The sequence below is a fragment of the Luteibacter anthropi genome (assembly GCF_023699965.1).
In the GTDB taxonomy this organism is placed as follows: Bacteria; Pseudomonadota; Gammaproteobacteria; order Xanthomonadales; family Rhodanobacteraceae; genus Luteibacter; species Luteibacter anthropi.
The window spans coordinates 1,787,995-1,843,424 of record NZ_CP077072.1; the positions used below are offsets into that span (position 1 = coordinate 1,787,995).

Genomic DNA, 55,430 nt, shown 5'->3' on the forward strand with positions numbered 1-55,430 from the left:
GGCTGTCGCCGTCATGCACTTCGTCGTCGTCATCGTCGTCGGCGGGATTGGACATGCCCGGGACGTTGTTGATCCGCGCGATGGGATGCATCAACCGGCCGGCGAAGTGGTACTGGCCGTTGTATTCCGTGCCGAGGTTGCCGATGGGGCGACCGGCGGCGTCCGCCTGAGCGAGGTAGGCCGAGGCGGGGGCGAGATCGTAGCGGTACCACAGGCCCATGGTGAACAGTGCGTTGAGCGCCACGGTGCCGATGAGGCCTGCGAAGGCCAGGCGGCGCATCTCGCCGCGACCGCGCAGCAGGAGCAGGGCGCCCAGCACCACGAAGATCACGGCGAAGAAGCGGGCATACGGCGCCATGCTGGTGAGCCACATGTTGTCCGCAAAGCGCGCCGGCACCACCGACGGCATCGCGAACAGGCCGATCGCCAGCAGGAAGGCGCCGAGCGACAGCGGCCAGGTGCCCAGAGCGTAGTGCGAGGCCATGCCCTTGTGGCGTTCGCGCAGGTCGGCCACGGAGGCGGCCACCAGCATCGTCACGCCGGCCAGCTCGGGCAGCAGGTAGTAAAGCTGCTTGCCGCTGATGAGCGAGAAGACGAGCAGGTCCGGGAACAGCCACGCGATGAGGAAGCGCAGGCCGGTTTCCAGCGGCTGGCGCATCAGCGCGACGAACAGCGGCACGAAGGCGAGGATGACCAGCGCCTGCTCGATGCGTGTATTGAAGTGGGCGAACGCTGCGGAGATCAGCAGCAACACCAGCGAGGCCACCGTGATCCACACGGCGATGCCGGTGCCCGGTCGCCAGGGCTTGCGCAGCAGTGCCGTGGGCAGCGCCACGATGCCGCGCAGCCATCCGCTGAGCGGGAACGCGATCACCGGCAGGAACATCAGGTAATACCAGGCCGGGCGGGCGTGGTTCTGCAGGCCGTGGGTGTGTTTGTCGACGACACGGCCGGCGGTCTGGGTGAAGAACAGGCGCTGGCGGTAGGCCTCGCCGCCCGCTTCTCCGGCCGGAAGCGCCCAGGCCAGCAAAATCGCGAAGCCGAGCAGCAGGCCCAGCATGCCGAAGCCATACCAGCGGGCCTTGTTCTGTCGCGCCCAGTCGTTCCACAGCGGGCCGAACAGCAATGGGAAGATCACGTGCACGATCATCACCGGGCCCTTGGTAAGCAGGCCGGCGCCGATGAGGAGGCCGAACAGCCACCAGCGCGGTTGCGCGCGCGTGGCCGTGGGCGTGAGGCAGACAAGGGCGGCCAGCACCCAGACGACGAGCAACACCTCGTACATGATCTGCAGGCCGAACAGGAACGAGTACGACAGCGCCATCAGCAGCCACGGCGTGGCCTTGGCTACCCAGGGGCGCCCCGGGAACAGCCGGCTGGCGAGCACGGAGGCCAGCACCAGCTGGGCACCGCCGAAGATGACTTCGAGCACGCGCGGCCACACGTCGCTGACGCCGAATACGGCCCAGCCGGCGTGGATCAGCCAGAACAGCAACGGCACCTTCTCGCTGTATGGCTCGCCGTTGATATGCGGCACCAGCCAGTGGCCATGCGCCCACATTTCCCAGGCCACGGCCAGAGTGCGCGTGGAGAACATCGGCATGGGGCCGTGCGCGAAGATGGCGAGCAGGGCCATGGCTGTCCACAGGGGCAGCCATGGCCATAGGGCACGAAGGTGTTCCGAGCGGGTATAGGCGCTGTAGGACAAGGGCGTCGTCACCGTTAAAAGATCATGAACAGTCTAACGTGTCATGCCCGGTTTGGCTGACTGCAGTCCTACCGCTTACCCCGTGGTGGAAGCGTGCAGAGGCATTGGTTCAGGCCGGTCCCCAATACCCGATGCGCTTGCGGATCTTCAGCTTTCGCCACAGGTTGAGCGGCTTGCGGCGCCGGTTACGCGCACCTTCGGCAATGAAGGCGTCGATGGCGTCGAGCACGCGCTCGCTGGAGCGGCCATCGCGATAGGGATGGATCGCATTGGCGTAATCATCGATGGCCTGCATCAGCTCGGGCGGACGCGACAGCGCGCGCTCGATGGCCGGCTCGAACTGCGCCGGATCGTCGATGTCGATCAGCTGTGGGCCGGGGCGACGGTTCTTGAAGGTGACCACCGGCTTGCCGGTGAGCAGGAACTCGTTCAGCGCGGAAGATGTGTCGGAGCACATCATGTCCGCCTCGCTGAACAGTTCAAGGATGTTGTCGTTGTCCGCGAAGCGCAGGTAGTCGTTTTCCAGCGCACGGAACCTGGCCGTCGTCTCCGGATTCATCTTCGGGTGGAAGGTGACGACGAAACGATAGCGGCCATCGCGCGACAGCTCGCGCACCTTGTCGTAGAGGATTTCCGCGGCACTCCACGAAGGCGAGAAGGTGGAGTGGTAGAGGATCACCGGCGGCTTGCGCACGTCGGGCACCGGGCGCCGTCCCATGTCGCCCATGTACGGGTCGAGCTTGGGCCAGCCGGTTTCCTTCACGGCGAAATGGCCAAGCTGTGCGGCGATCTCGCCGAATGACTTCGTGTCGCGCGGGCCGGTGGTGCAGTACAGGTCGAAGAAGCCGCGGATATAGATGTGGCGCGGCTTGCCGGCATCGAAACCGTGGAAGGTTTCCACCTTCACACCCGGGAAGAAATGCGGCACCGCGTTGCTGGAGGTGACCACCGCGATGGGGTTGTAGCGACGTACTTCCTCGGTGGTGCGCAGCCAGACTTCACCGTCCACCAGGTCTTCGCCACCGGGGCCGTCGAAGAACCAGGCGGCCTCGTGGCCGCGCGCGCGGATGGCGTCCTGCAGCGGGCGCAGGATGGCCAGGGCGTAGCGTTCCGATCCGTAGAGGAGGTAGTGCTTCTTCATGTCGTGGTGTCCGAGCCCCGGTCGAGTCCGTGGCGATGCAGGGCGGTGGCGGCCGAGTCGCGGGAGACCGGGTTGTGCCGCATTTCGTAATAGCGCATGCGCTTGTAGACGGCGTAGCTGGCGGCCGTCTGCGCAATGATGAAACCGCGCCAGCCGTCGAGGAAGGCGAGGCGGAAGAAGTAGTCCTTGATGAAGGCCAGCCAGAACACGAACGGGGTCTGCCACATGCGCGTGGATTTGCCCTTGTCGTACCAGTCGCGGCACTTCAGCTCGGAATAGCGCAGCACCTTCAGCTGCTTCTCGACGAGGCTGGGGTTGTTCACGTGGTCGAAGGGCGCGCGCAGGGTGCGCGAGGCGCCCTCGAAGCGCAGCGATTCATGCACGCGGGCGTCGGTCCAGCGGGCGCGGTCGCGGTGCCACAGTCGGGCCATCTTCTCGCCCATGGCCGGGCGGTACCAGCGCATGGGACGGCCCATGTAGATGGTGCGCCGGCGCAGGTACGCCGCGGCATCGCCGCTGGCCTGGATGGCCGGCAGGGCGGCTTCCAGTTCGGCGGCCAGTTCGGGCGAGAGGAATTCATCGGCATCCAGCGCCAGCAGCCATTCATGGCTGGCCTGGGTGGTGGCGAAATTGCGCTGAGGGCCGAAGCCCAGCCAGTCCTGGTGGACCACGCGGGCGCCGTGGGCCTTTGCGATGGCCACGGTATCGTCGGTGCTGCCGCTGTCCACCACCACCTTCTCGGCGGCAAAGGGCACGCTGTCCAGGCAACGGGCGATCGTATGCGCCTCGTTGTAGGTGATAACGACTAGGGTCAGGGGGAGGCTCGCCATCGGCGAAGTCTAACCGAATCGCTCCCGGGCCCGGACGGAAACGGCTATTCTTCGGCGATCATGCGCATCTCCGTTGCCATCCTCACCTATAACTGGCCCCTCGCCCTGGAGCGAGTGCTCGAAGGCCTGGCTCGTCAGACCCGCCTGCCCGACGAGGTCATCGTCTCCGACGATGGCTCGCGTGCCGAGACACGCCAGATGATCGAGCGCGTGGCGGCCAGCTTCCCGACGCGGCTGGTCCACCTGTGGCAGCCGGACGACGGCGCCCGGATGAGCCGGGCCCGTAACCGGGCCATTGCCGCGGCCACCGGTGACTACATCATCCTGCTCGATGGCGACATGGTGGCCGAACCGCACTTCGTGGCCGACCACGAGGCCTTCGCCATGAAGGGATGCTACGTGCAGGGCTCGCGCGTGCTCAGCGATGAGCCGCTCACGCAACGCATGCTGGCCGATGGCTCGGTGAGAGCCACGTTCTTCTCCCCGGGTATCGAGCGACGCCGGCATACGTTGCGGCTGCCGTGGCTGGCGCGCCTGTACGCGAAGCCGGGTCGCAAGACGCGTGGCATCAAGAGCTGCAACATGGGTTTCTGGCGCGACGATCTGCTGGCGCTGAACGGCTTCAACGAAACCATGACCGGCTGGGGTCGCGAGGACACCGAGCTGGTGCACCGGGCGTATCACATGGGGTTGCAGCGTCGCGAGATGCGTTTCAGCGGGCTGGCCACGCACCTGTACCACCGCACGCGCAAGAACATCATCGACAACCCTAACGACCGCATTCTCGACGACACCCGCCGGCGCAAGCTGGTGCGCAGCGAACTGGGCCTCGATCAGTATCTTGCCGAATTCGCCACGCCGCCGCCCGATGTGCGAGCCGGATCAGTCAAACGAGTCTAGCGCCGCACCGAGGCGTGCCGGGAAGGCAATCTGGTTGGTGAGATACCACGCCCGGGCGTTGGCGCCGAGGGTGCGTTGCTCGTCATCGCCCATGGCAAGGGCGCGCTCGATGGCCTGTTCGAGTGCGGCTTCATCCACATGCCAGGTGCGTGCGAGATGGTAGGCCTCGCCTTCGCGGGCCGTTACGGGGATGCCTCGGTTCTCGTTGATCATCTGGTTCATGGGCGCGCCATCGCAGGCGATCACCACCGCCGCGCAGCTCATCGCCTCCACCAGGTAATGTCCCCAGCCTTCGGTCTGCGACAGGCACAGGTGAAAGGTATGCTCGTTCTGCAGCCGCTGCACATCTTCATCGGACAACCGTTCGCGGACGATGCGCAGGTTGGAGGCACCGCCGTCATCCTCGGCCGAAGGGCCGGCTCGCAGCACGGTGAGCAGTGGCCATTCGGGATGGCGCTTCCACACCTCCACCAGCGTGGCGGTGCCCTTCAGGTGGCTGGAGCCTGCGGCATGCAGGAACGACCGTGGCTTGCGTGCCACGGTGGGGTCGTGACGATCACGGCTGCGGAACCCGATTTCGATGGCCCGGAGTCCGCGGGACTCGAAGATGCGCGTGGCTTCGTGTGTCTTGGTGAGCAGTGCATCGTAGCGGGGCAGGTAACGCAGGCTGCGCGAGGAAACCCACTCGGGGTTCGGCATCAGCAGGTTGAGATCGGCCAGCCCGAAGCTGGCAGGGCGTACGTGTTCGAGCGAGAGGTTCACGTCGAAGCGGGCGGGGCGTTTTCCGAAGCTGAGCCATGAGCGCAGTTGCATGCGTGCACGCATGCCGCGAAGGCGCCATGCGCCGTCGTGCCGGCGTGAGCCCAGGCGAGTGACGGTGACCTCGTGACCCAGGTCGCGCAAGGCTTTCTCGACCACTTCGATGTCGTGGGAAAGGCCGCGCTGGTTGTCCCAGGCGAGCAGGTGTACGCGAGCCATTACGCCACCGCTCCGCTCGGCAGGGCGACACGCACCGGGCGTGCCGTTGCGAGCATGAAACCGAGCGTGAGGAAGAGGTAGACCGAATGCGGCATGGCCCGGTAGAAGACGTTGTCGGTCATGGCGGAAAGGGCATAAACGATGACCAGGGCGAGGCCGCCCGTAGCCAGCGTGGCCGTCCATTCGTCCGGGCTGCCGACGCGCCTTGCGAAGTGAACGACGGGCAGGACGAACAGCAGCAGAATGATGACCAGCAGCGGAAGGCCTCCGGCTGCGGCGGCCTCCAGGTATTCGTTGTGGGGGTGGTCGTACTTGGCGATGGTTTCAGAGGCCTCGCCCCGCGCGATTCGGGCCCGCGAATAGACGCCGAACTGATCCAGGCCTACGCCGGCGATCGGATGCTCGCTGAATGCGGCCAGTGCACCCTCCCACATGGCAAGGCGTTCCCGCACCGGACCGGCCGTGTTGTCCTTGCTGAAGGTGGATATTTCGCCGCTGACTTCGCCGAAGCGGTGAATGACCTTGTGGTCGAGCACGGTCGTGGTACCGGCGACACCCACGGCGAGGATGCCGATGAAGACCAGCGCACCACGCCAGTGGCCCGTGCGTCGCACATGAATGGCGATGACGACAAGCAAGGCCGGCACGAAGGCGATCATCGGCCCACGGCTCTGCGTGAGGATGGCGCCATAGGCGCCCACACCGACGGCGACGGCATGCAGCCAGCGCTCGAGGCGCGACACCTCCGGCTGGATAAGCCGGATGACGGAAAACAGCACCATGCACAGCGTGACCATGGTGAATTCGATGGCACTCCATTCGCCACCGCTGATGCCGTAGGCACGTTCGACGCCCATGACATGGTGTTGCACGATGCACGAGCCGCCCAGCACAAGCGTCACCAGGGCGAACAGGTTCCAGATGAGGCGCCAGTCCAGGGGAACGGTGAAGACGGCGGCGATGCCCAGGAACAGCAGCGTCTGCGCCGGGAGGTCGAGCTCTCCCCAGCCGAGCTTGTGCCAGGCGATGTTCGCGATGGCGTAGACGAAGCGCAGCAGGCATACCGCGACCATGGCCCTGGCCAGCCGGTAGCGAAGACGGGTGTCCGGCCTGCGCACGAGAAACACGATACCGGTCACCAGCAGGCCCAGCAGAAGCAGCGCCTTTGGCTTGTAGGGTACGGAAACGGCCAGGGGCACGAGGGCGACGAGGGCGCTCAGCAGGACGGTACGCCAGGTGTAACCAGGTTCGGCGGCCGTGGTGGCTGCGGTCATGCGTGTTCTTTCCATCAACGCCCGTCGGGAAAACCGCGGCCACGTGAATGCAGGCAGCCGTACGGTGCCGCCGGAGCCCGGCATGCGGGTCGATGTTACATCACCGGCCTGTCGCTTCGGATGACCATGCCGCTGATCTCGTTCAGTTGGCGCTCTTTTCCAGGAGGGCGTAATACATTCCGTCGAGGTCCCCGTCGCCTGGCAACACCTGCCAGCCGATGGCGGCCGGCTGGCCGGCGGGAAGGGCGACGGCTAGCACCGCTGCATCCGTGTGGTTGCGGAGAAAGGCTTCGATCACCCCTTCGTTTTCACATCGAAGGATTGAGCAGGTGACATAAAGCAGGCGACCGCCCGGGGCGAGCGTCTTCCAGCACGCTGCGAGGATGCGGGACTGTTGCGCCACGAGGGCGGCGATGTCCGCCTCCCTGCGGTGAAGACGGACATCCGGCCGGCGCCGGATGACTCCCGTCGCCGAGCAGGGAGCGTCAATCATGATCCTGTCGAAGGGCTGGTCGTCCCACCATGCACTCGTGTCGCCTGCGTCGCCCACGACGACCTCGGCATGCAGGCCCAGCCGGTCGAGGTTCTGGCGGATGCGCGGCGCGCGACGGGCATCGGCTTCCACGGCAAGCAGATGGACATCGGCTCGCTCAAGTGCGTGACACGCCTTGCCGCCCGGGGCGGCGCAGGCATCCAGCACGCGCTGGCCGTTCGTGAGGGCAAGCAGGTCGGCAGGTACCTGTGCCGCGCCATCCTGTACGGCGAAACGACCTTCGGCAAAGCCTGGCAAGCGGGTGACGTCGGTGCTGTGCGGAAGGACGAGGCCGTCGGCAAGCCAGGGATGAAGTTCGACCTGCTGTCCCGCGGCACGCAGCTCATCGGCGACGACGGTCCGCTCGGCACGCCGGCGATTCACGCGCAGCATGAGTGGCGGCTCGCGATTGGCCGCCGTCAGCACGTCGTCGGTCTGGTCGGGCCAGTCGCGGGCGATCGCGGCAGCCAGCCAGGCGGGGTGGGCGTGCCGGGTAGCGGGTTCTGCATCCAGGGCGGTAAGCAGGGTCTGGCGCTCGCGCAGCCATCGACGCAGCACGGCATTGGTGAGGCCGGCCAGCCGCGGGCGACGCAGTTCGCGCACGGCCTCCACGGTAGCCGCAACGGCGGCGTATTCGGCCAGTTCGAGGATTTCCAGCTGGACCAGCGCCGTGACCAGCAGGGCGTGGATCACCGGTTCGTTGCGACGGATCGGCTTGTCCAGCAGGCGATCAAGCGCCGCGTCGAAGCGAGGCCACCAGCGGGCGCCTTCGTTGAGCAGTGCGGTGAGCAGGGCGCGGTCGCGTGCGTCGGGCAACCGGGGCAACGCGCGGTCGGCCACTTCGCGCAGGGAGTGCCCGGACAGCGCGATATCCGCCAGCGCCTGTGCCGCCAGCGCGCGAACGGAAGGAGCCTTGCTCACGAAGCGGCCTTCCGCAGCTCCGGGCGAGCGTTGAGGTAATCGGCCGCACCGATGCGGCGCCCGCCATCACGCTGTACGGCCAGCAGGCGCAGGGCGCCGGCGCCACAGGCGATATCGATGCCCTCGCGCGACGAGGCGATCACTTCGCCTGGCGTGGCATGGCCTTCGGCTGCGATGGCGCGGGCCGACCAGATGCGCAGGCGCTCGCCAGCCACTTCGGCTTCGGCGACCGGCCAGGGGTCGAAGGCGCGGACCTTGCGCTCCAGTTCAATGGCCGGCCGGGTGAAATCGAGCTTCGCCTCGGCCTTGTCGAGTTTGTGGGCGTATTCGACACCCTCCCCGGCCTGCGTGCGCGGCACCAGCGTCTCACCGTCCATCGTGCGACGCAGGCCCTCGGCAAGAGCTTCGGCACCCAGGGCGGACAACCGGTCGTGCAGGCTGCCGCCGGTTTCGTCGGCGGCGATCGGCGTGCGCCGTTCGACCAGTACCGGGCCGGTGTCGAGGCCGGCTTCCATCTGCATGAGATCGACGCCGCTCTCGGCATCGCCCGCCAGGATCGCGCGCTGGATCGGCGCCGCACCGCGCCAGCGGGGCAGCAGGGAGGCGTGTACGTTCCAGCAGCCCAGGCGCGGGATGGCCAGCACCTTGCGCGGCAGGATCAGCCCGTAGGCCACCACGACCATGAGGTCGGGGGTGTAGGAGGCCAGCTGGTCACGGTCGGCCTGGGCCTTGAAGGATTCCGGCTGTTCCACGGGGATGCCGGCGGCGAGCGCGGCTTCCTTTACGGGACTGGCCGCCAGCTTGCGGCCTCGCCCCGCAGGGCGGTCGGGCTGCGTGTAGACGGCCACGACCTCGGCGCCGGCGGCGCGACAGGCTTCGAGGCAGGGCACGGCAAACTCGGGCGTTCCGGCGAACACCACGCGCAAGGGACGAAGGCCCATGCTCAGGCGCTGGCCTTGCGCTGTTTTTCCATCCGCTTCAGCAGCATGCCGCGCTTGAGCGGGGAGAGGTAATCGACGAAGACCTTGCCGGCCAGGTGGTCCATCTCGTGCTGGATGCATACGGCCAGCGGACCTTCGGCCTCGACCACGATCTCGTTGCCGTCCACGTCGTTCGCCTTGACCTTCACCTTGAGGGCGCGCGTCACGTCGGCATAGATGCCGGGGAACGACAGGCAGCCCTCCTGGTAGACCTGCTGGCCGTCCTTTTCGAGGATCTCGGGATTGATGAGCGCCAGGGCTTCGCTGCGGTCGTCGCTCATGTCGGCTACCAGTACGCGCTGGTGCACGTTGACCTGGGTGGCGGCGAGACCGACGCCGTTGGCGGCATACATGGTTTCGTACATGTCGGCGACGAACTGCTTCAGCGCATCGTCGAACGTGGTGACCGGCGCGGCCTTGGTACGCAGGCGCGGATCGGGGAATTCCAGGATGGTGAGGGTGGACACGGTGTCACCTTGATCGTTGCGTGGCCCACTGCGGCGCCCTTGGCCCGCAAAATGCGGGCAAGTCGGCGAAATCCAAGCAGATGGACCTTGTAGGATGGCCGCCTATTCTACGCGTGAGCGGCAGGCCGGGCGAGCGGTCTGCGTAGTGCGCGCGTGGTCGATTCAGCTAAACTCGCCACAGCACCGGGGAGGGGGAAATCCCACCATGATCAAGAAGTTCGCCATGCTGCTGGGCGGCATGTTTTTTACCGTGGCCGTCTACGCGGCCGCATCCCAGCTGCGCCCCGGGCATCCCGATACCTACACGGTCCGCAAGGGCGACACGTTGTGGGCCATTTCGGCGAAGTTCCTGAGTAAGCCATGGCTTTGGCCTGAAATCTGGCAGGCCAATCCGCAGGTGGGCAACCCTCACCTGATCTATCCCGGCGACGTGCTGAACCTGTCCCTCGATGGCACGAATACGCCGCGCATCGGCCTGGAGCCACGTGTGCGCCCGGAGGGAGAGCCCATTTCGGCCATTCCCCTGGCGAATCTGCGTACCTTCCTCAAGGAACTGAGGGTCATGAGTGCCGACTCGGTCAAGCGCGCGCCCTACCTGGTGGGCTTCGAGGAAAACCGCCTGCGCGCCGCGCCCGGCAACAAGATGTATGCCCGCAAGCTCGACTCGGCACAGCCGGGCCAGCGCTGGGCCATCGTCCGACCCACCCAGCGTTTCCGCCAGCACGAGGGGCAGGGCCATGTGGATGAACTGACCCGGCCGGGCCAGGGTTCCTTCGTCGCCGACGAACTGGACGACGATGTCACGGCCTATCCCTCGCCCTGGATGGAAGACACCATCCACGATACCCACTGGGGCACCGGCCAGGATCGTGGCGTGGAAGTTTCGGTGATCGGCACGGCCGAAGTGATCGCGACCAAGGGTGACGTGGCCAGCCTGGTACTGGTGGATTCGACGCTGGAAGTCCGCAAGGGCGACCGCCTGATGCCGGTCGACGACAAGCCTTACGACCCGTATTTCTACCCGCATGCGCCGAAATCGATGCCGGCCGATCCGCGTGTGATCGCCTTCAGCGATGCCAAGAATGCCGTCGGCGCCATGCAGGTCGTAGCCATTTCGGCCGGTTCGGCCGACGGCGTCGACAACGGTACGACCTTCACCATCATGGCGCAGGGTGACAGCATCGCCGACGACGTGGGGGGCAACACCTACCGGCGCGACAGCTCGCCGTCGGTCCAGTTGCCCGACGAGTTTGCCGGGCACCTGATGGTCTTCCGCACCTTCGACCATGTCAGCTACGCCCTGGTGATGGACGCGCTCCGTCCGGTTCATCGTGGCGACCGCCTGTCGCTTCCTGAGTGAAGCGCTTCGCCTGCGGGCAAGGCTGACCCGTTGCGCCGGCCTTGCGCCAGTCCCGTGGCGGCTGGCGCGGGTGCCCCGGGTGGCCCCGGGCTCGCCTAGACTGGCCGGATGACCGATTCCACCGATCTCCGCGACTGGCTCGTTTTGCTGCGTACCCCGGGGCTGAGTGCCCGCCGCCTGCGTGAAGGCCTTGTCGTGCGCGGCGGGGCACGTCCGCTGCTGGCCTGGCTGCAACGGCACGAAGAAGCCCTCGACGAAGACGGGCGCCGCTGGCTCGCCCATCCCGACGAAGCGACCCTGGAAGCCGACCTGGCATGGATCGAGGGAGCCGGCCACCGCCTGCTCCGCTGCATCGACGAGGACTTCCCGCCCCAGCTGGAAGCCATGCCCGATCCCCCGGCAGCGCTGTTCGTGAAGGGCGATGCCTCGCTGCTGCTGCACCCCCAGGTGGCCATCGTAGGCGCCCGGCAGGCGCAGGCTCCCGGACTGGCCAACGCCGCCCGGTTTGCGAGCGAGCTGGCAAGCGGCGGCCTGCTGGTGACCAGTGGCCTGGCCGACGGCGTGGACGGGGCGGCGCATGCGGCGGCACTGGACGCCGGCCAGCCCACCATCGCGGTGATCGGCACCGGCCCCGACCGGGTCTACCCGCGCAAGCACCATGCCCTGGCCCGACGTATCGCGGAGCAGGGTGCCATCGTCAGCGAATATCCGCCCGGCACGCATGCCCAGGCGTTTCACTTCCCGCAGCGCAATCGCATCATCGCCGGCCTGTCGCTGGGCGTGCTGGTGATCGAGGCGGGGGTGAATTCCGGCTCCCTCATCACCGCCCGACAGGCGGGGGAGCAGGGCCGGGAGGTGTTCGCCCTGCCAGGTTCCATCCACAACCGGCTGGCCGAGGGCTGCCATGCCCTGATCGCCGACGGGGCGAGGCTGGTCCAGCGTCCCGATGAGATTCTGGCGGCACTGGCACCGGCCGCCATGGAGCTGGGCGCCGAGCTGCGCCGCCGGCTCGATCCCCCGGCCGCGGGGGCGCCAAAGGCCCGGAAAGGGCCGTTCGACTGGCGCCAGGATGAGGAATATCGCCGCCTCCTCGACGCCATGGGTTACGATCCCGCTTCTTTGGACACCCTGGTGGGCGTCACCGGTCTATCCCCCGGAGCCCTCTCCTCGATGCTGCTGATGCTGGAGCTCGAAGGCGAGATCGCTACGTTGCCCGGGAACCGCTACCAGCGCGTCGTCTGATCGCCACGGCTTGACAGCCATCCCGGCGATATGTTTCCAACTAAATATATACACACGCTAGGGTCCACTCTGGTCCCTGGCGATATTCCGGAATCGATCAGCGCATGGCAAAGAACCTCCTCATCGTCGAATCGCCCGCCAAGGCCAAGACGATCAACAAGTATCTGGGCACGGATTTCCAGGTGCTGGCGTCGTATGGTCACGTCCGTGACCTGCGGCCGAAGGAGGGCGCGGTCGATCCTGACCACGGCTTCGCGATGGCCTACGAGGTCATCGACCGCAACGAGAAGCACGTGGATGCCATCGCCAAGGCGGCCAGCAAGGCCACCAGCATCTACCTCGCGACCGACTTGGATCGCGAAGGCGAGGCCATCTCCTGGCACATCAGCGAGATCCTGAGGGAGCGCGGCCTGCTCGAGGGCAAGGATGTCCAGCGCGTGGTGTTCAGCGAGATCACGCCCAAGGCCATCAAGGAGGCCGTGGCCAACCCGCGCAAGCTGTCCCACGACCTCGTGGATGCCCAGCAGGCCCGCCGCGCCCTCGACTACCTGGTGGGCTTCAACCTGTCCCCGGTGCTCTGGCGCAAGGTGCAGCGCGGCCTGTCGGCCGGTCGCGTGCAGTCTCCGGCCCTGCGCATGATCGTCGAGCGCGAACTGGAGATCGAAGCCTTCAAGGCCCGCGAGTACTGGACGATCCAGGCCAGCCTTACCCACCAGGACGGCGCCTTCGAGGCCCGCCTGGTCAAGCTGCACGGCAAGAAGTTCGAGCAGTTCGACCTCACCAACGAAACCGACGCCCTGGCCGCCCGCTCTGCCCTGGAGAAGGCTGCCGGTGGCCGCTTCATCGTGGGCGAGGTCACCAGCCGCGAGCGCAAGCGCCGCCCTGCGCCGCCATTCACCACGTCCACGTTGCAGCAGGAGGCCGCCCGCAAGCTCGGCTTCTCCACCAGCCGCACGATGCGCGTGGCCCAGGGCCTGTACGAGGGCGTGTCCCTCGGCAGCGAGGGCAACGTGGGTCTCATCACCTACATGCGTACCGACTCGGTGGCACTGTCGGACGATGCCGTGGCCGAGCTGCGCGACCTGATCGGGCGCGAATACGGCAAGACCGCCTTGCCGGACGCCGTGCAGGTCTACAAGTCAAAGTCCAAGAACGCACAGGAAGCCCATGAGGCGGTGCGTCCGACCTCGGCCATGCGCATTCCGCGCAGCGTCGCCTCGTTCCTCAACGACGACCAGCGCAAGCTTTACGAGCTGATCTGGAAGCGCACGGTCGCCTGCCAGATGGTCCACGCCACGCTCAACACCGTGTCGGTGGAGTTCCCGGTCGACGACTCGGCCTTCCGTGCCACCGGCACCACCGTCATCGACCCGGGCTTCCTGGCCGTCTACGAAGAGGGGCGCGACCAGAAGGGCGAGGACGACGAAGAACAGCGTCGCCTGCCGCGCCTGACCCAGGGCGATGTCGTGCCGGTGTCGGCCATCGCCGCCGACCAACACTTCACCGAGCCGCCGCCGCGCTATTCCGAAGCCAGCCTCGTGAAGGCGCTCGAGGAATACGGCATCGGTCGCCCGTCCACGTATGCCAGCATCATCCAGGTGCTGCTGAGCCGCGAGTACGTGTTGCTCGACAGCCGCCGGTTCAAGCCCACCGACGTGGGTCGTGCCGTGAGCCAGTTCCTTTCGGGCCACTTCACGCAGTACGTCGACTACGACTTCACCGCCCGCCTCGAAGACGAGCTCGATGCGGTGAGCCGTGGCGAAGAGCAGTGGGTGCCGTTGTTGGAGCGCTTCTGGCAGCCGTTCAAGACACTGGTGGACGACAAGACCGAAAGCGTGGATCGCAGCGAGGCCACGGGCGCGCGTGAACTGGGCGCGGATCCCAAGTCCGGCAAGCCGGTGTCGGTGCGCCTGGGCCGCTATGGCGCCTATGCGCAGATCGGCAGCAAGGACGACGAGGACAAACCCACCTACGCCAGCCTGCGCCCCGGCCAGAGCATGCACACGATCACGCTCGACGAGGCCATGGAGCTGTTCAAGCTGCCGCGCAACCTCGGTCAGGCGGAAAACGGAGAGGACGTCACCGTCGGCATCGGCCGTTTCGGGCCTTTCGTGAAGCAGGGCAGCACCTATGCTTCGCTCAAGCCGGAAGACGATCCGTACACCATCGAACTACCGCGCGCGACGCAGCTGGTGCAGGAAAAGCTCGAGGCCATCGCCAATCGCATCATCCTGGATTTCGGCAACGACGTGCAGGTGTTGAACGGCCGCTACGGCCCGTACATCACCGACGGCGAGAAGAACGCGCGCATCCCGAAGGATCGCGATCCGAAAACGCTCACCGAAACCGAATGCCTGGAACTGCTGGCCGCCGCTCCGGTGAAGAAGCCGCGTGGCGGCAAGGCCACGAAGAAGTCGGCCAGCAAGAAGTCGGCCAGCAAGAAGGCGGCGGCGAAGAAGGCGCCGGTGGCGAAAAAAGCGGCGGTGAAGAAGACGGCGACCAAGAAGGCCGCAACCAAGAAAACGGCCGCCAAAAAGACGGCCACGAAGAAAACTGCGACCAAAAAGACGGCGGTAAAGAAGGCGGCGGCGAAGAAGGCCTCCACGAAGGCGGCCACTCCGGCGGCCGAGTGACATGCGTCGCTTTGATCGTTCCTCCGTCGGCGATGCGGCCGTCTTCCTTCGCGAAGGCGGCGTGCTGGCCTATCCCACCGAGGCCGTGTTCGGCCTCGGCTGCGATCCGCACGACGAGGCGGCACTGAATCGCCTGTTCGCGCTGAAGGAGCGCCCGCCCACCCAGGGTGTGCTACTCATTGCCGCCGACTTCGAGCAGGTGCGGCCGTACATCGACTTCGGCCGGGTATCCGATGAGGTGCTGGCGCAGGTACGGGCGTCATGGCCCGGTCCCAATACCTGGATATTCCCGCGCAGCGCCCACGTTCCTGCCTGGGTGGCTGGTGCGCACGATGGCATTGCCCTGCGGGTGACGTCCCACGAGCCCGCTGCGGCGCTTTGCCAGGCCTTTGGCGGGGCGCTGGTGTCCACCAGCGCCAATCCCCATGGACAGCCGCCCGCGCGCGATGTGGCGACGCTGGAACGGTATTTCGGCGAACGGCTGGAAGCGGCGCTCGACGCGCCGCTGGGCGGCCTGGATCGCCCCAGCACCATCCGCGACGCCCTGAGCGGGGCTATGATCCGCACCTGAGGGGGAGGGCGCCATTGTCGATCGTCTATGAATCATCCGGGCGTGCTGCCGCGCCCCGTCTGCCGTTGCTGGCCGGCCCGCCGTCGCGTGTGGTCGCGTGGAGGGATGGCCGCGCCGTGTCCGCTGGCGAATTTCTTGCTCACGCGCAGCGGGTGGCGGCGAGCCTGCCCGATGCCAGCGCTGCGGTGAATCTTTGCGAAGACCGCTACGCCTTCCTCGTAGCCTTCGTTGCGTTGATCCTACGAGGTCAGATCAATCTTCTGCCGCCCTCGCGCGCGCCCCATGCCGTGGACGAAGTGATGGCGCAGCATGCCGGTGCCTACGCCATTGGCGATCTGGCGCTTGCGCCGGCGCCCTTCGGCTATGTGCGCATGCCGACGCTGCACGAAAGCGTGCCAGCCTATGGCGAGGTGCCCGCCATTGCCGCCGATGCCATCGTCGCGATTGGCTATACCTCCGGTTCCACCGGGCGTCCCAAGCCCAACGTGAAAACCTGGGGGGCGTTCGTCGCCAGCAATGCAGGCAACGAACGGATGCTGCGCAAGGTCATCGGCGACGGCTTTCACAGCGTTGCCACCGTGCCGCCGCAGCACATGTACGGCATGGAGACCTCGGTGCTCATGCCCTTGCTGTCCGAAGTCGGCATCCATGCCGGCCGCCCGTTCTTTCCTGCGGACGTGGCCGCCGCCCTTGCGCAGCTGCCGGAGCCGCGGGTGCTGGTGACCACGCCGGTACACCTGCGCGCGCTCGTCGAGTCGGGAGTGGCGTTTCCTTCCCTGGCGGCGTTCGTATCGGCCACCGCCCCCATGCCACGGGAACTGGCGATGGCGGCCGAGGCCCGTTTCGGTGCGCCGCTGTACGAGGTGTTTGGCTCGACGGAAACCTGTGTCTTTGCCAGCCGGCGCACCTCGACGGACGACGACTGGCTGCTTTACGAGGGCGCTTCGCTGCATCCGCAGCCCGATGGCACGCAGGTCGAGGCACCGCAACTGGCGGAGCCGATCGTGCTGGCCGATATCGTCACGCTGCATGACGAGGGCAGGCGTTTCCGGTTGTGTGGCCGCAACACCGACCTGCTGGAGATCGCAGGCAAGCGGGCCTCGCTGGGTGACCTCAACCGGCGCCTGCTTGCCATCGAAGGCGTGCGCGACGGCGTGCTGTTCCAGCTCGACGAGGCCGACACCTCCGGTATCCGCCGCATCGCCGGGCTGGTGGTCGCGCCCGGTCTCGGTGAACAAGATGTGCTGAACGCCCTGCGCAGCGCGGTCGATCCCGTCTTCCTGCCGCGCCCCCTGCGCTTCGTGGCCGAATTGCCGCGTAACGAAACGGGCAAGCTGCCCAGAGGCGCCCTCCTGGCCCTCATCCACCCCACCCTGTAGGAGCGCGCCTGCGCGCGACCGGTAAAGCCGTAACGCATCCGAACGACAGACCCCGTCGTGCCCCGGTCGCGCGCAGGCGCGCTCCTACAGGTGGGCGGGTAGAATGGGCGATTACCCGGCCTGGAGTCCCCTCATGAAAGTCCTCGTCATCGGCAGCGGCGGTCGCGAACACGCGCTGGCCTGGAAGATCGCGCAGTCGTCGCGCGTGGAAGAGGTGATCGTGGCGCCGGGCAATGCGGGCACCGCCACCGAGCCGAAGCTCCGCAACGCGGCCGTGGCCGTGACGGACATCGATGGCCTCGTGGCCCTGGCGAAGGCCGAAGGCGTGAGCCTCACCGTTGTCGGTCCGGAAGTGCCGCTGGTCGCCGGTGTGGTCGACCGCTTCACGGCCGAAGGCCTGCGCTGCTTCGGTCCGCGCGCGGCCGCCGCGCAGCTCGAAGGCAGCAAGGCATTCGCCAAGGATTTCCTGGCCCGCCATCGCATTCCCACGGCGCACTATGCCGTTTTCACCGAACTGGCCCCGGCGCTGGCGCATGTGCGTGAAACGGGCGCCCCGATTGTGATCAAGGCCGATGGCCTTGCCGCCGGCAAGGGTGTCGTCGTGGCAATGACCTTGGAGGAAGCCGAAGCGGCGTTGCAGGACATGCTTGGCGACAAGGCCTTCGGCGATGCCTCGTCGCGCGTCGTCATCGAGGAATTCCTCGATGGCGAGGAAGCCAGCTACATCGTCATTGCCGACGGCAAGCGTGCGCTGCCGATGGCGACCAGCCAGGACCACAAGCGTCGCGACGATGGCGACAAGGGTCCGAACACCGGCGGCATGGGCGCGTATTCACCGGCGCCGGTAGTCACCGACGAGGTCTCCGCCCGCGTCATGCGCGAGATCATCGAGCCCACCCTCGCCGGCATGGCCGCCGATGGCGCGCCTTTCACTGGATTTCTCTACGCTGGTCTCATGATCGACAAGAGCGGCGCTGCGAAAGTCATCGAATTCAACGTGCGTTTCGGCGACCCGGAAACGCAGCCGATCATGTTGCGCCTGAAGTCTGACCTGGTCGATCTGATCGAAGCCGCGCTTGACGGTGACATCGGTCGCGTAGAGGCAGAGTGGGACGAGCGTCCGTCGCTCGGCGTGGTGCTTGCTGCGGGCGGGTACCCGGGCAAGGTACGGGCCGGTGACGTCATTACCGGTGCCGATGTAGATGTCGGTGCGGACGTGAAAGTGTTCCATGCGGGTACCGCCACCGATGGTGAGGGTCGTCCTGTGACAGCGGGTGGTCGCGTGCTGACGGTGTGCGCCCTGGGCGATGATCTCGGTGCCGCGCGTGAGAAGGCTTATGCGGCGGTGGAACGCATCCATTTTGCCGATGCGTTCCACCGTCGTGATATCGCTCATCGTGCATTGTCGCGTTGAGCGAGGGTCAGGCCATCACAGTCCGTGGTGGATCGGTAGCACCTTCCATCGCTCGTCGGTGCCCACGGCCTTGTAATTGGTGGTGCCCCATGCCCAGTGGCTTGGCAGGGGGAGCAAGGTAACCACGCCGCCCGGGTTGGGAATGATGTCGTTACTCGCCGGGGCGGCCGGATATGCGCCCCAGGGCGGTAGCAGCGGATGAAACCTGTTGGGTGGCGTGACCTCGTGCAGGTTCGCGTCGAACGATGCGTTGGGCGAACCGTCGCGCAGGTGCAGGCGCCATTCGTTGCCGCCGTTCAACTCTGAATAGAGCCGGTCGGCTGACCATTTCCATTTTTGCCCCAGCCTGCTCTGGCAGGTCTGGGCGGAGATGGCTCCGTTCTCCGGGTTGGTCGTGAGGCATTTGCCGCTGCCACGATTACGATAGGTGTGATCTTCCGCAAGAAACCATTGCTGATGGGCGCCATGGGTGCCGCTTTCGCACGATTGCATGATGACGTCCGGCCTGTCGCTGTCCGACTGAGCCAGGCACAGGCCCTTGTTTCCAGACATGGATTGCAGGCGAACGGTAGGTTGCCGTGTCAGGAAGGGCGAATCCAGATCGATGCGCAAGGTCAGGTTGATATCCGACTCGTGGTGATCGTTCTGCTCCCTGGCCGGATGGGACTGTCCCCACGGCGGACGGCCGCTGCGATCGGTGTACAGCCGGTTGCGAACGGTGCTTCGGGTCGTGATGTCGAGCACACCGTTCCAGTCACCGGGCACGATCCAGTTTGAGATGGTTTGTAGATGCGCCACTTCCATCATGGGCGTGGCCTTTTCCATGGAAAAGGTTTTCGTTCCGAACCAGTTGTCGCTCTCGTAGATGCTCCGGGCGAGATTGAAACTCCAGAAAACCTGTCGCCCCCCATCAGTGGCAAGCGGTGTCGTAGCCGCCACGCTGTAATCCTTGAGCGTCATGGTGACCGATTGCGTTCTGGTCTCAGTGTCTGCCTGGGGAAACAGGACAGGGAGCTTTGCAATGGCGCCACTTGGACCGGCCGCGAGCCCGCTGAGGAAGTCTGCGATCTGACTCGGGATGTTCGACCCTTCCGATACCGGGGTACTGATACTCCACGAATGAGCCTGAGCGGTTGGACCGGATGCCGTGGGTTCATACATGCCGAGGCCCACCTTGACCGTGTCACCGACGGGCATGACGGACGTCAGGACGTTATAGCTTGCCGGAATCCACAGGTGCGTCCCTTTACTGACGTTGCCGTCCTTGCCATCGACATAGGCTCCGCTCAGGACGGGCTTTTGTACGACGGAGGTTTTGACGGTGATGATTTTCCTGTCGCCACCTGCAACGTCGCGTGTCACGGTGATGGCGTAACCGATTTCCCTGCCGCCGGCGAAGGCCTTGCTCTGATTGATCTGAGCCGACGGTTTGTAGAGATTGCTCGTCAGGGATGAGCCGACAAGCTGGTTGGCGCCGGGATCGAACTGGCGGGAAAACGGTGATCCGGTGGTGCCGGGCCGCTGGTGGGTGATGATCCAGTTGCCCAGGAAATCCGCCGCTTCGGCCGGTTCCATGTCGTCGGTTACCGAGCCGACTTCGAGCTCGCCGTCGACGGACCGGTGGTAAATGGATCGCAGCGTATCGGACTGGAAGCCGAAGGTACGGGTATCCACGGGATGACTGGTGTCTTTGTTCGTCAGCAGGATGAAGAATCCTGCATCGAGTGCCTCGTTGACCTGTGTGCGGACGTCGGCATGCACCAGTTCACTCTCGTCGAGCCATACGAGGTTCTGTTTCAGGTTTTCCCTGATCCAGGCCTCGGCGTGTTGAGGCGTAGAGCCAGGGCTGAGTGCGGCCGAGAGGGCTGCCGGGGATGGTGCGGTTGAGATAGGGGCCGCTTCGGCTTCTGCGAGATGGGGAGTCTGCAGGAACAAGGCGGTGACGACGGCCAGGGTAAGGTATCGATGTTTCATAGCCAATCCTTTGGCGTGGGGGTGGGTAGGCTTAGATTGCCTACATCGCCCGGTCACGACTGTAGGTGAACTCCTAAAGTGAAGGAGGGCTCGGCGCCTACGCTGTAGGGTGCATGATGGCTACGATAGGGCGTGGGTTAACGCGATGGCGAACCTTCCGGATAAAAAATGAGGCGACGCCACCATTGATGAACGCCGCCTCGTGCCCGGGCATGACGGATGATGCAGGGGCTGCTCGTCAGCCGGTGAGCTTAACGACTTGAATCGACGGGAACCGGCTGCCAGCGCTCGTCATTGCCTATGGCTTTGTAGCTGAGCAGGCCTTGCGATATCGGGGGTGAGGTTCCGACAAGGGCAGGCACCACATCGCCCTGGGTAGGCGCGTGCGGATATGACGACCATGGCTTCAGCAATGCATGAAACGGATTGCTGGGGGTGTTCTGATGTCTGACAGGGTCGAAGATAGTCATGGGCTTTCCGTCACGCACATAAAGGCGCCATGCGCCGCCATCCATGAAACGGGAGTGGATTCGGTCGGCGCGCCATTCCCATTGCTTGTTGAGCATGGCGCCATCACATGCCTCGGCTACGGCACCTCCGCCGAGTACATCGGCGGCGAGGCACATGCCGCTCGCACGATTGCGATAAGTACTGTCGTTATCCAGATACCATTGCTGTTCGGGCATCACATCGCCCGAGGTGCATGATTCCAGCGTGATCGCGGGTTTGTCCGTGTGCTTCTGGGTGAGACAATCGCCATTGCCGGATAGCGACTGAAGCCTGACGACCTGCTGCCGGGCGAGTTGTGGCGTCGCCATGTCCACTTCCGTGAGATGACTGACCTCAGATGTCGGGTCGCGCTCCACGAAGTTGGCGCCGGCTTGACCGTTTCGGGTGCGCGAGTCAACGCGACTGTTTGTCCAGATGTATACCGGACCTTCATAGTTGCCTGGAATTCGCCATTCCGACACAACCTCGATGGCAGCCTGCCGCATCATGGGTGTGAACTTGGCGAGGTTGTAGAGCCAGCCTGGACCAATGCGATAGTGTGAATACGAGTACCACAGGTCGTTGGCAATATCGGGAGCAAGGCGGAACGCCCACGCTGCCACCTGCGAGTAGTCGGTTCTGGTGACGAAACTATCCGTGAAATAATCTTTCAGCGTCATGCTGACGGTACGCTCGGTCGACTTCTCAAACCCGCTCGTGAAGCTGATCGGTAGCTTGCCCAGGGAAAGGCCGCCATCCTTAGCCAGGGGGCCATTGGTTTCGACCCCGGTTCCTATACCGATACTGGTATTGAAGCTGATCTTGTCCTGTATCGTGCGGTCGGTAGCACCATCGGATCGCGGCGCCTGACGGACCAGCCTTACCTGGTCGCCAGGCAGTCCCGGCGCCACGACTTGCGTCCAGACGTGGTAAGCGTCCGCCATGCTCAGGGCTATGCCATATTCGTGCTCCGGCTCGTCAAAAGGCCAGACCAGGCCGGCGTAAGAAGGCCGCTGCTGGACGGTGGAGCGGACGAGAATGACCTTCTCATCCCTGTACCGGTTGACATCACGTACGACCACGATGTCGTGATGGATGCTCCGGTTCCCCTCGAAAGCGTCACCATCGCGTATCTCGATGTGCGGTACATAGGCGGAAGATGGAAGGCGGGCATCCTCCGCATTTGCGGCCAGACACCCTGTAGTGGCGAGTGCGGCCAGAATGGCCCTGGGGGTTTGCAAAGTGGGCATGATCGCTCCTTGATCGTTGTTTGGGGCATGCAGTCTCCGGCGCCATGGCCACGGCGTCTGTCGGTGTATGCCTTGCCGTGATGCCGGACCTCTGGGATACACTGCTTCCAAACCATCAGGCTGCGCACGGCATGTCCCAGTTTTCCCTCCTTGGCAAGCGCCGGTTCGCGCCATTCTTCTGGACCCAGGCACTAGGTGCGTTCAACGACAACGCATTCCGTAATGCGATGGTCATGCTCGTGGCCTTCCAGATGGCACTTTCGGACAAGACGGTGTCGCTTTACACCAATCTTGCGCCGGCGCTGTTCATCCTTCCGTATTTCCTGTTCTCCGCCACGGCGGGGCAACTGGCCGAGAAATTCGAGAAGGCCCGGATCATCCGTTTTGTTAAGTTGTTCGAAATCCTGGCAATGGCGATCGCCGCCGTTGGCTTTTTCACGCATCATGTTTCGCTTCTGCTGGTGGTGCTGTTCCTGATGGGCATGCATTCCACGGTGTTCGGTCCCATCAAGTATTCCATCCTGCCGCAGGCGCTTGAGCGTAGCGAACTGGTAGGGGGCAATGGCCTCGTGGAGACGGGTACGCAGCTGGCCATGCTCATCGGCATGATCGTCGGCAATTCGCTCATGCTGATTCCGAGCTACGGGACACTGGCGGCATCGGCGGCGACCATCCTCATTGCCCTGACGGGTTACCTGGTCTGTCGCGCCATTCCGGCTGCTCCGGCCACGGCACCCGATCTCAAGTTCAACTGGAATCCGGTCAGCGAAACCTCGCGTGTGCTGAAGATCACGCATGAAGACCGCGCCATCTGGAATGCGGTGCTCGGCATTTCCTGGTTCTGGTTCTTCGGCACGGTGATGGTGGCGCAGCTGCCGAACTACACGCGTCATATCCTTGGCGGCGATGGCTCGGTCAATACGCTGGCCCTGACGTTGTTCTCGCTGGGTACCGGCATCGGTTCGCTCCTGTGCGAGCGCCTGTCGGGGCGTCGCGTGGAGATCGGCCTTGTGCCGGTGGGCGCCTTCGGCCTTACCGCGTTTGCCGTGGATCTTTTCTTTGCCCATCCCACGCTTCCCGTCGGCGTGATGCTCGACTGGAAGGGTTTCCTTGCCGCGCCGGGTGCATGGCGCGTGGCATTCGATCTGACGATGATCGGTGCCTTCGCGGGTTTCTACGTCGTACCGTTGTTTGCCTTTGTGCAGAGCCGGGCACAGCGCGACAAGCTGTCGCGCATCATCGCCGGCAACAACATCGTCAATGCGTTGCTGATCTGCATTGCCTCTGGTTTCGGTATCGGCCTGACACTGCTTGGCCTGGATGTGCCGATGATCTTCCTGATTACCGGCCTCATGAATATCGCGGTGGCCGTGTACATCTTCACGCTCGTGCCTGAATTCATGATGCGGTTCATCACCTGGGTGCTGGTGAATACGCTTTATCGCGTGCGGGTGGATGGACTGAAGAACGTTCCGGATGAAGGTGCCGCGCTCGTGGTGTGCAACCACGTCAGCTTCATGGATGCATTGATCCTGATGGCATGCGTGCGCCGTCCGATGCGCTTCGTGATGTACTACAAGATATTCTCCATTCCCGTGCTCAACTTCGTGTTCCGCACGGCGAAAGCGATTCCCATCGCTGGCCGCAGCGAAAACGAAGCCTTGATGGAAGAGGCGTTCGAGAAGATCGATCAGGCGCTGGCTGCGGGAGAAGTCGTCTGCGTGTTCCCCGAAGGGGCGTTGACGAAGGATGGCTCGATCGCACCCTTCCGGCCTGGCGTCGATCGCATCCTGGCGCGTCGCCCGGTACCCGTGGTGCCGCTGGCCCTGCGGGGTATGTGGGGAAGCATCTTCAGCCGTCGCGACGATGCGCTGCATCGTGCCCGCCTGCCGCGCCGGTTCTGGTCGCGCATCGAGCTGGTGGGTGGCGCGGCGCTACCCGCGGGCAGTGCGAACGCCGTCGTGCTGGAACAGCGCGTGGTCGAACTACGAGGCGACAAGGCCTGAGGCGAAGCCTCAGGCGAACCACGCCGCCAACACGATCACCGCGACCACGGCCAGCCACACGATCAGCACGCGGCGTATGACGCGGCGTGCGTCTTCGAGTTCCGCGATGGGGTCGCTTACATCCTGCACGTAGCCGTCGCCGGCTTCCACGTCGGCATCGACACCTGCGCGGGCGACGGCGCCGAGGAAATCCGGTTCCAGGCGCGAGCGCGGGCTGCCGGAATGACGATGCCAATGGCGCCACGCGCCGACCACGGCATCGAAATCGGAAACGAGTGCCATGGCGAACACCATGAGGTGCGCGGGGATCCAGTCGAGTGCGTCGGCGAGGCGTCGCGCCGCAGAGCGTGCGTCGCCATCCAGCGGAAGCGATGCGTCGCGGCCCAGCAACTGCGCCAGCCGGTAGCCGAGGGCACCGACGGGGCCCAGGACGAAGAACCAGAACAACACGCCGAAGCGACGACGCAGGGCAGCGTAGAAGGTTGCTTCCACGAGTGCCGGTGCAAACCACGGCAGGGGCTGTTCGTCCTGGCGCAGGGCGGCCACGGCCTCTTCGCGGCGAAGCGTGTCGGGGGCATGCAGGACGGCATCGAGGTCCATCTCGATTTCGCGCGGTCCCAGCGCATAGACCAGCACGAGCACCGCGAAGACAAACCAGGCAATGTCGAACAGGGGCAGGGCGCGGAGGATGCCGCCGATGATGGCGCAACCGATGACAGGCACGAGCAGCACCACCGCCACGCGACCCGCGCCGGAGAGATCGCCCAGCCGGCTCACCCAGGCGCGGAACCAGCGATCGTCGCGCCAGCGGGCAAGCTGGGGCACGCTCCAGACGATGACCAGGGCGATGAGTACGGCGAAGAGGCGTAGGGCCATGACGATGCAGTCCGCGTGTCGATGGCCCGATTGTAGGCGAAGGGCGCCGGGCTGTGGATCAGCGGCGGGGCGTGGCTGAAACCAGTTCATCGAGGCTGACGCCTCGTTCTGCAAGCCAGTGCTCAATCAGTCGGTAGGACACCGATAGCGGTGGCGGTACGCCGAGCGTGCCGTTGGCCATGCCTTCGACGATGTCGGCCACGGTGAACCAGCGGGCGTCTTCCAGTTCGTCGTCACGCAGGCGGATGTCGCGGTTCTTCGCGGTGGCGGTGAAGCCGACCATCAGCGAGGCGGGCAGTGGCCAGGGCTGTGAGGAATGGTAGGTAGCGTGCAGTACCTCGACGCCGGATTCCTCGCGTACTTCGCGTTTCACGGCGTCTTCCAGCGACTCACCGGGCTCGATAAAGCCAGCCAGCGTCGAGTAGCGCCCCACGGGCCAGCCGCGCTGCCGGCCGAGCAGGCAGGCATCCTCGTGTTCGACGATGACGATGATCGCCGCGTCGGTACGAGGGAAGTGCAGGTGGGGCTCGTCCGGATTCGTGCACTGCACCCGGTGCCCGGAAGACACCACCATCGTCGGCGCGCCACAGAGGCTGCAAAAGCGCATCTGTCGCTGCCAGTGCGTCACGCCCTTGGCGAAGGCAAACAGACCGGCCTCGAAGGCGGGAAAGGCCAGGCCGGCCTCGCGCAAGCCGACGCGACGCGCTCCGGTGAGGGCGACGAAGATCTCCACGTGGGCCTCGTCGAGCACCAGCGCGAACCAGGCGGAATCGCGGGCAAGGCCCAGAAAGGTGGCAGGCACGTCGCCGAAGCGTTCGGCGCGCATGTTCGACGACATCCACTGCGGCAGGTCGGCACCGGTGAGGGCCATGGCGCGGCCTTCGGTATCGAGCACCAGGAAGCGGGTATCCGCTGCGCGTTCGGTTTCTTCCACCCACAGGCGGTCGTCGCGGCGTTCGGCCATGCGATCGATGTCGACGCCTGCGAAGACGTTCTCGCGGGCTTCCGCCGCCACGGCCTTGTCGCGATCCATCCGTGCGCTCACGCCCGGTGGCTCAGGCGCTGAAGGACGAGCCGCAGCCGCAGGTCGTCTTCGCATTGGGATTGCGGATGACGAACTGCGAGCCGCTGAAGGATTCCTTGTAGTCGATCTCTGCGCCCGTGAGGTACTGGAGGGAGAGCGGATCGACGAGCAGGGTGACACCGTCGCGGGAGATGGCGAGGTCGTCCTCGGCCTGGTCTTCGTCGAAGGTGAAGCCGTACTGGAAGCCCGAGCAGCCGCCGCCGTTGATGTACACGCGCAGCTTGAGCGACGGATTGCCTTCTTCTTCGATCAGCTCATGCACCTTGCGAGCAGCGGCCTCGGTGAAGATCAGGGGTGCACCGGCCGACCGGTAGTCCGGCGCGGCGGCGGTGGGAGCCATGGGGAAGGGGTTGTTCATGCGCCCATAATGGCGCCGATCCGTGACAGGTCAAGCCTTGGTCAGTGCCCGGGTGACCTCGGTGGCGCTTTCGGCGAGCTGGCGCACGGTGGGCGGCGCCCGATGGATCATCCGGCCGTTCACCTTCGCGCCTGCTGCCATTTCCAGCACCTGGTACTGCACGTCGCCCTCGATATGGGCCAGCGGCGCCAGTTCCAGGCGGTCGCGGGCTTCGACGTCGCCCGTGACGCCGCCGTTGATGACGGCGTGTGGCACGTCCACGCGCCCGACGACACGCCCGGTCTCGCTGATGGTGAGAATGCCATCACCCTCCGCCCGTACGTTGCCCTCGATGGTGCCGTCCAGGTGCAGCGCGCCACGGAAGTCGATATCACCACGCAGGACGACGCCCTGAGCGATCAGGCTGGTGGCGGCGGGGCTTACGGCGGGTGGCTGGGTCTTGCGGTTACTGCCGAACATCGTTGGCGTCCTCGTTTCGGGTGGCGTCGGTCCAGGCGATCGTGGTGTCCACGGATTCGCCGCCGGGCACGGCGGCGACCAGTCGCAGCCGTGCCGGCTGGAATCCGGCGGGCAAGGTGAAGCTGGTCTGCACCTGCTGGAAGTATTTGAAGGAGAAGGGCTGGTCCACGAGGTCGCCGGACTGACCGAGGGCCGCACCTTCGAGGGTGACGACCTTGCTCGCCTGGATGCCTTCCACGCTGAGGTGGAGGGTGCCTTTCACCAGCTCGCCGCGGCGGGCGTTCTGGGTAAGCGTCACGACCAGGTTCCAGGCCTGGGGGGAGTCTTTTACCGGCGTGCCACGGGCGCCCTGGATGCGCAGGCCCTGGCGCTGGCTGTCGCCGCCGACCAGCCGGGAGTAGAAATCCAGATCGGTGCGCAGGCCGCTGATTTCCTCGTCGCGCTCGGCGAGGTTGCGTTTCAGCTCGCGGGTGGCGACATCGCCGACCTGGGCATCCCGCTGGAGATTGGCCACCTGCTGGCGGAGGTCTTCGGTTTCCGTGGCCGTGCGCTGCGCATCGCCATGACCGGCCGTGTTGGCTGGCTTGCGGCCGCCGTACCAGGCGCCCAGCAACAGGGCCGCCACCACGCTCACGGCCCAGCCGCCTCCCAGCAGGAGGCGCCGGCGGCGTTCGCGGGCCGCGTCGTCGAGCGTACGCACGACGAACCGTGGCGGATGGCGTGGGGCCATGGACGGGTCCGTGGATGAAACGTGAAGGGCCGATGGTATAGCCCTTGTGTTTCGGAACGGTCAAGGAACCGTGCCGCAGACCCGGAAACAGCAAGGCCGCCTTGCGGCGGCCCTTCTGAGATCAATCGTGGTTGATCGATCCGACCTTGCTGAGCATGTAGCGCTCGGGGCCGATGTCCTTGATGAGGCTGAACTGGGTTTCGAGCCAGTCGATGTGCTCTTCTTCCTGGCCAAGGATGAACTTGAACAGGTCGCGGCTCACGAAGTCGTGGATGCCTTCGCTGTAGGCGATGGCTTCACGCAGGTCCTTCGTGGCGATCATTTCGAGATCGAGGTCGCCCTGGAGGGCCTCGACCACGTTCTCGCCGATGCGCAGCTTGCCCAGGTGCTGGAGGTTCGGCAGGCCGTCGAGGAAGAGGATGCGCTCGATCAGCTTGTCGGCGTGCTTCATCTCTTCGATGGACTCTTCGTACTCGTGCTTGGCCAGCTCGTTGTAGCCCCAGTCCTTGAACATCCTGTAATGCAGGAAGTACTGGTTGATGGCGGCCAGCTCGTTGTAGAGCACCTTGTTGAGGTATTCGATGACCTTCGCGTCGCCCTTCATATGGGGTCTCCCTGGATAAGCAGGGTGCGACTATACGTCGCCCGGAAAGACGATGACGTAACGAGAATGAAGACGGTTTGCGTCCGCGCTACGCGGTGTGCCGACTCAGGCCGGGGTGGGGAGGAAGCTCAGTACGGAGCGGGTCTCGGCCACGGCCTCGCGCAGGCACTGGCGGGCTTCGGACTCGCAGGCCCCGCAGCAGTCGGAACAGCCGGTACGGGCCTGGAGTTCCGAAAACGACTCCACGCCCTCGGCCGCGGCGCGGCGGATGGCGTGGTCGGTGACGGCATTGCACATGCAGATGTACATGGCGCGCATTCGAACGCGAATGCGAACGATTGTCAACCGCGCGATTGTGAACGGGAGGCTAGCCGCCCTCGACGGCCCGGCGCTGGGCCTCGGCCTGCTGCGGGCAGCGGCCCACCTCGACCCGGCAGATCGTCTCGACGGTAGGGGCGAACTGGCGCAGGGCCCGCTCGTAGACCTGGCGCTTGAAGTTGACCACGTGGTTGGCCGGGTACCAGAAATCGACCCAGCGCCAGAGGTCGAACTCGGGCTTCTCGCAGGCATCGAGCTTCAGGTCGCCCTCGCAGCCGACCAGGCGCAGCAGGAACCAGACTTGCTTCTGGCCGATGCAGGTGGGGCGCTGGTGATGGCGCACGAAACGGCTCGGCAGGCGGTAACGCAGCCAGCCGCGGGTCTCGGCCAGCACTTCGACGTGGTGGGAGAGCAGGCCGGTTTCTTCCTCCAGCTCGCGGTACATGGCTTCCAGTGGCGTTTCGTCACTGCGCATGCCGCCCTGGGGGAACTGCCAGCCGTCGCGATTGACGCGGCGCGCCCAGAACAGGCGCCCGTCCCCATTGAGGAGGACGATTCCCACGTTCGGTCGGTAGCCATCTGCGTCGATCATCAACCCTCCGCAAAACCCCGGCGCGCTTACGAAAACCGTCGCGCTTCGCCCCGATTCAACCACAGCGCCGGAAGCGGGGGCAAGGCACTACTTGAATGGCGAGCCAGCCCCGATTAAACTGCCCGGCCTTCGTGAGCCCGTCTCACGAACGACCAGGTTCCATGGCTAGGTAGCTCAGCTGGTCAGAGCGCGGCACTCATAATGCTGAGGTCGGCGGTTCGAGCCCGCCTCTAGCCACCAAAACGAAAAAGCCGTGCCCCCAAGGGCGCGGCCTTTTTCTTTTCATCCCGTCACCGGTTCGGTTTCCGCGGGCGCTTCGTCCCGTCGCCCGACGGCAGGTGGCTCCAGTACCACGCGGGCCAGTTCCACCACGTTGTGCACCCTGAGCTTGGCCATCAGGTTCGCCCGGTGCAGCTCCACCGTCTTGTGGCTGATGTTCAGTTCGGCAGCGATCACCTTGTTGAGCTTGCCGCTCATGATGCCGTCGAGCACCTGGGATTCGCGCCGGGTCAGGCTCACGTCCGGGCGCAGCATGGCAAAGCTGTTGGGCGTGGGCTCGTCGCTGCCGGGTTCGTCGTCTGGCAGGGGCATCAGGAAGGCGGCGTCGAAGGCGGCCGGTGCGAGATCCAGCGGCTGCCGTGTCAGCCGGAACCGGCGCGGCGCCCGTTCCGCTATGCGGATCACGAACTCGTCGCTCGCATTGCCCGGCTCCAGGTGCGTGGTGAACCAGTCGGGCAGGCTCGTGGGAAGCAAGGTCCCGAACTCGCGCCGGAAAGCTTCATTGGCCATGACAGCCGGGCCCCCGTCCCGGGGCCAGACCACGCAGGGCCAGGGCAATGCAGCAAATACCTCCTCGGCCAGTCCGCTCACGGGCGAACCACCGGGCGAATCACGACCAGGGCCCATCGAAGGCCTCCTTGTGAGCGCTATGGGCAGGCTGTGCGCGGGCCCCCTCGCCCCCGCGTGAAGTTTCCACTGCAACCGTTCATCGGGGAAAAGTCCAGTCGCATCGCCGGAAATGCGACAGGGATCGTGAAGACCTGCCGTATCCACGCGTTTTGACGGGGGTGCCGCTAAACTAGGCGGTCACCAGCCTCCCGGACCGGCCATGCGTATCTTCAAGACCTTCAACATCGAAGCGGCCCATCGCTTGCCGAATGTGCCTGAAGGGCACAAGTGCGCGAGGCTGCACGGGCACTCCTTCCATGTGGAATTGCACGTGGAGGGCCCCACCGATCCCGTGCTGGGCTGGGTCATGGATTTCGGCGAGCTGAAGGCCCGCTTCCAGCCGCTGTACGACCGTCTCGACCATCACTACCTCAACGATATCGAGGGTCTCGAAAACCCCACCAGCGAGAACCTTGCCCGCTGGATCTTCGAGCACCTGCGTCCCGAGGTCCCGTTGCTGTGCAAGGTGGTGGTCCACGAAACCTGCACCTCCGGCGCCGAATACACCGGCTGACGGATACGGGCATTTCCGGCAAACGAAAACCTGTCACCGCAACAAATTATGGTTGCTGCCTTGCAGCAGGCGGGACTACACTCCGGCATCCCCCCGTTCCCCGACGGTAGACACCCATGGCCAACGCAAACGGATACGCCGATTTCGCCCGTTTCGTCGAGCAGGCCGCCGCTGCACAGGCGCTGGCCTGGCGCAGCATGGAACGTGTCGCCGACCTGCATCTGCAGGCCATCGAGGGACATGCCAGGGCCGCGACCGGCCTGATGGCCGATGCCATGCTCGCTCCCGATGCCGATGCCCTGCGTGCCGTCCTGGCGCGTGGCGAGCACCTGCAGCGCGAGGGCGTCGAGCGTGCCGCGACAGCCGCAGGGGACATCATGGACGTCGCCGTCGCAACGGCCACGTCACTTGGCGCGATGGTGGGCCGGCCCGCCAGGGCCTGATCCCGCCGCGACGGCGTTCCAACGACGCGACGGATCGTCGCGCCGGCGAGTGGTAGCGCCCTTTCCTCGCTTGTCCAGTCGTTTACGCCGCTGGTATACTTTTCCGGATTACACCGTGGCCCGTTGAACCAGCTGGTGCCGCCTTGCGCGTAACCACGGGAGCCTCGCGTTGCTCAACAGTCTTGCAGCCGGTCGTCATCTAGCCATGCGCGTGGTCATCGCGCAGCTGGTGATAGCCGTTGTCGTAGGGCTCGCTTTCACCCTGGAGGGGCGGTCGGCCGGTCTGGCCGCTTTCGGGGGCACCCTGATCGTCGCCATGGGCACCGCGCTGCTTGCCGCGCGAGCCTTCGGTGCGCTGGGTGGAGCGGGAGCAACGTTCATGCGGTTCCTGGTGGGCATGATCCTTCGCTGGGTCGTGCTCATCGGTGGACTGCTGCTCATTCTGGTTCAGTGGAAGCTGCCACCCTTGCCCACTCTGGTGGGCCTGGTGGTCGGCTACGCGGTCAACGTATTTGCATTCAGATTCAAGGGTTGAGGCATGGCGAGCGAACCGCAAGGCGGTCTGACCGAATACATCCAGCACCACCTGAACCATATGACGGTGAATTTCAGCACCGATCATTTCTGGTTCTGGAACCTGCGTGCCGACTCCATCATCATCTCGTTCGGCCTGGGCGTCGTGTTCTGCCTGTGGTTCTGGCTGTTCGCGCGCAAGGCCACCTCGGGCGTGCCGTCCAAGGGCCAGGCCCTGGTCGAGCTGGCGATCGAGTTCGTCGACACGCAGGTCAAGGACACCTTCCACGGCGATCGCCGTACGGTGACCCCGCTGGCGCTGTCCATCTTCATGTGGGTGTTCTTCATGAACGCCATGGATCTTCTCCCGGTCGACCTGGCCGGCTGGCTCATCCAGACCTTCGCGGGTCATGAAGTGGCGCATCACACCTATTTTCGCCTGGTGCCCACCGCCGACATCAACACCACCGTGGGCCTGTCGGTCGCCGTGCTGCTGATCGTCATCGGTCATGGCATCAAGGCCAAGGGTGGCTTCGGTTTCACGAAGGAACTGATGACCGCCCCGTTCCACGCACACAACCCGATCGCCAAGGCTGTACTGGTGATCCCTAACTTCCTTCTCAACGTCGTCGAAACCCTGTCGAAGCCCGTGTCGCTCGCGATGCGACTGTTCGGCAACATGTACGGCGGCGAACTGGTGTTCATGCTGATTGCCGGTCTGATGGTGAGCTGGGTCAGCTTCGTGCCTGGCGTCGTGTTCAACACGGCCTGGGCGATCTTCCACATCCTGATCATCGCCCTCCAGGCGTTCATCTTCATGATGCTGACGATCGTCTACATCGCCACGGCGCGGGAACACCACTAACTCACCGCACCGACGTTCCACCCTCTTTCAGTTCGTTTTCTTTCCACCTTTCGCTATTCGTTTATCCAGGAGAACACCATGGAACTCGCCTCGCTTCTCGCCCACGTGCAGGGCATGACCGCCATCGCCATCGGCGTGATCATCGGCCTGGGCGCGCTCGGCGCCTGTCTCGGTATCGCCATCATGGGCTCGAAGTTCCTCGAGTCGGCCGCCCGTCAGCCGGAACTGGTTCCGCTGCTCCAGGGCCGTATGTTCCTGCTCGCCGGCCTGATCGACGCGGCGTTCATCATCGGTCTCGCCGTGGCGCTGCTCTTCGCGTTCTCGAACCCGCTGACCGGCATCATCCGCGCCGCCGTCGGCGGCTAAGAAGCCGTTCGTTCCGTCACCGTGACGCCCTGGCGTCACGGTGATCGTCAGTACACAAGCGTTCGGAGTCTTTCGGAGAGATCATGGAAATCAACATGACCTTCCTGGGCCAGATGATCTCTTTTGCGATCCTGGTCTGGTTTACCACCAAGTTCATCTGGCCCCAGCTCAACGGTGCCATCGAGGAGCGCCAGAAGAAGGTGGCCGAGGGCCTGGCCGCGGCCGAGCGCGCGCGCGCCGAGCTCAAGGATGCCGACGCCAAGGTCGCTTCCGAGATCAAGCAGGCCCGCCTGCAGTCCACCGAGATCATCGACAAGGCACAGGCCCAGGCCAACGCCATCATCGAGAAGGCTCGCGTGGAAGCCACCGACGAGATCAACCGTCTGAAGGCCCAGGCCCAGGACGAGATCGCATCGATGGCACAGCGTGCCCGTGAGCAGCTGCGCGAACAGGTCGGCAAGCTTGCCGTCCAGGGCGCGGAGAAGATCGTCCAGCGTGAAATCGATCCGGCGGCCCACAAGGCGCTGCTCGACCAGCTCGCTGCCGAGATCTGATCATGGCCCAGGCGCTCACCCTCGCCCGTCCCTACGCGCGCGCCGCCTTCGAGGTGGCGCACGCGTCGGGTGCGCTTGCCGACTGGTCGGCAGCGCTGAATTTCGCCGCTGCGGTTGCGGTCGACCCCCAGGTCGCCGGCCTCGGCAACGATCCGCGCGTGCTGCCGACGCAGCTCGTTGCGATCCATCTTCCGCAAGGCATGGCCGCCGATGCGCCGTTCGCCCGTTTCCTCGAGGAACTGGCAGAAAACGGCCGCATGGTGCTCCTGCCGGAAATCGCCGCGCTCTACGACCAGTACAAGCTGGAGTCGGAGTCGACCCTGAAGGTCAAGGTCACGAGCGCACTGGATCTCGACGCGTCGCAGACGGAAACGCTGCGCGCATCGCTGAAGCGCCGCTTCAAGCGCGAGATCGAACTGGATACGCACGTCGATGCGACGTTGCTCGGCGGTGTCGTCATCGACACGGGCGAGCAGGTCATCGACGGTTCGGCGCGAGGCCGCCTGCAACGGCTGGCCAGCGCGCTGACGCACTGATACGAGATTCTCATACCACCGGGTGCCGTGAGAGCGGCGCAACCCAAGGAACCGACCATGTCCAGCACCACTCTGAACCCGTCCGAGATCAGTGAGCTGATCAAGACCCGCATCGAGCAGTTCAAGCTCGGCGCCGAGGCACGCAACGAAGGCACGATCATCAGCGTGTCCGACGGCATCGTGCGCATCCACGGCCTGGCCGATGTGATGCAGGGCGAAATGATCGAGCTGCCGAACGACACCTACGCCCTCGCGCTGAACCTCGAGCGCGACTCGGTCGGCGCCGTGGTGCTCGGTGAGTACCAGCATCTGCGCGAAGGCGATGCCGCCAAGACCACCGGCCGCATCCTCGAAGTGCCGGTCGGCCCGGGCCTGCTTGGCCGCGTCGTCGACGCGCTGGGCAACCCCATCGACGGCAAGGGCCCGATCGACGCCGTGGGCACCAGCCCGGTCGAGAAGGTTGCTCCGGGCGTGATCTGGCGCCAGTCGGTCGACGAGCCGATGCAGACCGGCTACAAGTCCATCGATTCGATGATCCCGATCGGCCGTGGCCAGCGCGAGCTGATCATCGGCGACCGCCAGACGGGCAAGACCGCCGTCGCCATCGACGCGATCATCAACCAGAAGCACTCGGGCATTAAGTGCATCTACGTGGCCATCGGCCAGAAGCGCAGCTCGATCGCCAACGTGGTGCGCAAGCTCGAAGAGAACGGCGCGCTGGCCAACACCATCGTGGTCGTCGCTTCGGCTTCCGAAGCCGCCGCCCTGCAGTACGTCGCGCCGTACTCCGGCTGCGCCATGGGTGAGTACTTCCGTGACCGCGGCGAAGACGCGCTCATCGTGTACGACGATCTCTCCAAGCAGGCCGTGGCCTACCGCCAGATTTCGCTGCTGCTGAAGCGTCCGCCGGGTCGCGAAGCCTATCCGGGCGACGTCTTCTATCTCCACTCGCGTCTGCTCGAGCGCGCCTCGCGCGTCAGCGCCGAGTACGTCGAGAAGATGACCAACGGCGAAGTGAAGGGCAAGACCGGTTCGCTTACCGCGCTGCCGATCATCGAAACCCAGGCCGGTGACGTTTCGGCCTTCGTGCCGACCAACGTGATCTCGATCACCGACGGCCAGATTTTCCTTGAAACGGATCTGTTCAACGCCGGTATCCGCCCGCCCGTCAACGCCGGTATCTCGGTGTCGCGCGTCGGTGGTGCTGCCCAGACCAAGATCATCAAGAAGCTCTCCGGCGGCGTGAAGCTCGCCCTCGCGCAGTACCGCGAGCTGGCTGCGTTCGCGCAGTTCGCTTCGGATCTCGATGCCGCCACCCGCGCCCAGCTTGACCGCGGCCAGCGCGTCACCGAGCTGATGAAGCAGGCGCAGTACTCCCCGTTGTCGATCGCCGAGCTCGGCGTGTCGGTCTACGCGGCCGAGAAGGGCTACCTCGACGACCTGCCGGTCAACAAGGTGCTCGCCTTCGAGAAGGGCCTGCATGCCTTCTTCCGCCAGAACCACGGCGAGCTGATGGCGAAGATCGACAAGACCGGCGACTGGGACAAGGACATCGAGGCGACCTTCAAGTCGGCCGCCGACGAGTTCAAGAAGACCGGTAGCTGGTAATAGCGAGACCCACGGGGCGGCGACATCGCCCGCCCCGTGATCCGGCGTCACCCTTTACAGACGAGTAAGCCATGGCAAGCGGCCGCGAAATCAAAACCAAGATCAAGAGCACGCAGAACATGCGCAAGGTGACGCGTGCGCTCGAAATGGTCTCGGCGTCGAAGATCCGCAAGGCGCAAGACCTCATGAAGGCCTCGCGTCCCTATGCGCGCCTCATGCGCAAGGTCATCGCGCACGTCGCCCAGGCCAGCACGGACTTCGTGCATCCGTTCCTCACCGAGCGCGAGAATGTCGCGCGCGTCGGCTTCATCGTGGTGTCGACGGACCGCGGCCTCGCCGGCGGCCTCAACTCCAACCTGTTCCGCCGCACGCTGGCCTCGATCCGCGAATGGCAGGGCAAGGGCGCCGAGATCGACGTGGTGGCCATCGGCCAGAAGGCCGTGCAGTTCTTCCGTCGCATCAAGGGCGTGAACCTCATCGGTTCGGCCACGCACCTGGGCGAGAAGCCGAAGCTCGAAGACCTGATCGGCGTGATCAAGGTCGTGCTCGATGCCTATGCCGACAACAAGCTCGATCGCGTGTTCCTGGTCTACAACGACTTCGTGAACACCATCGTGCAGAAGCCGGTCATCGAGGCCCTGCTGCCGGTGTCGCTGGTGGCCAGCGAGCTGGAAGGTGCCGAAGGCAAGGCCTCCGAAGGCGTGAAGCTGGAGCAGACCCACGACTGGGACTACATCTACGAACCCGATGCGCGCACGGTGCTCGAGCACCTGATGACGCGGTACATCGAGTCCGTGGTGTACCAGGCCGCACTGGAAAACCTCGCCAGCGAACACGCCGCGCGCATGGTGGCCATGAAGGCCGCGTCGGACAACGCCAGCAAGGTCATCGGCGAACTGACGCTCGTCTACAACAAGGCACGTCAGGCCGCGATCACCCAGGAAATCTCGGAAATCGTCGGCGGCGCCGCCGCGGTCTGACCGAAACTACACGCGATGGCGACGCATTACGCGGCGCCTCACCAGAACCTTACGAAGATTCATCCGGAGCATTCCATGAGCCAGGGCAAAGTTGTTCAGATCATCGGCGCGGTCGTCGACGTCGAATTCCCGCGCGATCAGGTACCGCAGGTTTACGACGCACTGAAGATCGACGGCACCGAGATCACCCTCGAAGTGCAGCAGCAGCTCGGTGACGGCATCGTGCGCGCCATCGCGCTCGGCTCCACCGACGGCCTGCGCCGCAACCTCGTCGCCCGCAACACCGGCGAAGGCATCAAGGTGCCGGTCGGCGGCGCCACGCTCGGCCGCATCATGGACGTGCTGGGCAACCCGATCGATGAAGCCGGTCCCATCGGCGAGAAGGAACAGTGGGTCATCCACCGCGAAGCCCCGTCCTACGACGAGCAGGCCACCGCGAACGAACTGCTGGAAACCGGCATCAAGGTCATCGACCTGATGTGCCCGTTCGCCAAGGGCGGCAAGGTCGGCCTGTTCGGCGGCGCCGGCGTGGGCAAGACCGTGAACATGATGGAGCTCATCAACAACATCGCCAAGGCGCACTCGGGTCTGTCCGTGTTCGCCGGCGTGGGTGAGCGTACGCGTGAAGGCAACGACTTCTATCACGAGATGAAGGACTCCAACGTCCTTGACAAGGTCGCGATGGTCTACGGCCAGATGAACGAGCCGCCGGGCAACCGCCTGCGCGTCGCGCTCACCGGCCTCACCATGGCCGAGTACTTCCGCGACGAGAAGGACGCCTCGGGCAAGGGTAAGGACGTCCTGCTCTTCGTCGACAACATCTACCGCTACACGCTGGCCGGTACCGAAGTGTCCGCGCTGCTCGGCCGTATGCCGTCGGCCGTGGGTTACCAGCCGACGCTGGCCGAGGAAATGGGCGTCCTGCAGGAGCGCATCACCTCGACCAAGACCGGTTCGATCACCTCGATCCAGGCTGTCTACGTGCCCGCGGATGACCTTACCGATCCGTCGCCGGCCACCACCTTCGCGCATCTTGACGCGACGGTGACCCTGAGCCGTGACATCGCATCGCTGGGTATCTACCCGGCCGTGGATCCGCTGGCTTCCAGCAGCCGTCAGCTCGATGCCTCGGTGATCGGCCAGGAACACTACGACATCGCTCGTCGCGTCCAGGGCACCCTGCAGCGCTACAAGGAGCTGAAGGACATCATCGCCATCCTGGGCATGGACGAGCTGTCGCCGGAAGACAAGGCTTCGGTGTCGCGCGCCCGCAAGATCGAGCGCTTCTTCTCGCAGCCGTTCCACGTGGCCGAAGTGTTCACCGGCTCGCCGGGCAAGTACGTGCCGCTGAAGGAAACCATCCGCGGCTTCAAGATGATTCTCGACGGCGACCTCGACTACCTGCCGGAGCAGGCCTTCTACATGGTCGGCAGCATCGACGAAGCCATCAAGAAGGGCGAGGACATGGGTGCGAAGAAGGCCGCGTAAGCGCCTTCTTCCCTCCTATCCTCCACTGACGGAATCCAGCCCATGACCCATACCATCCGCGTCGACATCGTCAGCGCCGAAGCCGAGATCTTCTCCGGCGAAGCCACGCTCGTGGTCGCCACCGGTGAGCTTGGCGAGCTGGGTATCGCGCCGCGTCACGCGCCGCTGATCACCCGCCTGAAGCCGGGCCACGTGGACGTGGTCGGCAGCAACGGCGAGCGCCAGCAGTTCTACGTCTCCGGCGGCATCCTCGAGGTGCAGCCGCAGGTTGTCACGATCCTCGCCGACACGGCCGCCCGCGCGGCCGACCTCGACGAGGCGGCCGCCCTGAAGGCGAAGGAAGAAGCCGAGGCCGCCCTGGCCAACCGCGGCGAGCAGCTCGACGTCGCCGAGGCCCAGGCCAAGCTGGCCGAAGCCCTCGCGCAGCTCCAGGCCCTGGAGCGCATGCGAAAGACGCTCAAGCACTGACGCTTCGAAAAAACCCCGCCCCGGCGGGGGTTTTTTTGGGGGCCCATTGTAGGAGCGCGCCTCGCGCGCGACCGGTCTTCGCGGCACCCCGGTCGCGCGCAAGGCGCGCTCCTACAGGAGCAGACTGACGGCTCTTCATCTTCCGATGACCCCGGGCCTTCCACACTGCCCGCCATGCACGTCCGCTACCGCCGCAGTCTCTGGACCCTCGTCGCCGTTGCCCTCATCCTGCTGGCGGCACGGATTGCGTTGCCTTACGTCGTGCTCCAGCAGCTCAACGGCCGGCTCGCGCACATGGGCTCGTACTCCGGCCATATCGACGATATCGATATCCACCTCTGGCGCGGCGCGTACACGATCAACACCATGAAGATCGTCAAGGTGGATGGCAAGGTGCCGGTGCCCCTGTTCGAGGGACCGCGTACCGAAATCGCCCTCAGCTGGCGGGCGCTGGTCAAAGGACACCTGCGCGGCAAGGTCGAGTTCTTCGATCCGGTGGTGAACTTCGTCGACGGACGTGGCGAGGGCGATACCCAGACCGGCAAGGGCGTGGACTGGCGCGAGCAGTTGCGTGCCATCGTGCCCACGCGCATCGATGAGCTTAATGTCTACAACGGCACGGTCACCTTCAATAACTTCGTCTCCAGCCCCAAGGTGGACCTGAAGATGACCTCGGTGGAGGCACAGGTCAGCAACCTGACCAATGTGCAGCGCGAGGGCGGCTCACGCGTGGCCCACCTGCATGCGACGGCCAAAGTCCTGGGCGATGCACCGCTGGAGGCCTCGGCAGAGTTTGATCCGCTGGAGAAGTCGGGCGACTTCCACTACCAGCTCACGGTGAAGAACATCAAACTGGTGAAGGCGAACGAACTGGCGCGCGCCTATACCGGCCTGGATTTCGCAGGTGGCGAAGGCGACTTCGTGATGGAGCTGCAGGCCAGGGATCGTCATATCGAAGGTTATGCGAAGCCGCTGTTTCGCGGGCTGAAGATCTTCAGCTGGAAACAAGACGTGGAGCAGGAAAAGAAGAACCCCTTGAAGCTTGCCTACGAGGCCGTGGCCGAAGGCGTGACCAAGGTCTTCAAGAACCACGAGAACGATCAGTTCGCCACCCGGGTTCCCATTTCCGGCACCATCGACGATCGCAGCGTCTCCACGGTGCAGGCGATCCTCGGCATCCTGCGCAATGCCTTCGTCCAGGCCTATAAGCCCAACCTTGAGCATCTGACGGAACGGCCCAGGGATAAATGACAGGCCACCCGGCCGACTTGGCACGGGGCGGCAAAAGCGCGACAGTTCGCGTCACGTTTTCCATGGCATGCATCATCCATGACCGCACAACCGCTGCACGTTCTCATCCTCGCCGCCGGCGAGGGCAAGCGCATGAAGTCCGCCTTCGCCAAGGTGCTGATGCCCCTGGCGGGTCGCCCCTTGCTGGCCCACGTCATCGACGCGGCCCGTAGCCTCGAGCCCGCCGGCATCCACGTGGTCTATGGCCACAACGGCCCGCAGGTACGCGATGCCTTTGCCGCCGATGGTTCGCTGGGCTGGATCGAACAGGCCGAGCGGCTGGGCACGGGCCATGCCGTACGCGTTGCGCTCGAAAACCTCCAGGCGCAGGGCCTGCTCCAGGGCAGGGTGCTGGTGCTCTATGGCGACGTGCCGCTGATCCGCCCGGAAACACTGTCGCAGATGGCGACAGCCGACGATTCGCTGGCAATGCTCGCCACCCGCGTGGACGATCCGCGAGGTTATGGCCGTGTCGTTCTCGATGCCGCCGGCAAGATCCGCCATATCGTGGAGGAAAAGGACGCCAGTGCCACCGAGCGGGCGATCGACCTCATCAACACGGGCATCATTGCCGGTGACGCCGCGGCACTGCTGGCATGGACGCAGCGTCTTACCAATACCAATGCGCAGCGCGAGTATTACCTGACGGATGTCTTCGCCATGGCGGCTGCGGAAGCTACCCCGGCCGCCTGCATCGATTGCGATGCCACGGAGGCTACCGGCGCCAACGATCCCTGGCAGCTGGCCGAGCTGGAAGCCCTGTATCGTCGTCGCATGGCCAGAGAACTGGCGCTTGCCGGCGTACGCATGGCAGACCCTTTGCGCCTCGATGTGCGCGGCAAGGTGTCGGCGGGACGCGACGTGGAGGTGGATATCGACGTGATCCTCGAGGGCGAGGTCACCCTGGGCGACAACGTGCGCATCGGTGCCTTCACCCGGGTGCGCAATGCATCGCTGGCTGCGGGCACCGTGGTGCTGTCCCATTGCGACATCGATGGCGTGGTCACGCATGGTCCCTGCACGATCGGCCCCTTTGCGCGCCTGCGTCCCGGCACCGACCTTGCGACCGGCGTGCACATCGGTAACTTCGTCGAGACGAAGAACGCACGGATCGCCGAAGGCTCCAAGGCCAATCACCTTTCCTACCTGGGCGACACGGTGATCGGCAGCAGAACAAACATCGGTGCGGGTACGATCACCTGCAACTACGATGGCGTGAACAAGAGCCGCACCACGATCGGCGACAACGTGTTCGTGGGTTCCAACAGTTCGCTCGTGGCGCCCGTCACGTTGCACGATGGCGCCACCATCGGTGCGGGTTCGGTGATTACCCGGGATGCGCCGAAAGACACGCTGACCCTGACCCGCGCGCAGCAGACCAGCATCGAAAGCTGGAAGCGCCCCACAAAAAAACAGTGACCTTGTAGGAGCGCGCCTTGCGCGCGACCAGTTCAGGGCGATCCACCCAAAGCTCCGTACCGGTCGCGCGCAAGGCGCGCTCCTACAGGTGAACGGCAGCGCGCAGACCAGCGGTAGCGCACAGGTGAATGGCAGCGCGCAGGTGAACGGTAGCGCCCGGATCAGCGATAGCGCCAGCCGTCGATTTCCACCAGCAGCTCCTCGCGGCAGATATCGCCATGCAATACCAGCATCGGCGCGTCGGGCCAGCGCTGTGCGGCGAAGGCCCGCACGATGTCCGCATGCCCGGGATGGCGCACATAGGCCTTCAATGGAGCATTCCCATCAAAACCGGCAGGCAGGTTTGCTGCGGCCAGCAACGCATCCAGGTTGCGTGCCGTCTCTTCCAGCTGTGCACCGATATCGCCCGCATGCGCAGAGGCATGGCCTACGACTGCGGCCGTTCCTGAAATCGCCAGCACATCGTCATCGGGCAGCAGGGTGGCGCGCGCAAAACTCGGCGGCGTAACGCCGTACTGCCTGGGGTAGCGCCACGCACTCACCTGGCGGGGATTCTCGACACGCGTACCGGCTGCATCGGTGGCAAGCAGGTAGACCTGGAGCAGGCCCGGGTCGCCGTGATGGCCGATGGCGGTCGCCGCGGGAAAACCCTGCGAGAACACAGTTCCCATGCCACGGATGCGCCCGGTGCAGAAGCGCTTGTAGCGCTCTTCATCGGACGTGCCCTGGTTGATGTCGCCGAGGTAATTCCAGATACGCTGCACATGTCCGGTATCACTGTTTTCCACGAAGCGGGAAAGTTGCCCGTAAGCATGGGCAGCGGTTTCTTCAGGGCCGCCGTGATCAGCCTCGTGGACCTCGATGGCCGCAAAGAGCCATCCGCCGCCGCATGACCAGCGCACGTCGTCCTGGATGCCGTGGCTGACCTCTCCTTCGACCTCCCATACCTCAGCGGGAGCGTCGCCCAGGGGCGGCAGCGGAACGTGAAGTATCCGCGCATCCCCCGGGGAGGGCGTCGTATCGAAGCGGAGCCGGACCAGGGTCCGCGACGAGGGCCCGGCCGTGCCGGTTAGGTAGCCCACCCGGGGCGCGGGGCGGGTGGACGGCGCGTGATCGCGCATTTCGCGGCCTTGGGGCATCACGGGATCCATGGCGGAACGTGACGGCATCATAGCGTCCGCCCGTGGGCTCACGTCGTGAAGACGTTCGGGTGGCTTTCATGTGCCTGAACCCTGCCGATCAGGCGTTGCGAGGCCGTATGTTACACTCCGCGGCCGCTGCCATCCGGGGGGAGGCAGGACATCCGGGAGCCTGGAACTACAGATGGCAACGCAAAACGCAGCACAGCAAGAACTCGCAGAACTGATCGTCTCCAGCCTGAATCTCGACTCGGTAAAGCCGGCCGACATCGATCCCGATGCGCCGCTGTTCGGGGGGGAGTTAGGCCTGGATTCGATCGACGCGCTGGAAATCGCCCTGGCCGTCTCCAAGCGCTATGGCTTCCAGCTGAAGTCAGACAACCCCGAGAATCGCACCATCTTCACGAGCTTGCGCTCGCTGTCCGATCACATCGAGCAGCACCGCGCTGCGGCCTGAGTGCCGTTCACGCTGTAGTTCGTCCGGGCATGTTTCGCTGGGAGGCGACATCGCCCAGAACGCCCCTGCCGGAAGCCTCGCCGATGACTGACACCGCCGACATCGCGTCCTTCGTCCGCCCGCTGTGCTTCGACGCCGACCACCCGAGCTTTGCCGGGCATTTCCCGGGCAGACCGATCGTGGCCGGGGTATTGATGCTGGAGCAGGCGGCCGATGCGCTGCGCGAATGGCGTGGCATGGCAACGCGCCAGGTAATCGACGCGAAATTCCTCGCGCCGCTCCTGCCGGCGCAGCGCGCCTTGCTTGAGCTGGTGGCGCTCGAAGCAAATCGCTTCCGCTTCACCATCCTCCGCGACGGCGACGTATTGGTGCGCGGCACGCTGGAGGGCGTCGTATGAGCCACTGGCAGCAGCGGGAAGGCGGTGGTCGCTTTGCGTTCTGGCTGATCCGCACCATCGCCTTGCACCTGGGGCGCCGGGTCACGCGTGTCCTGCTCTATCCGATCACCCTGTATTTCTTCGTGCGTCGCGCCGACGAACGGCAGGCTTCGCGTCTGTACCTGGAGCGTGCGCTGGGGCGCCCGGTCACGACGCGTGATGTCTTTCATCACGTCCATTTTTTCGCGGCCACGTTGCTTGACCGCCTGTTCTTCCTCGCACGCGGAGATCGCGATTTCCGCGTGGAAGTGGAGGGACTGGCCGAACTCAACGAACGCATCCGTAGCGGCAGCGGCGTGCTGCTGATCGGCTCGCACCAGGGCAGCTTCGAAGCCCTGCGCGCACTGGGCGCCCACAGCCCCGACGCGCCGTTGCGGGTGGTACTCGACAAGCAGAAGACCCCTGCCATGACCGCCATGCTGGAAGCGCTGGCGCCGGAAGTGGGCGCCGCCGTGATCGACGCCTCGCTGGGAGGTGCCTCCGTGGCCCTGGCGATGGCCGAGGGCGTGGCGCAGGGACATATGGTGGCCCTGCTGGCCGACCGGGGACATCGGGGCGAAGCTTCGCGCACGGTGTCGTTTCTGGGCACGCCGGCCGACTTTCCCGTGGGCCCGTGGCTGCTGGCGTCCGCCCTGAAAGTGCCGGTCATGCTGTGCATGGGCCTTTACCTGGGCGGCGACCGCTACCGACTGATCTTCGAGCCCTTCGCGGCTGCCATCGACATCCCGCGTGCCGGTCGCGCGGCAGCCCTGGACGATATCGTCGGGCGCTATGCCGCGCGCATCGAGCATTATTGCCGTGCCTATCCCTACAACTGGTTCAACTTCTATGACTTCTGGCAAGAAATGGGTCCTGCTGACGAGCCTGCTGTTGCCGCTGGCATGCCTCGCCGCTCCGACGCCTGAACCGGCGGATGCCAAGGCGCTGGTCGCGTCGCTGAAACGCTCCGCGCCGGCGCGTACGCCATTTGCCGAAGCCCGCTTCATGAAAGTGCTCGACAAGCCGCTGGTGGTGTCGGGTGAGCTTGCCTGGCTGGGTGGCGACAAGCTCGAACGCCGCGTCGACAAGCCGGCGAAAGAAGTCTCCACCATTGCCGATGGCGAGGTAACCCAGGAGCGCGAAGGCCGCAAGCCGCGCACGTTTTCACTGAAGCGTGCGCCGCAGCTGCGGATCCTGCTCGACAGCTTCGTCGCACTGCTTGGCGGCGATGCGTCGCGCCTGGACGACGCCTTCGACGTGCAGCTGGGACGTGATGCCGATCGCTGGGCACTGACCCTCGCACCGCGCGACCCCAGCCTCGCGAAGCAGATCGTTTCCATCCAGGTTTACGGCAGCGGCAACCAGCCGCGCTGCATGCGCATGAACGAGAAGGATGGCGATACCACCATCGACATGCTTGGCGATCTGGCCAGTCACATGGTCGCGGAGCCGGAGCTTGCCGATGTCATTGCCCAGTGTGGCGGCGCGATGTGAAGCAGGCTCGCCTCGGTCTGCTCATCCTGTGGTTGCTGCTGCTGGCCCTGCTGGGCTGGTTCGCATCGCAGCACCTGAAGATCGGTACCGATCTGCGCAGTTTCATGCCGGCGCCCGATACGCCGGACCAGAAGCTGCTGATGGAGCAGGTGGGCGAAGGCCCGGGCTCGCGACTGCTGCTGCTCGCCATCGACGGCGGCAATGATGTGCAGAAAGCGACATGGAGCCGCGGCCTTGCGATTGCGTTGCGCAAGGATCCCGATTTCACCCAGGTGGTGAATGGCGATTTCGACATGGGTGCGCTGGACGAGAATCTGCTTCCCTATCGTTATCTGCTGTCACCGACGCTGGACACGCAGGCCTTCGATGAAGATTACCTCGCCGATCAGTTGCAGCAGCGCCTTGATGACCTCAGCTCACCGGCCGCAAGCCTTCTGAAGGGATTACTGCCCCGCGATCCCACGCTTGAAGTGCTGAAGATCGCGGAGCGCTGGACGCCGCCCCACTCGCCTGACGTGCGCGAAGGCGTCTGGTTTTCATCGAAGGGCGAGGCACTGTTGCTGGCGCAGACGCGTGGCGCGGGTTTTGATCCTGCAACGCAGGGCGAGGCCGTGGAGCACATCCGCACGGTGCTCGCCGCGCTGCCCGGTGGCAAGGATGCCCGTCTCACGATCAGCGGCCCGGGTTATTTCACCGTGCTGGTGAACGCGCAGACACGCGAGCAGGCCGACTGGATCGGCCGCATCTCCACCGTGGGTTTCATCGTGCTGATGTTGCTGGCCTATCGCAGCGTACGCAGCCTGCTGCTCGGTGCCTTGCCGGTGGCTACCGGTGCGCTGGCGGGTATTGCCGCGTTGCTGGCCATGTTCCCCGAAGTGCACGGCATCACCCTGGCCTTCGGTTTCACCCTGCTGGGCGTGGCGCAGGAATACCCGATCCGCTTGCTCAGTCATCGCCGTGCCGGCGAATCGGCGGTAGCCAGCGTGCGCGGCCTGTGGCCACTGCTGCTGACCGCCATCGCATCCGCGTGCATCGCCTACCTGGCGTTTTATGCGTCGGGCGTAGGTGGCTTGCGGCAGCTGGCCGTCTTCACCATCAGCGGCCTGCTCGCCGCCGGATTGTCCACGCGCTACCTCCTGCCGCATCTGCTGCCCGTGCAGGTGCGTGACGTGGCGGATACGCCCGGTCTGGCGCGTTTGCGCGTATGGCTGGATGCGTTGCCGCGTCCGCGCTGGTTGCCGGTGCCGGTCACGCTTGCCGTGCTGGCGATGCTTTTCCTTGCGCCCGGTCCGTTCTGGCAGAACGATCTTTCGGCGCTTACGCCCGTGCCGCGCGACCTGCTCATGACCGACGCCCGCCTGCGCGGCGAGCTGGGTGCACCCGACGTGCGCTATCTGCTCGTGGTACAGGCTGCCGATGCCGACGGCGTGCTGGTGGCGTCAAGGAGGCTGGAACCGGTCATGGACTCGCTGGTGAAGACGAAGGCACTCGATGGGTACGAACTGGCATCGGTGTACCTGCCGGATAGGGCGACCCAGCGTGCGCGGCAGGCGAAACTGCCCGACAAGGCCACCCTCGATCACGATCTCGATGCGGCCTTGTCCGGCATGCCATTTCGCAAGGATCTATTCGCTCCCTTCGTCAGCGACGTCGAAGCGGCGCGCAGCCTGCCGCCGCTGACGCCGGAAGCGTTCGCCCGTTCGGCATTGGGCCAGCGCCTTGCAGCCATGCTGGTGCACCGCGACGATCACTGGGTGGGGCTATCCACCCTCAGCGGGGTGCGTGACCCGCAGGCCATCGGGCACGCGTTGCATGCCACGGGCGTCGACGTGCGGCTGCTCGACCTGAAGGACGCATCGGAATCACTGGTCGCCGCCTATCGCACGCGCATCCTGTATGCCGTGCTCGCGGCGGGGGCACTCCTCTTCGTCACCATCACCGTCGCCCTGCGCAGCGTGCGACGGGCATGGCACGTACTGGCGCCGATGACCCTCGCCACCTTTCTTGTACTGGGTGTCGAGCGCATGGCGGGCATTCCTATCTCGCTGTTCCATCTCGTTGCGCTGATTCTCGCCGCGGGTCTCGGGTTGCATTACGCGCTGTTCTTCGAGCGGGATACCGGTGACGCGGCAGAGCAGCGTCGTACGCTGCACGCCACCATCGTCTGCGTGATATCCGCCCTGCTGGTGTTCGGCATGCTCGCGTGGTCCAGCATTCCCGTGCTGCGCGCCATCGGTCTCACCGTGGCACTCGGCGTTGCCTTCCATTTCTGCCTGTCCATCCTGATGGCCCCGCATGTACGCGAAGACTGATTTCATCGACCTCATCCCGCATGCGGGCGATATGTGCCTGCTCGACGGGGTGGATCGCTTCGATGACGACACCATTCATGCGTGGAGCAGCACCCATGTCTCACCGACGCACCCATTGCGCGGACCGGACGGCATGCATGCGGTGCATCTGGCGGAATATGGTGCGCAGGCGACGGCGGTGCACGGTGCATTGAAAGCAGCACGCGAGGGTGGCAGGCCGCCGCGCCCCGGCATGCTCGTGAGCCTGCGGGGAGTCGTTCTGGCGGTGCAGCGCGTCGACGACCTGCCGGGGCGTCTCGATGTCTACGCACAGTGCCTGATGGCGGACGACAACGGAGCGCAGTACACCTTCCGCATCGAACACGATGGCCGCGAGATCGCCTCGGGCAGGGTGGCGGTGATTCATCCGCCGGCATGACCGGCGGCCCGGAGGGGCTGCGGAAAAGGGTGACTGATGAGGAGCCTGACCGGCCCCTCCGGGCCGACCGACGTAGTGTGCGCGAGCGACATCTCAAACCCTGAGACCACTCCGCCCTTGTAGGAGCGCGCCTTGCGCGCGACCGGAATGGTCCGAACGTTGACGATTTCGCGACAACCGGTCGCGCGCAAGGCGCGCTCCTACATGGTGATGGGGTGGTCGTCGATGATGGTGGGCAGGCTGCGCGAGCGGCGGTAGCTGGCCAGGATGTCGCCGTAGTGGAAGACGCGACCGATGGTGTAGGTGGTGATGCGGGTCACGTCGCGCACCGGCTGGAAGTGACTGAGCCGGAATTCGCCCTGGTAGCGCGAAGCGATAGGTACCGAGACGACGCCGATGCCGCGCTCCCGGCAGGCCGTGATGAGCAGGGCGGCCTCGAAGACGAAATTCTCCGCATGCAGGTCGACCAGATCGAGCGCTGCGCGCGGATAGAAACGCTGGCCGCTCTGTGTATCCACGATCGGCCTTCCGCATGCCCAGGAAATCCCCCAGTCAGCCACGGCGTTTGCACGGCGGCGGCCGTTCGGCTGCTGCTGGCGATCGAGCAGGCGCGCGCCGATCACGATGCTGTCCGGATAGCTGCGAGCGGCGTCGAGAATGGCGGGAATATCCGATGCCAGGTGCTGGCCGTCGCCGTCCATCGTTACCACGCCGTCGCAGTCCATGCGCAGTGCTTCGCGAAAGCCCGAACGCAGCGCTTCGCCTTTGCCCCGGCGCTGCGGATGGCGGATCAGGGTTACCGGTAGCGCAGCTACGATATCCGGCGTGCGATCGGTGGAGCCGTCATCGACCACGATCACCGGCAGGCCCAGCAAGAGTGCGTCGGCCACCACGCGGCCGATTGCCTTTTCCTCGTTGAGGCAGGGAATCAGTACACAGTTGCGGTCGACGTATGCGTTCATGCGGGGTAACCCAGGTCGATGTGCAGATCGAGTCCCTGCGCTGCGGGAAGGCGCAGGGCGGTGGCATGTGTTCGCGCAAGCGCCGCCATCAATGGCACAGACAGGGCGCTGGGGTTGCTTGCGGCAAGCGTGTCCAGCCAGGCATCGCCGCTGGCCTGCGTGCCGATATTGCCCGGCTCGGGCGTGAGATCCATGCGTGCGGCCGCGCCTTGCGCATGCGGCGACAGCACCAGGGCCACGGCGAAGGCGCCGGTGCTGTCGGTCATCTCGCCCAGCGGGCCGCTGCCGGCGATGTCGTAGCAGGCCATGAGCACGGGGCGATCATCGGCCACGGCCTGCGCGGCGCTTTCCAGCAGGCAGGCACCGAAGGCGTGATGTCCACCCGATACCGCGCTGGAGGCCGCATGGCAGTGCGTGGCGATGGTCCAGTAGCCCGCGGGTGCGTTGTGCACGGAGTTATGGAACTTCGTCGGCGACAGCTCGCGCGGCGCATGCGCCAGCGTCTCGCACATGTAGTCGGTGATGGCCTGGTCGCCGTGCGCCGAGGCGAAGACGCAGGGAAGTGTCGCCACATCGAGGCCGCTCATGTGTACGGCCTGTCCGGCTACGGCGGCGGCAAGCAGCACGCTTTCCGGTGCGCGGCGGCGCTCGTTCGGCGGCAGGATGTCGGCGTTCGGGCGTGTGCTGGCGGAAGGTTCTGCCTTTCCGGCCACGATGTCGCTGAAGCCATGCCAGTCCGACGCTCCCGGCGCCCACAGGCCGATGCCATGAATCCACACGGTAAGGGCTGCGCTCATGCCGGTACTCCCTGCCGGGCGAAGGCAAGGCAGGCATTGTTGCCGCCGAAACCGAAGGAGTTGCTGAGTGCGATGCGCAGTTCGGCCTGCTCGGCCTGCCACGCCATCTGCGGGCCACACAGCGGATCAGGCGAGTCGGCACCCAGATTGGCGGGAACCACGCCATCGCGCATGGCGAGCAGGGTGATGGCCGCTTCGAGGATGCCGGCGGCGCCCAGCGTGTGGCCAGTAAAACCCTTCGTGGAGCTGGCGCGTGTGGTGGCCGGGAAGAACCGGGTCAGCAGGGCGGCTTCCACCTCGTCGTTCTTCTGGCTCGCCGTGCCGTGAAGGTTGAGATAGTCGACATCGGCAGGGGTGATGCCTGCGCGTTCAAGCGTGTCGCGCAGGGCGAGTTCGGCGCCGAGCCCTTCCGGATGCGGCGTGGACATGTGGTGCGCATCGCTGGCTTCGCCATAGCCGATGAGCAGGGGCGCGTCTTCGTTCTCGCGTGGACGCTCGATCAGTGCGAAGCCGGCGGCCTCGCCGATGGAGATGCCGTCGCGCGCCGCATCGAAGGGGCGGCATGGCGTCGGCGACACCAGCTCCAGCGAATTGAAACCGAACAGCACGCTGTCGCAGAGCGTATCCGTGCCACCGACGACGGCGGCATCGATCAGGCCCAGGCGGATCATGCGCTCGGCGTTGGCGAACACTTTCGCGCTCGACGAACATGCCGTGGCGACGGTGAGGCAGGGGCCTTCCAGGTCGAACACCGCGGCGACGAAACCGGCAAGCGAGTGCGGCGTGTGCAAGGCAGGGCGGTGCAGGTCGGCAGGCATGTGGCCGTGATCGAGGCGCCGGTACCCTTCTTCGGTGGCGCCGATGCTGGCCGTGGACGTGCCCAGCAACACGGCTACACGCGATGCACCGTAGCGGTGGCGCGCATCGCGTACGGCATCGGCGAAGCCGTCCTGCTGCAGCGCGATCCAGGCAAGACGATTGTTGCGGCAATCCCATTCGGCGAACGGGCGGGGCAGGGCTTCGTCTTCGATACCGTCGACGCGTCCGATCCAGCAGTCCAGCGGTGCCGAGCTGATGTCGTTGGGACGCAGGCCACCGCGCGAGGTGGCCAGGGCTTGCGCGTGGGCATCGAGGCCGCGTCCGAGCGCGGAGGTGGCGGTATAGGCGCGAATGGCCAGGGGTGACATGGGATGAGGCATGGCGGGAGCCTAGCGTTTTTGATCCCTAGCGTCGCGTGAACGCCGCACCGGGATTCAGCGAGCGGCACTGGCGGGTACACTGCGCGTTTTCCCGGACGCCTCGGAAGCGCTATGTCCTCCGGTCTGCTGAAGCCCTTGCGGCGTGGCGTATGGCGCTACCTGAGTGATCGCGACATCCTCGTGGCGGCCTTCGTCACGGCGTTTGCCTGCGTGGGCAGCCTGGGCCTGCTGTATGTGGCGCACCTGGTACGGGTGATCCGGCTGGCGCGGGGTGCGCCGGTGCGGGCAGGGCATCGCGGCGTGTTCCTGGTGTTCGGTCGTCGCCTCGTCGATGACCGGCCCGAGACCGATTTTGCCGCCCGTCTTTCGCGGGCCAGGGATAACGCACTCGACGGGCGCGCGGACCGTGTCCTGTTGCTGGGTGGCCTGAGTGGGGGCGCCATAAGCGAGGCAGAAGCCGGGCGTCGCTGGCTTCAGGCACGCGACTGGCCCCCTGGCGTGCCGCTGGACCTGGAGCAGATATCCATCGATTCCCTGGAAAACCTGCGTCACGCCCGGGAGCTGCTCAGGGCCGGCGACGAAGCTCCGTTGCCGCCCGTCTGGCTGGTCACCAGCCGCTACCATCTCGCCCGCTGCATGTACCTCGCGGGACGCCTGGGCTTCGACGCCTCTGCGCTGGGGGCGGAAGAAGCCATGCCGTGGACGCGGCGCTACCTGCTGCGCATGGCGATGGAGGCCGGCTACCTCATGTGGATCGACACGGGCATGCGCTGGGCGGCGCTTACCGGCAACCGCCGCATGGCTGCACGCATCGGCTGAGGCGTCACGCCTGCGCGGCTGCGTGCCGCAGCGGGGGATCAGGGCTCTCTTGATAAGCTGCACGCCTGCCAAGAGGATGCGGTGCCCATGTCCGAACAAGCCGATATTGCCGAATCGTTCCTGCGTGAGCTGCAGGACCGCATCTGCGCCGCCATCGAAGCCATCGATGGCAAGGCACGCTTCCAGGAAGACGCATGGACCCGCCCCGCCGGTGGTGGCGGTCGTACGCGCGTGCTGCGCGACGGCGCCATCTTCGAGCAGGCGGGCGTGAACTTCTCGCGGGTCTCCGGTACCCAGCTCCCGCCGAGCGCCACGGCCCACCGGCCGGATCTGGCCGGCGGCGGCTTCATCGCCACGGGCGTTTCGCTGGTGCTGCATCCGCGCAATCCGTACATCCCCACCACGCATGCCAACGTGCGCTACTTCGAAGCCTCGAAGGAGGGCGTGGAGCCGGTGTGGTGGTTCGGCGGCGGTTTCGACCTCACGCCGTTCTATCCCTTCGACGAGGATGTCCGTCACTGGCATGGCGTGGCGCGCGACCTTTGCCGGCCGTATGGCGAGGATGTCTACGATCGCTACAAGCGCTGGTGCGACGAGTACTTCTTCCTGAAGCATCGCAACGAGACACGCGGCGTGGGCGGATTGTTCTACGACGATCTCAACGAAGGCGGTTTCGAACGTTGCCTGGATTTCACCCGCGACGTGGGGCAGGGCTTCCTTGATGCCTATCTGCCGATCGTGGAGCGTCGTCGGGATACGCCTCATGGCGAGCGCGAGCGGCAGTTCCAGCTTTATCGCCGTGGGCGTTATGTGGAGTTCAACCTGGTCTACGACCGCGGCACGCTGTTCGGCCTGCAATCGGGCGGACGCACGGAGTCGATCCTGATGAGCCTGCCGCCGCAGGTGCGCTTCGAGTATGCGTATGCGCCGGAAGCGGGGAGTGACGAGGCGCGGCTTTACGAGTACCTGAAGCCGCGCGACTGGGTTTGAGGGTGGTCGCGCGCAAGGCGCGCTCCTACAGGGGCATGGCGTAGCCGTTCGCGAGGCGCGCTCCCTTGTAGGAGCGCGCCTCGCGCGCGACCATTCGAAGCGATATCGGCAACAAATCCCCTTACGGAGCCGACCCCGAGAACTTCTTCGCCGTCGCGCCGCTCACGTTACCCACCGATGCCGAATCGCTCACGAACAGATCCACCGGACGCTCGAAGGTAAGGTCACCCTTCACCACGGCATGCGGCCCGATCACGACCTTGGGATTGCGGTTCTCGCTGCGCCAGTTGTTGCCCTGCGGCTTCTTGTAGAGGACACCGCCCTCCACCTGCGAATTCGCACCCACGGTGAGGTCGGCATTGACCGTCTCGATGCCCTGGCCCACATGGGCGGCGTCCAGCTCGATCTCGCCATTGACGTTGTACAGGCGGCCCTTCACGTCGGCGCCCTTGTCCAGCGAGACACGGCCGTTCACCGACTTCAGGTCGCCGCTCACCTTCGCGTTGCTGTTCAGCGTGATGGCGCCATTGACCGTGTTCACCTGGTCGGCCGAGGCCGAATCGCCCAGCTTCACCGAACCATTCACCGTCTGCGCCTTCTGCACCACCGCGCGGTCGCCGACGCGGACGCTGCCGTTGACGGTGCTGACCTTGTCCACGTGTTCGCCGGAGGATACCTCCACCGAGCCGTTGACCTTGTTGTAGGGGTCGGTGTCCCGCGCCATGGCGCTGCCGGCAACGGAAAGGGCGACGAGGATCGAAAGCAGGGTGCGGCGCATGGTGTGTTACTCCACGAGTAGGCTGGTAGGCCTAGGATGCCCCTTGCGGCCGCAAGGTTTAGCGTGACTTCCGGCAGGGTCCCGAAGTTGACGGCCCCCGGGCCACGGCCCACCATCGCCTTTTTCCCTCGCAGCGTTGGACGCCATGTACAAGCTCGTCATGATCCGCCACGGCCAGTCGGCCTGGAACCTCGAAAACCGCTTCAGCGGCTGGGCCGATGTCGACCTCAGCGAGCTGGGCGTGAAGGAAGCCCAGGAGGCCGGCCGCCTGCTCAAGGAAGCCGGCTTCACCTTCGACCTGGCCCACACCTCCTACCTCAAGCGCGCCGTGCGCACGCTGTGGCACGTGCAGGACGCGATGGACCTGATGTGGATCCCGGTGGTTACCGACTGGCGTCTCAACGAGCGCCACTACGGTGCGCTGACCGGCCTCAACAAGGCCGAGACCGCCGCGAAATACGGCGACGACCAGGTGAAGATCTGGCGCCGCAGCTACGACACCCCGCCGCCGGCGCTGAAGCCGGGCGAGATGTCCTTCGCCGACGACGCCCGCTACGAAGGCATCGCCGACGTACCGCTCACCGAATGCCTGAAGGACACCGTGGCCCGCGTGCTGCCGTACTGGCACGAGGTGCTGGCCCCGGCGATCACCTCGGGCAGGAACGTGCTGATGGCGGCCCATGGCAACTCCATGCGCGCGCTGGTGAAGTACTTCGACAACATCTCGGATGACGACATCGCCGAGCTGAACATCCCCAACGGCATCCCGCTGGTGTATGAATTCGACGCCGATCTGAAGCCGGTGAAGCACTACTACCTGGGCGACCAGGCCGAGATCGCCGCCAAGATGGCCGCCGTGGCCAACCAGGGCAAGGCCTCGGCGTAAGCCGCGCCGCGCCTGGCCTGCTTCGTCCAGGCGGCGGGACGGGCTGACAGTCGTCACCCGCAAAGGGTGGCGACTGGCCCTCGTGGCGGCACCGGCGCGTGGCTAAGCTGTGCCCATCCGACGAACGCGAGAGCCTCGCCATGCTTGCCCAGATCGCCACGCAGTCCCCCGCTTCCCTGTTTACCCCGATCCTCATCGGCGGCCTGGTGGCATTTGCCATCTATCGCCGGGTGCGCGGCAGCTTCGGCCGGCAGCCGATCCGCACGCGCCGCATGACGGGTCGCGTGGTGTTGTTCGGGGTGATCGCCCTGCTGATCCTGTCCTCGGGCTTGCAGGACATCCGCCTGGCGGAGGGCGGCTTCGCGGGACTGCTGGTGGGCGGCGCCCTGGGCCTGCTGGGGCTGCGCCTGACCCGCTTCGAGCTGGGCACCGGCGGCCAGGATTGCTACATCCCCAATCCATGGATCGGCGCAGCGCTGACGGCCCTGTTGCTGGGCCGCCTGGCCTGGCGCTTCCTGGTGCTGGCGCCCATGTTCGGCGGTGCGCAGGCGCACCCGCAGGCACCGGCACCGGGTAACAGCCCGCTCACGATGGTGATCGCCGGGCTGACCATCGGCTACTACATGGCCTACTACATCGGCATCCTGATGCACCACCGCCGCTTCAAGCGGCTGGGGCAGGCCGCGGCCTGAGGATGCCCTTAAGGACGACGCCCTTCAGAGGGCGTCGTTGTCCAGCTCACCGGTGCGGATCCGCACCACCTGATCGAGCGGACTGACGAAGATCTTGCCGTCGCCGATCTTGCCGGTACGGGCGGCCTGCTGGATGGCTTCGACCACGCGCTCGATCTGGTCGTCGGCCACGGCGACCTCAAGCTTGATCTTGGGCAGGAAGTCCACCACATACTCGGCGCCCCGGTACAGTTCGGTATGGCCCTTCTGCCGGCCAAAGCCCTTCACCTCCGTCACGGTGACGCCCTGGACGCCCACGTCGGCGAGGGCTTCGCGGACGTCGTCCAGCTTGAACGGCTTGATGATGGCGACCACCAGCTTCATGTATGGCTCCTTGGGGCGCAGGCGGGTGCCGGCGCGGGGGATGGACATTGTGCCATCCGGGCTGCCGGGCGTCTTCCTGGGTTCTTTGTAGGAAAAACCCTACAAGACGTGTGGGCGTACGCCTATAGCGCCTACAATCCCATCACTTAGAATTCATTCCACGACATCGAGGTGCGCAAGATGGATGTGCAGGGTATCGATCAACTCGCACAGCGATTGGCATCGTTGGTTCCGCCAGGGTTGGCGCAAGCGCGTGAGGACATGCACGCCAACATCAAAGACATTCTGGCGCAGGGATTACGCCGCCTCGATCTCGTAACCCGCGAGGAATTCGACGTCCAGAGCCAGGTCCTGGCCCGTACGCGCGAAAAGCTCGAAAGTTTGGAAAAGCGCATCGCTGATCTCGAAGTCAGCGCAGCGCACCGCGGCCAGTAGGACTGACCGCAAGTCCCGGGACCGCCTCCGATCCGTCACCCTCACCCCGAGAGCGGTCGGGGGCGGTTATTTTCCCCGCCGGCGCAAGGAGCGCGTATGCGAACAGGATCCCCGCAGGATCGACGACGTTCGCTACCCGGCCAAATCCGTTACCGGTTACGATACCTCCACTTATGAGTCTCGCGGTCACCTTGTCGCGGGCGCAGGAAGG

General features: G+C 65.4%; 58 protein-coding genes and 1 tRNA gene (2 of these 59 only partly in view). 34 read left to right on the top strand and 25 right to left on the bottom strand.

The features are described from left to right. The 3 genes from KR767_RS07985 to KR767_RS07995 all read right to left on the bottom strand — a co-directional run. Positions 1-1,708 carry the 5' portion of an ArnT family glycosyltransferase gene (locus KR767_RS07985; protein WP_250878746.1) on the bottom strand. Its footprint begins 236 nt before the window's first position, so the window shows 1,708 of its 1,944 coding nt (coding positions 1-1,708); it begins with the start codon at positions 1,706-1,708; the stop codon falls past the left edge of the window. A 109-nt stretch (positions 1,709-1,817) separates the two neighbouring features. After that, positions 1,818-2,849: a CDP-glycerol glycerophosphotransferase family protein gene (locus KR767_RS07990; RefSeq protein WP_166946084.1), complete on the bottom strand. Its 1,032-nt coding sequence runs from the start codon at positions 2,847-2,849 to the stop codon at positions 1,818-1,820. Then, positions 2,846-3,679 (bottom strand): glycosyltransferase family 2 protein, encoded by an 834-nt coding sequence (locus tag KR767_RS07995; RefSeq protein ID WP_166946086.1) that lies wholly within the window; start codon positions 3,677-3,679, stop codon positions 2,846-2,848. Before KR767_RS07995 ends, KR767_RS07990 begins: the two co-directional genes overlap by 4 nt. Positions 3,680-3,739: 60 nt before the next feature. On the opposite strand from KR767_RS07995, the gene KR767_RS08000 reads away from it, so the two are divergent. Then, complete coding sequence (locus KR767_RS08000; protein WP_250878747.1) at positions 3,740-4,579, top strand: glycosyltransferase family 2 protein; 840 nt, start codon at positions 3,740-3,742, stop codon at positions 4,577-4,579. On the opposite strand, the gene KR767_RS08005 is transcribed toward KR767_RS08000, so the two are convergent. The 5 genes from KR767_RS08005 to def form a co-directional block, all read right to left on the bottom strand. Beyond that, positions 4,562-5,557 carry a glycosyltransferase gene (locus KR767_RS08005; RefSeq protein ID WP_250878748.1) on the bottom strand — a complete coding sequence of 332 codons (996 nt, stop codon included), beginning with the start codon at positions 5,555-5,557 and terminating at the stop codon, positions 4,562-4,564. The two genes, KR767_RS08000 and KR767_RS08005, sit on opposite strands and share 18 nt — an antisense overlap. Then, complete coding sequence (locus KR767_RS08010; protein WP_250878749.1) at positions 5,557-6,831, bottom strand: O-antigen ligase family protein; 1,275 nt, start codon at positions 6,829-6,831, stop codon at positions 5,557-5,559. The genes KR767_RS08005 and KR767_RS08010 overlap by 1 nt, the downstream gene beginning before the upstream one ends. A 142-nt stretch (positions 6,832-6,973) precedes the next feature. Further along, positions 6,974-8,284, bottom strand: coding sequence for a 16S rRNA (cytosine(967)-C(5))-methyltransferase RsmB (gene rsmB, locus KR767_RS08015; protein ID WP_250878750.1), 1,311 nt, complete (start codon positions 8,282-8,284; stop codon positions 6,974-6,976). After that, positions 8,281-9,225 (bottom strand): methionyl-tRNA formyltransferase, encoded by a 945-nt coding sequence (fmt, locus tag KR767_RS08020; protein ID WP_250878751.1) that lies wholly within the window; start codon positions 9,223-9,225, stop codon positions 8,281-8,283. Before fmt ends, rsmB begins: the two co-directional genes overlap by 4 nt. A gap of 2 nt (positions 9,226-9,227) precedes the next feature. Continuing rightward, positions 9,228-9,731 carry a peptide deformylase gene (gene def / locus KR767_RS08025; protein ID WP_250878752.1) on the bottom strand — a complete coding sequence of 168 codons (504 nt, stop codon included), beginning with the start codon at positions 9,729-9,731 and terminating at the stop codon, positions 9,228-9,230. Between the two features lie 205 nt (positions 9,732-9,936). On the opposite strand from def, the gene KR767_RS08030 reads away from it, so the two are divergent. The 6 genes from KR767_RS08030 to purD all read left to right on the top strand — a co-directional run bounded on the left by KR767_RS08030 (position 9,937) and on the right by purD (position 18,330). After that, positions 9,937-11,091, top strand: coding sequence for a LysM peptidoglycan-binding domain-containing protein (locus tag KR767_RS08030; RefSeq protein WP_250878753.1), 1,155 nt, complete (start codon positions 9,937-9,939; stop codon positions 11,089-11,091). Between the two features lie 108 nt (positions 11,092-11,199). Continuing rightward, positions 11,200-12,333, top strand: a complete 1,134-nt coding sequence (gene dprA / locus KR767_RS08035; protein WP_250878754.1) for a DNA-processing protein DprA — start codon at positions 11,200-11,202, stop codon at positions 12,331-12,333. Positions 12,334-12,437: 104 nt separating this feature from the next. Next, the gene (locus KR767_RS08040; protein WP_250878755.1) at positions 12,438-14,966 is read left to right on the top strand and encodes a DNA topoisomerase I; all 2,529 of its coding nucleotides are present in this window, start codon (positions 12,438-12,440) and stop codon (positions 14,964-14,966) included. A gap of 1 nt (position 14,967) precedes the next feature. Then, complete coding sequence (gene tsaC / locus KR767_RS08045) at positions 14,968-15,537, top strand: L-threonylcarbamoyladenylate synthase type 1 TsaC (protein ID WP_250878756.1); 570 nt, start codon at positions 14,968-14,970, stop codon at positions 15,535-15,537. A gap of 14 nt (positions 15,538-15,551) precedes the next feature. Beyond that, entirely contained in the window at positions 15,552-16,916 is a 1,365-nt protein-coding gene (locus KR767_RS08050) for an AMP-binding protein (protein WP_250878757.1), read from the top strand. Between the two features lie 133 nt (positions 16,917-17,049). Further along, the gene (gene purD / locus KR767_RS08055) at positions 17,050-18,330 is read left to right on the top strand and encodes a phosphoribosylamine--glycine ligase (RefSeq protein WP_250878758.1); all 1,281 of its coding nucleotides are present in this window, start codon (positions 17,050-17,052) and stop codon (positions 18,328-18,330) included. Between the two features lie 15 nt (positions 18,331-18,345). Here purD and KR767_RS08060 read toward each other — a convergent pair whose 3' ends face one another. Both KR767_RS08060 and KR767_RS08065 read right to left on the bottom strand, forming a co-directional pair. After that, a complete protein-coding gene (locus KR767_RS08060) occupies positions 18,346-20,304 on the bottom strand; it encodes a ricin-type beta-trefoil lectin domain protein (protein ID WP_250878759.1) in 1,959 nt (652 codons plus the stop codon). Positions 20,305-20,555: 251 nt separating this feature from the next. Next, positions 20,556-22,043 carry an RICIN domain-containing protein gene (locus KR767_RS08065; RefSeq protein WP_250878760.1) on the bottom strand — a complete coding sequence of 496 codons (1,488 nt, stop codon included), beginning with the start codon at positions 22,041-22,043 and terminating at the stop codon, positions 20,556-20,558. A 131-nt stretch (positions 22,044-22,174) separates the two neighbouring features. On the opposite strand from KR767_RS08065, the gene KR767_RS08070 reads away from it, so the two are divergent. Further along, entirely contained in the window at positions 22,175-24,049 is a 1,875-nt protein-coding gene (locus tag KR767_RS08070) for an MFS transporter (protein WP_250878761.1), read from the top strand. 9 nt (positions 24,050-24,058) lie between these two features. Here the strand turns inward: KR767_RS08070 and KR767_RS08075 are convergent, their stop codons facing one another. The 8 genes from KR767_RS08075 to KR767_RS08110 all read right to left on the bottom strand — a co-directional run bounded on the left by KR767_RS08075 (position 24,059) and on the right by KR767_RS08110 (position 29,070). Continuing rightward, on the bottom strand, positions 24,059-24,925 hold the full coding sequence (locus KR767_RS08075; RefSeq protein ID WP_250878762.1) for a cobalamin biosynthesis protein: 867 nt from the start codon (positions 24,923-24,925) through the stop codon (positions 24,059-24,061). 58 nt (positions 24,926-24,983) lie between these two features. Next, positions 24,984-25,970 carry an NAD(+) diphosphatase gene (nudC, locus tag KR767_RS08080; protein WP_250878763.1) on the bottom strand — a complete coding sequence of 329 codons (987 nt, stop codon included), beginning with the start codon at positions 25,968-25,970 and terminating at the stop codon, positions 24,984-24,986. A 10-nt stretch (positions 25,971-25,980) separates the two neighbouring features. Continuing rightward, complete coding sequence (gene erpA, locus KR767_RS08085) at positions 25,981-26,367, bottom strand: iron-sulfur cluster insertion protein ErpA (RefSeq protein ID WP_166946117.1); 387 nt, start codon at positions 26,365-26,367, stop codon at positions 25,981-25,983. A 30-nt stretch (positions 26,368-26,397) separates the two neighbouring features. Then, complete coding sequence (locus KR767_RS08090) at positions 26,398-26,826, bottom strand: bactofilin family protein (RefSeq protein ID WP_166946119.1); 429 nt, start codon at positions 26,824-26,826, stop codon at positions 26,398-26,400. After that, positions 26,813-27,556 (bottom strand): DUF6776 family protein, encoded by a 744-nt coding sequence (locus KR767_RS08095; RefSeq protein ID WP_250878764.1) that lies wholly within the window; start codon positions 27,554-27,556, stop codon positions 26,813-26,815. Before KR767_RS08095 ends, KR767_RS08090 begins: the two co-directional genes overlap by 14 nt. 121 nt (positions 27,557-27,677) lie before the next feature. Continuing rightward, positions 27,678-28,160 carry a bacterioferritin gene (gene bfr, locus KR767_RS08100; RefSeq protein WP_166946123.1) on the bottom strand — a complete coding sequence of 161 codons (483 nt, stop codon included), beginning with the start codon at positions 28,158-28,160 and terminating at the stop codon, positions 27,678-27,680. Between the two features lie 105 nt (positions 28,161-28,265). Further along, a complete protein-coding gene (locus KR767_RS08105) occupies positions 28,266-28,478 on the bottom strand; it encodes a (2Fe-2S)-binding protein (RefSeq protein WP_166946126.1) in 213 nt (70 codons plus the stop codon). A gap of 49 nt (positions 28,479-28,527) precedes the next feature. Beyond that, the gene (locus tag KR767_RS08110) at positions 28,528-29,070 is read right to left on the bottom strand and encodes an RNA pyrophosphohydrolase (RefSeq protein ID WP_166946128.1); all 543 of its coding nucleotides are present in this window, start codon (positions 29,068-29,070) and stop codon (positions 28,528-28,530) included. Between the two features lie 163 nt (positions 29,071-29,233). Between KR767_RS08110 and KR767_RS08115 the strand changes: the two genes are divergently transcribed. Then, a tRNA-Met gene (locus KR767_RS08115) sits at positions 29,234-29,310 on the top strand. A gap of 42 nt (positions 29,311-29,352) precedes the next feature. Here the strand turns inward: KR767_RS08115 and KR767_RS08120 are convergent. Continuing rightward, positions 29,353-29,976: a LuxR C-terminal-related transcriptional regulator gene (locus tag KR767_RS08120; protein WP_250878765.1), complete on the bottom strand. Its 624-nt coding sequence runs from the start codon at positions 29,974-29,976 to the stop codon at positions 29,353-29,355. A 202-nt stretch (positions 29,977-30,178) separates the two neighbouring features. On the opposite strand from KR767_RS08120, the gene queD reads away from it, so the two are divergent. The 13 genes from queD to glmU all read left to right on the top strand — a co-directional run bounded on the left by queD (position 30,179) and on the right by glmU (position 41,062). After that, positions 30,179-30,532 carry a 6-carboxytetrahydropterin synthase QueD gene (queD, locus tag KR767_RS08125; RefSeq protein WP_166946132.1) on the top strand — a complete coding sequence of 118 codons (354 nt, stop codon included), beginning with the start codon at positions 30,179-30,181 and terminating at the stop codon, positions 30,530-30,532. Between the two features lie 116 nt (positions 30,533-30,648). Continuing rightward, positions 30,649-30,975, top strand: coding sequence for a hypothetical protein (locus KR767_RS08130; RefSeq protein WP_250878766.1), 327 nt, complete (start codon positions 30,649-30,651; stop codon positions 30,973-30,975). A 169-nt stretch (positions 30,976-31,144) separates the two neighbouring features. After that, positions 31,145-31,510, top strand: coding sequence for an ATP synthase subunit I (locus KR767_RS08135; protein WP_166946135.1), 366 nt, complete (start codon positions 31,145-31,147; stop codon positions 31,508-31,510). Between the two features lie 3 nt (positions 31,511-31,513). Continuing rightward, positions 31,514-32,353 carry a F0F1 ATP synthase subunit A gene (atpB, locus tag KR767_RS08140; protein ID WP_166946137.1) on the top strand — a complete coding sequence of 280 codons (840 nt, stop codon included), beginning with the start codon at positions 31,514-31,516 and terminating at the stop codon, positions 32,351-32,353. 78 nt (positions 32,354-32,431) lie between these two features. Then, positions 32,432-32,719 carry a F0F1 ATP synthase subunit C gene (atpE, locus tag KR767_RS08145; protein WP_250878767.1) on the top strand — a complete coding sequence of 96 codons (288 nt, stop codon included), beginning with the start codon at positions 32,432-32,434 and terminating at the stop codon, positions 32,717-32,719. Between the two features lie 83 nt (positions 32,720-32,802). Beyond that, on the top strand, positions 32,803-33,273 hold the full coding sequence (locus KR767_RS08150) for a F0F1 ATP synthase subunit B (RefSeq protein WP_166946141.1): 471 nt from the start codon (positions 32,803-32,805) through the stop codon (positions 33,271-33,273). 2 nt (positions 33,274-33,275) lie between these two features. Further along, a complete protein-coding gene (locus KR767_RS08155) occupies positions 33,276-33,809 on the top strand; it encodes a F0F1 ATP synthase subunit delta (protein ID WP_166946143.1) in 534 nt (177 codons plus the stop codon). 57 nt (positions 33,810-33,866) lie between these two features. Beyond that, on the top strand, positions 33,867-35,417 hold the full coding sequence (gene atpA, locus KR767_RS08160; RefSeq protein WP_166946145.1) for a F0F1 ATP synthase subunit alpha: 1,551 nt from the start codon (positions 33,867-33,869) through the stop codon (positions 35,415-35,417). A 71-nt stretch (positions 35,418-35,488) separates the two neighbouring features. Beyond that, positions 35,489-36,397: a F0F1 ATP synthase subunit gamma gene (atpG, locus tag KR767_RS08165; protein ID WP_166946147.1), complete on the top strand. Its 909-nt coding sequence runs from the start codon at positions 35,489-35,491 to the stop codon at positions 36,395-36,397. A 75-nt stretch (positions 36,398-36,472) separates the two neighbouring features. After that, a complete protein-coding gene (gene atpD, locus KR767_RS08170) occupies positions 36,473-37,885 on the top strand; it encodes a F0F1 ATP synthase subunit beta (protein ID WP_166946148.1) in 1,413 nt (470 codons plus the stop codon). Between the two features lie 42 nt (positions 37,886-37,927). Further along, positions 37,928-38,353 carry a F0F1 ATP synthase subunit epsilon gene (locus tag KR767_RS08175; RefSeq protein ID WP_166946150.1) on the top strand — a complete coding sequence of 142 codons (426 nt, stop codon included), beginning with the start codon at positions 37,928-37,930 and terminating at the stop codon, positions 38,351-38,353. A gap of 174 nt (positions 38,354-38,527) precedes the next feature. Continuing rightward, positions 38,528-39,604 carry an AsmA family protein gene (locus tag KR767_RS08180; protein WP_250878768.1) on the top strand — a complete coding sequence of 359 codons (1,077 nt, stop codon included), beginning with the start codon at positions 38,528-38,530 and terminating at the stop codon, positions 39,602-39,604. Between the two features lie 78 nt (positions 39,605-39,682). Beyond that, positions 39,683-41,062 carry a bifunctional UDP-N-acetylglucosamine diphosphorylase/glucosamine-1-phosphate N-acetyltransferase GlmU gene (gene glmU / locus KR767_RS08185; RefSeq protein ID WP_250878769.1) on the top strand — a complete coding sequence of 460 codons (1,380 nt, stop codon included), beginning with the start codon at positions 39,683-39,685 and terminating at the stop codon, positions 41,060-41,062. A gap of 161 nt (positions 41,063-41,223) precedes the next feature. Here the strand turns inward: glmU and KR767_RS08190 are convergent, their stop codons facing one another. Beyond that, complete coding sequence (locus tag KR767_RS08190; protein ID WP_166946156.1) at positions 41,224-42,201, bottom strand: chorismate transformation FkbO/Hyg5 family protein; 978 nt, start codon at positions 42,199-42,201, stop codon at positions 41,224-41,226. Between the two features lie 184 nt (positions 42,202-42,385). Here KR767_RS08190 and KR767_RS08195 point away from each other — a divergent pair, with 184 nt between their 5' ends. The 6 genes from KR767_RS08195 to KR767_RS08220 all read left to right on the top strand — a co-directional run bounded on the left by KR767_RS08195 (position 42,386) and on the right by KR767_RS08220 (position 47,298). Next, on the top strand, positions 42,386-42,658 hold the full coding sequence (locus KR767_RS08195; protein ID WP_250878770.1) for a phosphopantetheine-binding protein: 273 nt from the start codon (positions 42,386-42,388) through the stop codon (positions 42,656-42,658). An 83-nt stretch (positions 42,659-42,741) separates the two neighbouring features. Further along, the gene (locus KR767_RS08200) at positions 42,742-43,056 is read left to right on the top strand and encodes an ApeI family dehydratase (protein WP_250878771.1); all 315 of its coding nucleotides are present in this window, start codon (positions 42,742-42,744) and stop codon (positions 43,054-43,056) included. Then, the gene (locus KR767_RS08205) at positions 43,053-44,000 is read left to right on the top strand and encodes a lysophospholipid acyltransferase family protein (protein WP_250878772.1); all 948 of its coding nucleotides are present in this window, start codon (positions 43,053-43,055) and stop codon (positions 43,998-44,000) included. The genes KR767_RS08200 and KR767_RS08205 overlap by 4 nt, the downstream gene beginning before the upstream one ends. Continuing rightward, complete coding sequence (locus KR767_RS08210; RefSeq protein WP_250878773.1) at positions 43,924-44,568, top strand: outer membrane lipoprotein carrier protein LolA; 645 nt, start codon at positions 43,924-43,926, stop codon at positions 44,566-44,568. Before KR767_RS08205 ends, KR767_RS08210 begins: the two co-directional genes overlap by 77 nt. Then, positions 44,565-46,880 (top strand): MMPL family transporter, encoded by a 2,316-nt coding sequence (locus tag KR767_RS08215; RefSeq protein ID WP_250878774.1) that lies wholly within the window; start codon positions 44,565-44,567, stop codon positions 46,878-46,880. The genes KR767_RS08210 and KR767_RS08215 overlap by 4 nt, the downstream gene beginning before the upstream one ends. Then, on the top strand, positions 46,864-47,298 hold the full coding sequence (locus tag KR767_RS08220; protein WP_166946165.1) for a hotdog family protein: 435 nt from the start codon (positions 46,864-46,866) through the stop codon (positions 47,296-47,298). Before KR767_RS08215 ends, KR767_RS08220 begins: the two co-directional genes overlap by 17 nt. A 200-nt stretch (positions 47,299-47,498) precedes the next feature. Here KR767_RS08220 and KR767_RS08225 read toward each other — a convergent pair whose 3' ends face one another. The 3 genes from KR767_RS08225 to KR767_RS08235 are packed head-to-tail and all read right to left on the bottom strand — an operon-like array spanning position 47,499 to position 50,244. Further along, entirely contained in the window at positions 47,499-48,260 is a 762-nt protein-coding gene (locus KR767_RS08225) for a glycosyltransferase family 2 protein (RefSeq protein ID WP_166946167.1), read from the bottom strand. Beyond that, entirely contained in the window at positions 48,257-49,057 is an 801-nt protein-coding gene (locus KR767_RS08230) for a beta-ketoacyl synthase chain length factor (protein ID WP_250878775.1), read from the bottom strand. The genes KR767_RS08225 and KR767_RS08230 overlap by 4 nt, the downstream gene beginning before the upstream one ends. Beyond that, a complete protein-coding gene (locus KR767_RS08235; RefSeq protein ID WP_166946441.1) occupies positions 49,054-50,244 on the bottom strand; it encodes a beta-ketoacyl-[acyl-carrier-protein] synthase family protein in 1,191 nt (396 codons plus the stop codon). The genes KR767_RS08230 and KR767_RS08235 overlap by 4 nt, the downstream gene beginning before the upstream one ends. A gap of 123 nt (positions 50,245-50,367) precedes the next feature. Between KR767_RS08235 and KR767_RS08240 the strand changes: the two genes are divergently transcribed. Then, on the top strand, positions 50,368-51,075 hold the full coding sequence (locus KR767_RS08240; RefSeq protein WP_250878776.1) for a YdcF family protein: 708 nt from the start codon (positions 50,368-50,370) through the stop codon (positions 51,073-51,075). An 87-nt stretch (positions 51,076-51,162) separates the two neighbouring features. Beyond that, entirely contained in the window at positions 51,163-52,065 is a 903-nt protein-coding gene (gene hemF, locus KR767_RS08245) for an oxygen-dependent coproporphyrinogen oxidase (RefSeq protein WP_250878777.1), read from the top strand. A 121-nt stretch (positions 52,066-52,186) separates the two neighbouring features. Here hemF and KR767_RS08250 read toward each other — a convergent pair whose 3' ends face one another. Continuing rightward, entirely contained in the window at positions 52,187-52,843 is a 657-nt protein-coding gene (locus tag KR767_RS08250; RefSeq protein ID WP_166946173.1) for a polymer-forming cytoskeletal protein, read from the bottom strand. Positions 52,844-52,988: 145 nt separating this feature from the next. On the opposite strand from KR767_RS08250, the gene gpmA reads away from it, so the two are divergent. Both gpmA and KR767_RS08260 read left to right on the top strand, forming a co-directional pair. Next, complete coding sequence (gene gpmA, locus KR767_RS08255; RefSeq protein ID WP_166946175.1) at positions 52,989-53,729, top strand: 2,3-diphosphoglycerate-dependent phosphoglycerate mutase; 741 nt, start codon at positions 52,989-52,991, stop codon at positions 53,727-53,729. Positions 53,730-53,827: 98 nt separating this feature from the next. Next, positions 53,828-54,421: a CcdC protein domain-containing protein gene (locus KR767_RS08260; RefSeq protein ID WP_250878778.1), complete on the top strand. Its 594-nt coding sequence runs from the start codon at positions 53,828-53,830 to the stop codon at positions 54,419-54,421. A gap of 24 nt (positions 54,422-54,445) precedes the next feature. On the opposite strand, the gene glnK is transcribed toward KR767_RS08260, so the two are convergent. Continuing rightward, the gene (gene glnK, locus KR767_RS08265) at positions 54,446-54,784 is read right to left on the bottom strand and encodes a P-II family nitrogen regulator (RefSeq protein WP_166946445.1); all 339 of its coding nucleotides are present in this window, start codon (positions 54,782-54,784) and stop codon (positions 54,446-54,448) included. Between the two features lie 180 nt (positions 54,785-54,964). On the opposite strand from glnK, the gene ubiK reads away from it, so the two are divergent. Then, positions 54,965-55,219, top strand: a complete 255-nt coding sequence (gene ubiK / locus KR767_RS08270) for a ubiquinone biosynthesis accessory factor UbiK (RefSeq protein WP_250879135.1) — start codon at positions 54,965-54,967, stop codon at positions 55,217-55,219. A gap of 173 nt (positions 55,220-55,392) precedes the next feature. Beyond that, positions 55,393-55,430, top strand: the 5' end (the start) of a protein-coding gene (locus KR767_RS08275; protein WP_166946177.1) for a YifB family Mg chelatase-like AAA ATPase. It continues 1,465 nt past the right edge of the window; 38 of the gene's 1,503 nt are visible here — the first part of the coding sequence; it begins with the start codon at positions 55,393-55,395; the stop codon falls past the right edge of the window.

Coding starts and splice junctions, on each gene's coding strand:
- KR767_RS08090 (WP_166946119.1), bottom strand. CDS start 26,826: ATGTTCGGCAGTAACCGCAAGACCCAGCCACCCGCCGTAAGCCCCGCC.
- KR767_RS08075 (WP_250878762.1), bottom strand. CDS start 24,925: ATGGCCCTACGCCTCTTCGCCGTACTCATCGCCCTGGTCATCGTCTGG.
- glmU (WP_250878769.1), top strand. CDS start 39,683: ATGACCGCACAACCGCTGCACGTTCTCATCCTCGCCGCCGGCGAGGGC.
- KR767_RS08130 (WP_250878766.1), top strand. CDS start 30,649: ATGGCCAACGCAAACGGATACGCCGATTTCGCCCGTTTCGTCGAGCAG.
- KR767_RS08190 (WP_166946156.1), bottom strand. CDS start 42,201: ATGCCCCAAGGCCGCGAAATGCGCGATCACGCGCCGTCCACCCGCCCC.
- KR767_RS08180 (WP_250878768.1), top strand. CDS start 38,528: ATGCACGTCCGCTACCGCCGCAGTCTCTGGACCCTCGTCGCCGTTGCC.
- atpD (WP_166946148.1), top strand. CDS start 36,473: ATGAGCCAGGGCAAAGTTGTTCAGATCATCGGCGCGGTCGTCGACGTC.
- KR767_RS08155 (WP_166946143.1), top strand. CDS start 33,276: ATGGCCCAGGCGCTCACCCTCGCCCGTCCCTACGCGCGCGCCGCCTTC.
- glnK (WP_166946445.1), bottom strand. CDS start 54,784: ATGAAGCTGGTGGTCGCCATCATCAAGCCGTTCAAGCTGGACGACGTC.
- tsaC (WP_250878756.1), top strand. CDS start 14,968: ATGCGTCGCTTTGATCGTTCCTCCGTCGGCGATGCGGCCGTCTTCCTT.
- KR767_RS08110 (WP_166946128.1), bottom strand. CDS start 29,070: ATGATCGACGCAGATGGCTACCGACCGAACGTGGGAATCGTCCTCCTC.
- KR767_RS08105 (WP_166946126.1), bottom strand. CDS start 28,478: ATGCGCGCCATGTACATCTGCATGTGCAATGCCGTCACCGACCACGCC.
- KR767_RS08060 (WP_250878759.1), bottom strand. CDS start 20,304: ATGAAACATCGATACCTTACCCTGGCCGTCGTCACCGCCTTGTTCCTG.
- KR767_RS08240 (WP_250878776.1), top strand. CDS start 50,368: ATGTCCTCCGGTCTGCTGAAGCCCTTGCGGCGTGGCGTATGGCGCTAC.
- KR767_RS08205 (WP_250878772.1), top strand. CDS start 43,053: ATGAGCCACTGGCAGCAGCGGGAAGGCGGTGGTCGCTTTGCGTTCTGG.
- KR767_RS08250 (WP_166946173.1), bottom strand. CDS start 52,843: ATGCGCCGCACCCTGCTTTCGATCCTCGTCGCCCTTTCCGTTGCCGGC.
- KR767_RS08230 (WP_250878775.1), bottom strand. CDS start 49,057: ATGAGCGCAGCCCTTACCGTGTGGATTCATGGCATCGGCCTGTGGGCG.
- KR767_RS08210 (WP_250878773.1), top strand. CDS start 43,924: ATGACTTCTGGCAAGAAATGGGTCCTGCTGACGAGCCTGCTGTTGCCG.
- KR767_RS08000 (WP_250878747.1), top strand. CDS start 3,740: ATGCGCATCTCCGTTGCCATCCTCACCTATAACTGGCCCCTCGCCCTG.
- ubiK (WP_250879135.1), top strand. CDS start 54,965: ATGGATGTGCAGGGTATCGATCAACTCGCACAGCGATTGGCATCGTTG.
- bfr (WP_166946123.1), bottom strand. CDS start 28,160: ATGAAGGGCGACGCGAAGGTCATCGAATACCTCAACAAGGTGCTCTAC.
- atpE (WP_250878767.1), top strand. CDS start 32,432: ATGGAACTCGCCTCGCTTCTCGCCCACGTGCAGGGCATGACCGCCATC.
- KR767_RS08070 (WP_250878761.1), top strand. CDS start 22,175: ATGTCCCAGTTTTCCCTCCTTGGCAAGCGCCGGTTCGCGCCATTCTTC.
- KR767_RS08235 (WP_166946441.1), bottom strand. CDS start 50,244: ATGTCACCCCTGGCCATTCGCGCCTATACCGCCACCTCCGCGCTCGGA.
- KR767_RS08150 (WP_166946141.1), top strand. CDS start 32,803: ATGGAAATCAACATGACCTTCCTGGGCCAGATGATCTCTTTTGCGATC.
- hemF (WP_250878777.1), top strand. CDS start 51,163: ATGTCCGAACAAGCCGATATTGCCGAATCGTTCCTGCGTGAGCTGCAG.
- KR767_RS08065 (WP_250878760.1), bottom strand. CDS start 22,043: ATGCCCACTTTGCAAACCCCCAGGGCCATTCTGGCCGCACTCGCCACT.
- queD (WP_166946132.1), top strand. CDS start 30,179: ATGCGTATCTTCAAGACCTTCAACATCGAAGCGGCCCATCGCTTGCCG.
- KR767_RS08225 (WP_166946167.1), bottom strand. CDS start 48,260: ATGAACGCATACGTCGACCGCAACTGTGTACTGATTCCCTGCCTCAAC.
- KR767_RS08200 (WP_250878771.1), top strand. CDS start 42,742: ATGACTGACACCGCCGACATCGCGTCCTTCGTCCGCCCGCTGTGCTTC.
- KR767_RS08005 (WP_250878748.1), bottom strand. CDS start 5,557: ATGGCTCGCGTACACCTGCTCGCCTGGGACAACCAGCGCGGCCTTTCC.
- KR767_RS08010 (WP_250878749.1), bottom strand. CDS start 6,831: ATGACCGCAGCCACCACGGCCGCCGAACCTGGTTACACCTGGCGTACC.
- atpB (WP_166946137.1), top strand. CDS start 31,514: ATGGCGAGCGAACCGCAAGGCGGTCTGACCGAATACATCCAGCACCAC.
- fmt (WP_250878751.1), bottom strand. CDS start 9,225: ATGGGCCTTCGTCCCTTGCGCGTGGTGTTCGCCGGAACGCCCGAGTTT.
- KR767_RS07995 (WP_166946086.1), bottom strand. CDS start 3,679: ATGGCGAGCCTCCCCCTGACCCTAGTCGTTATCACCTACAACGAGGCG.
- KR767_RS08040 (WP_250878755.1), top strand. CDS start 12,438: ATGGCAAAGAACCTCCTCATCGTCGAATCGCCCGCCAAGGCCAAGACG.
- KR767_RS08220 (WP_166946165.1), top strand. CDS start 46,864: ATGTACGCGAAGACTGATTTCATCGACCTCATCCCGCATGCGGGCGAT.
- KR767_RS08095 (WP_250878764.1), bottom strand. CDS start 27,556: ATGGCCCCACGCCATCCGCCACGGTTCGTCGTGCGTACGCTCGACGAC.
- KR767_RS08195 (WP_250878770.1), top strand. CDS start 42,386: ATGGCAACGCAAAACGCAGCACAGCAAGAACTCGCAGAACTGATCGTC.
- purD (WP_250878758.1), top strand. CDS start 17,050: ATGAAAGTCCTCGTCATCGGCAGCGGCGGTCGCGAACACGCGCTGGCC.
- KR767_RS08175 (WP_166946150.1), top strand. CDS start 37,928: ATGACCCATACCATCCGCGTCGACATCGTCAGCGCCGAAGCCGAGATC.
- KR767_RS08030 (WP_250878753.1), top strand. CDS start 9,937: ATGATCAAGAAGTTCGCCATGCTGCTGGGCGGCATGTTTTTTACCGTG.
- KR767_RS08120 (WP_250878765.1), bottom strand. CDS start 29,976: ATGGGCCCTGGTCGTGATTCGCCCGGTGGTTCGCCCGTGAGCGGACTG.
- erpA (WP_166946117.1), bottom strand. CDS start 26,367: ATGAACAACCCCTTCCCCATGGCTCCCACCGCCGCCGCGCCGGACTAC.
- KR767_RS07990 (WP_166946084.1), bottom strand. CDS start 2,849: ATGAAGAAGCACTACCTCCTCTACGGATCGGAACGCTACGCCCTGGCC.
- dprA (WP_250878754.1), top strand. CDS start 11,200: ATGACCGATTCCACCGATCTCCGCGACTGGCTCGTTTTGCTGCGTACC.
- atpG (WP_166946147.1), top strand. CDS start 35,489: ATGGCAAGCGGCCGCGAAATCAAAACCAAGATCAAGAGCACGCAGAAC.
- gpmA (WP_166946175.1), top strand. CDS start 52,989: ATGTACAAGCTCGTCATGATCCGCCACGGCCAGTCGGCCTGGAACCTC.
- atpA (WP_166946145.1), top strand. CDS start 33,867: ATGTCCAGCACCACTCTGAACCCGTCCGAGATCAGTGAGCTGATCAAG.